This is a genomic window from Formosa undariae, from assembly GCF_042427615.1.
GTDB lineage: Bacteria > Bacteroidota > Bacteroidia > Flavobacteriales > Flavobacteriaceae > Formosa > Formosa undariae.
On sequence record NZ_JBHMEZ010000003.1, the window covers coordinates 1038088 to 1095758 of the forward strand.

At 33.8% G+C, this 57671-nt stretch carries 49 protein-coding genes and 1 riboswitch (1 of these 50 running past the window's edge); of the genes, 27 read left to right on the forward strand and 22 right to left on the reverse strand.

Translation table 11 applies throughout. The annotated features are described in order from the left end of the window. Positions 1 to 117 precede the first annotated feature (117 nt). From ftsY to recR, 11 genes are all read right to left on the reverse strand, one after another. A complete protein-coding gene (ftsY, locus tag ACFFVB_RS07660) occupies positions 118 to 1071 on the reverse strand; it encodes a signal recognition particle-docking protein FtsY (protein WP_382382126.1) in 954 nt (317 codons plus the stop codon). 200 nt (positions 1072 to 1271) lie between these two features. Further along, the gene (locus ACFFVB_RS07665; RefSeq protein ID WP_382382127.1) at positions 1272 to 1424 is read right to left on the reverse strand and encodes a DUF4295 domain-containing protein; all 153 of its coding nucleotides are present in this window, start codon (positions 1422 to 1424) and stop codon (positions 1272 to 1274) included. 7 nt (positions 1425 to 1431) lie between these two features. Further along, positions 1432 to 1614, reverse strand: a complete 183-nt coding sequence (rpmG, locus tag ACFFVB_RS07670; protein WP_038527818.1) for a 50S ribosomal protein L33 — start codon at positions 1612 to 1614, stop codon at positions 1432 to 1434. Positions 1615 to 1637: 23 nt separating this feature from the next. Next, a complete protein-coding gene (gene rpmB, locus ACFFVB_RS07675) occupies positions 1638 to 1874 on the reverse strand; it encodes a 50S ribosomal protein L28 (protein WP_038527816.1) in 237 nt (78 codons plus the stop codon). A 74-nt stretch (positions 1875 to 1948) separates the two neighbouring features. Continuing rightward, positions 1949 to 3205 carry a competence/damage-inducible protein A gene (locus tag ACFFVB_RS07680; protein WP_382382128.1) on the reverse strand — a complete coding sequence of 419 codons (1257 nt, stop codon included), beginning with the start codon at positions 3203 to 3205 and terminating at the stop codon, positions 1949 to 1951. Positions 3206 to 3207: 2 nt separating this feature from the next. Then, a complete protein-coding gene (locus ACFFVB_RS07685) occupies positions 3208 to 3549 on the reverse strand; it encodes an Hpt domain-containing protein (RefSeq protein WP_382382129.1) in 342 nt (113 codons plus the stop codon). 2 nt (positions 3550 to 3551) lie between these two features. Next, the gene (locus ACFFVB_RS07690; protein WP_382382130.1) at positions 3552 to 4163 is read right to left on the reverse strand and encodes a fumarylacetoacetate hydrolase family protein; all 612 of its coding nucleotides are present in this window, start codon (positions 4161 to 4163) and stop codon (positions 3552 to 3554) included. A gap of 18 nt (positions 4164 to 4181) precedes the next feature. Beyond that, positions 4182 to 4958, reverse strand: coding sequence for a 3'-5' exonuclease (locus ACFFVB_RS07695; protein WP_382382131.1), 777 nt, complete (start codon positions 4956 to 4958; stop codon positions 4182 to 4184). 103 nt (positions 4959 to 5061) lie between these two features. Continuing rightward, on the reverse strand, positions 5062 to 6393 hold the full coding sequence (locus ACFFVB_RS07700; protein ID WP_382382132.1) for a dihydrolipoamide acetyltransferase family protein: 1332 nt from the start codon (positions 6391 to 6393) through the stop codon (positions 5062 to 5064). 123 nt (positions 6394 to 6516) lie between these two features. Further along, on the reverse strand, positions 6517 to 7614 hold the full coding sequence (locus ACFFVB_RS07705) for a glycosyltransferase family 2 protein (RefSeq protein WP_382382133.1): 1098 nt from the start codon (positions 7612 to 7614) through the stop codon (positions 6517 to 6519). 6 nt (positions 7615 to 7620) lie between these two features. Then, positions 7621 to 8238, reverse strand: coding sequence for a recombination mediator RecR (gene recR / locus ACFFVB_RS07710; RefSeq protein ID WP_382382134.1), 618 nt, complete (start codon positions 8236 to 8238; stop codon positions 7621 to 7623). 81 nt (positions 8239 to 8319) lie between these two features. Between recR and ACFFVB_RS07715 the strand changes: the two genes are divergently transcribed. Further along, entirely contained in the window at positions 8320 to 9762 is a 1443-nt protein-coding gene (locus tag ACFFVB_RS07715; protein WP_382382135.1) for a sodium:solute symporter, read from the forward strand. Here the strand turns inward: ACFFVB_RS07715 and ACFFVB_RS07720 are convergent. Next, complete coding sequence (locus ACFFVB_RS07720) at positions 9733 to 10095, reverse strand: CoA-binding protein (protein WP_382382136.1); 363 nt, start codon at positions 10093 to 10095, stop codon at positions 9733 to 9735. The genes ACFFVB_RS07715 and ACFFVB_RS07720 overlap by 30 nt on opposite strands. A 548-nt stretch (positions 10096 to 10643) precedes the next feature. Next, positions 10644 to 11654: a 3-oxoacyl-ACP synthase III family protein gene (locus tag ACFFVB_RS07725; protein WP_382382137.1), complete on the reverse strand. Its 1011-nt coding sequence runs from the start codon at positions 11652 to 11654 to the stop codon at positions 10644 to 10646. 175 nt (positions 11655 to 11829) lie between these two features. Here ACFFVB_RS07725 and ACFFVB_RS07730 point away from each other — a divergent pair, with 175 nt between their 5' ends. The 6 genes from ACFFVB_RS07730 (at position 11830) to ACFFVB_RS07755 (ending at position 20973) form a co-directional block, all read left to right on the forward strand. After that, positions 11830 to 14259 carry an alpha/beta hydrolase family protein gene (locus ACFFVB_RS07730; protein ID WP_382382138.1) on the forward strand — a complete coding sequence of 810 codons (2430 nt, stop codon included), beginning with the start codon at positions 11830 to 11832 and terminating at the stop codon, positions 14257 to 14259. Positions 14260 to 14414: 155 nt separating this feature from the next. Continuing rightward, positions 14415 to 16325, forward strand: a complete 1911-nt coding sequence (gene htpG / locus ACFFVB_RS07735; protein ID WP_382382139.1) for a molecular chaperone HtpG — start codon at positions 14415 to 14417, stop codon at positions 16323 to 16325. Positions 16326 to 16489: 164 nt separating this feature from the next. Beyond that, positions 16490 to 16858: a 6-phosphogluconate dehydrogenase gene (locus ACFFVB_RS07740; RefSeq protein ID WP_382382236.1), complete on the forward strand. Its 369-nt coding sequence runs from the start codon at positions 16490 to 16492 to the stop codon at positions 16856 to 16858. Positions 16859 to 16947: 89 nt separating this feature from the next. Next, positions 16948 to 17343 (forward strand): hypothetical protein, encoded by a 396-nt coding sequence (locus tag ACFFVB_RS07745; protein WP_382382140.1) that lies wholly within the window; start codon positions 16948 to 16950, stop codon positions 17341 to 17343. 55 nt (positions 17344 to 17398) lie between these two features. After that, positions 17399 to 19648 (forward strand): FUSC family protein, encoded by a 2250-nt coding sequence (locus ACFFVB_RS07750; protein WP_382382141.1) that lies wholly within the window; start codon positions 17399 to 17401, stop codon positions 19646 to 19648. 86 nt (positions 19649 to 19734) lie between these two features. Then, positions 19735 to 20973: a DEAD/DEAH box helicase gene (locus ACFFVB_RS07755; RefSeq protein WP_382382142.1), complete on the forward strand. Its 1239-nt coding sequence runs from the start codon at positions 19735 to 19737 to the stop codon at positions 20971 to 20973. 9 nt (positions 20974 to 20982) lie between these two features. Here ACFFVB_RS07755 and ACFFVB_RS07760 read toward each other — a convergent pair whose 3' ends face one another. Next, positions 20983 to 21648, reverse strand: coding sequence for a M15 family metallopeptidase (locus ACFFVB_RS07760; RefSeq protein ID WP_382382143.1), 666 nt, complete (start codon positions 21646 to 21648; stop codon positions 20983 to 20985). A 44-nt stretch (positions 21649 to 21692) separates the two neighbouring features. Between ACFFVB_RS07760 and ACFFVB_RS07765 the strand changes: the two genes are divergently transcribed. The 4 genes from ACFFVB_RS07765 (at position 21693) to ACFFVB_RS07780 (ending at position 25185) form a co-directional block, all read left to right on the forward strand. Continuing rightward, positions 21693 to 22052 carry a DoxX family protein gene (locus tag ACFFVB_RS07765; protein WP_382382144.1) on the forward strand — a complete coding sequence of 120 codons (360 nt, stop codon included), beginning with the start codon at positions 21693 to 21695 and terminating at the stop codon, positions 22050 to 22052. A 2-nt stretch (positions 22053 to 22054) separates the two neighbouring features. After that, positions 22055 to 22651, forward strand: a complete 597-nt coding sequence (locus ACFFVB_RS07770; protein WP_382382145.1) for an alpha-ketoglutarate-dependent dioxygenase AlkB family protein — start codon at positions 22055 to 22057, stop codon at positions 22649 to 22651. 521 nt (positions 22652 to 23172) lie between these two features. Beyond that, positions 23173 to 24438, forward strand: coding sequence for a DUF819 family protein (locus ACFFVB_RS07775; RefSeq protein WP_382382146.1), 1266 nt, complete (start codon positions 23173 to 23175; stop codon positions 24436 to 24438). 51 nt (positions 24439 to 24489) lie between these two features. After that, positions 24490 to 25185: a DUF4369 domain-containing protein gene (locus ACFFVB_RS07780; RefSeq protein WP_382382147.1), complete on the forward strand. Its 696-nt coding sequence runs from the start codon at positions 24490 to 24492 to the stop codon at positions 25183 to 25185. Between the two features lie 95 nt (positions 25186 to 25280). Here ACFFVB_RS07780 and ACFFVB_RS07785 read toward each other — a convergent pair whose 3' ends face one another. Then, entirely contained in the window at positions 25281 to 25988 is a 708-nt protein-coding gene (locus ACFFVB_RS07785; protein ID WP_382382148.1) for an LrgB family protein, read from the reverse strand. Positions 25989 to 25991: 3 nt separating this feature from the next. Next, the gene (locus ACFFVB_RS07790) at positions 25992 to 26360 is read right to left on the reverse strand and encodes a CidA/LrgA family protein (protein ID WP_382382149.1); all 369 of its coding nucleotides are present in this window, start codon (positions 26358 to 26360) and stop codon (positions 25992 to 25994) included. 345 nt (positions 26361 to 26705) lie between these two features. Between ACFFVB_RS07790 and ACFFVB_RS07795 the strand changes: the two genes are divergently transcribed. After that, a complete protein-coding gene (locus tag ACFFVB_RS07795; protein ID WP_382382150.1) occupies positions 26706 to 27083 on the forward strand; it encodes a PH domain-containing protein in 378 nt (125 codons plus the stop codon). Positions 27084 to 27179: 96 nt separating this feature from the next. Here ACFFVB_RS07795 and ACFFVB_RS07800 read toward each other — a convergent pair whose 3' ends face one another. The 5 genes from ACFFVB_RS07800 to ACFFVB_RS07820 form a co-directional block, all read right to left on the reverse strand. Continuing rightward, positions 27180 to 28310 carry a hypothetical protein gene (locus tag ACFFVB_RS07800; RefSeq protein ID WP_382382151.1) on the reverse strand — a complete coding sequence of 377 codons (1131 nt, stop codon included), beginning with the start codon at positions 28308 to 28310 and terminating at the stop codon, positions 27180 to 27182. A gap of 19 nt (positions 28311 to 28329) precedes the next feature. After that, entirely contained in the window at positions 28330 to 29466 is a 1137-nt protein-coding gene (locus ACFFVB_RS07805; protein WP_382382152.1) for a YncE family protein, read from the reverse strand. 7 nt (positions 29467 to 29473) lie between these two features. Continuing rightward, on the reverse strand, positions 29474 to 31420 hold the full coding sequence (locus ACFFVB_RS07810) for a TonB-dependent receptor domain-containing protein (protein WP_382382237.1): 1947 nt from the start codon (positions 31418 to 31420) through the stop codon (positions 29474 to 29476). Positions 31421 to 31592: 172 nt separating this feature from the next. Next, positions 31593 to 31783, reverse strand: a riboswitch (cobalamin riboswitch). Between the two features lie 557 nt (positions 31784 to 32340). Then, complete coding sequence (locus ACFFVB_RS07815) at positions 32341 to 32703, reverse strand: hypothetical protein (RefSeq protein ID WP_382382153.1); 363 nt, start codon at positions 32701 to 32703, stop codon at positions 32341 to 32343. Positions 32704 to 33397: 694 nt separating this feature from the next. Then, entirely contained in the window at positions 33398 to 34438 is a 1041-nt protein-coding gene (locus tag ACFFVB_RS07820) for a WD40/YVTN/BNR-like repeat-containing protein (RefSeq protein WP_382382154.1), read from the reverse strand. Positions 34439 to 34500: 62 nt separating this feature from the next. Here ACFFVB_RS07820 and ACFFVB_RS07825 point away from each other — a divergent pair, with 62 nt between their 5' ends. From ACFFVB_RS07825 to ACFFVB_RS07855, 7 genes are all read left to right on the forward strand, one after another. After that, positions 34501 to 35712, forward strand: a complete 1212-nt coding sequence (locus ACFFVB_RS07825) for an RsmB/NOP family class I SAM-dependent RNA methyltransferase (RefSeq protein WP_382382155.1) — start codon at positions 34501 to 34503, stop codon at positions 35710 to 35712. A gap of 110 nt (positions 35713 to 35822) precedes the next feature. Continuing rightward, positions 35823 to 38081 carry an endonuclease gene (locus tag ACFFVB_RS07830; protein ID WP_382382156.1) on the forward strand — a complete coding sequence of 753 codons (2259 nt, stop codon included), beginning with the start codon at positions 35823 to 35825 and terminating at the stop codon, positions 38079 to 38081. 162 nt (positions 38082 to 38243) lie between these two features. Beyond that, positions 38244 to 41930, forward strand: a complete 3687-nt coding sequence (gene purL, locus ACFFVB_RS07835; protein WP_382382157.1) for a phosphoribosylformylglycinamidine synthase — start codon at positions 38244 to 38246, stop codon at positions 41928 to 41930. 32 nt (positions 41931 to 41962) lie between these two features. Beyond that, positions 41963 to 43987, forward strand: coding sequence for a tetratricopeptide repeat-containing sensor histidine kinase (locus ACFFVB_RS07840; RefSeq protein WP_382382158.1), 2025 nt, complete (start codon positions 41963 to 41965; stop codon positions 43985 to 43987). Positions 43988 to 43990: 3 nt separating this feature from the next. Beyond that, positions 43991 to 44623, forward strand: coding sequence for a response regulator (locus tag ACFFVB_RS07845; RefSeq protein WP_382382159.1), 633 nt, complete (start codon positions 43991 to 43993; stop codon positions 44621 to 44623). A 128-nt stretch (positions 44624 to 44751) separates the two neighbouring features. Then, positions 44752 to 45186, forward strand: coding sequence for a hypothetical protein (locus tag ACFFVB_RS07850; protein ID WP_382382160.1), 435 nt, complete (start codon positions 44752 to 44754; stop codon positions 45184 to 45186). A gap of 332 nt (positions 45187 to 45518) precedes the next feature. Then, positions 45519 to 46928, forward strand: a complete 1410-nt coding sequence (locus ACFFVB_RS07855; RefSeq protein ID WP_382382161.1) for a T9SS type A sorting domain-containing protein — start codon at positions 45519 to 45521, stop codon at positions 46926 to 46928. Positions 46929 to 47006: 78 nt separating this feature from the next. Here ACFFVB_RS07855 and ACFFVB_RS07860 read toward each other — a convergent pair whose 3' ends face one another. Then, positions 47007 to 47672 (reverse strand): TrmH family RNA methyltransferase, encoded by a 666-nt coding sequence (locus tag ACFFVB_RS07860; RefSeq protein WP_382382162.1) that lies wholly within the window; start codon positions 47670 to 47672, stop codon positions 47007 to 47009. A 60-nt stretch (positions 47673 to 47732) separates the two neighbouring features. On the opposite strand from ACFFVB_RS07860, the gene ACFFVB_RS07865 reads away from it, so the two are divergent. The 8 genes from ACFFVB_RS07865 to ACFFVB_RS07900 all read left to right on the forward strand — a co-directional run. Further along, positions 47733 to 48410, forward strand: a complete 678-nt coding sequence (locus tag ACFFVB_RS07865; RefSeq protein WP_382382163.1) for an SIR2 family NAD-dependent protein deacylase — start codon at positions 47733 to 47735, stop codon at positions 48408 to 48410. 75 nt (positions 48411 to 48485) lie between these two features. Beyond that, complete coding sequence (locus ACFFVB_RS07870; protein WP_382382164.1) at positions 48486 to 50702, forward strand: RelA/SpoT family protein; 2217 nt, start codon at positions 48486 to 48488, stop codon at positions 50700 to 50702. Between the two features lie 28 nt (positions 50703 to 50730). Next, on the forward strand, positions 50731 to 51186 hold the full coding sequence (locus ACFFVB_RS07875) for a Fur family transcriptional regulator (RefSeq protein WP_382382165.1): 456 nt from the start codon (positions 50731 to 50733) through the stop codon (positions 51184 to 51186). 12 nt (positions 51187 to 51198) lie between these two features. Next, positions 51199 to 52470 (forward strand): adenylosuccinate synthase, encoded by a 1272-nt coding sequence (locus tag ACFFVB_RS07880; protein WP_382382166.1) that lies wholly within the window; start codon positions 51199 to 51201, stop codon positions 52468 to 52470. A gap of 287 nt (positions 52471 to 52757) precedes the next feature. Then, positions 52758 to 54569 carry an OstA-like protein gene (locus tag ACFFVB_RS07885; protein WP_382382167.1) on the forward strand — a complete coding sequence of 604 codons (1812 nt, stop codon included), beginning with the start codon at positions 52758 to 52760 and terminating at the stop codon, positions 54567 to 54569. 3 nt (positions 54570 to 54572) lie between these two features. Continuing rightward, complete coding sequence (locus tag ACFFVB_RS07890; RefSeq protein WP_382382168.1) at positions 54573 to 55754, forward strand: aspartate aminotransferase family protein; 1182 nt, start codon at positions 54573 to 54575, stop codon at positions 55752 to 55754. A 141-nt stretch (positions 55755 to 55895) separates the two neighbouring features. Next, positions 55896 to 57281 carry a tetratricopeptide repeat protein gene (locus ACFFVB_RS07895; protein ID WP_382382169.1) on the forward strand — a complete coding sequence of 462 codons (1386 nt, stop codon included), beginning with the start codon at positions 55896 to 55898 and terminating at the stop codon, positions 57279 to 57281. A 55-nt stretch (positions 57282 to 57336) separates the two neighbouring features. Then, positions 57337 to 57671, forward strand: partial view of a DUF368 domain-containing protein gene (locus ACFFVB_RS07900; RefSeq protein ID WP_382382170.1) — the 5' portion only. Its footprint extends 673 nt past the window's final position; the window shows 335 of its 1008 coding nt (coding positions 1-335); the start codon lies at positions 57337 to 57339; its stop codon lies beyond the right edge, outside the window.

Genomic DNA, 57671 nt, shown 5'->3' on the forward strand with positions numbered 1-57671 from the left:
GTGCAAAGATACGTAATGATTTAGGATTAAAGAATTGAATGTATATTAATAAAAACAAAAAAAAGCCTCGATACATTAAATGTATCGAGGCTTTTAGAATATTTTATAAGATAATTCCTATTTAAAGAAAGAATCTACAAATTCATATTTATTAAATACTTGTAAATCGTTCATGCCTTCTCCCACTCCAATGTATTTTACAGGAATTTTAAACTGATCGCTAATACCAATCACAACTCCACCTTTTGCGGTGCCATCTAGTTTTGTAACGGCTAGTGAAGTTACTTCTGTAGCTGCTGTAAATTGCTTAGCTTGTTCGAATGCATTCTGACCTGTTGATCCATCTAAAACCAACAACACATCGTGCGGTGCATCGACAATTACTTTTTGCATGACACGTTTCACTTTAGTTAATTCGTTCATTAAATTAATCTTGTTGTGTAAACGGCCCGCAGTATCTATTATAATAACATCTGCATTTTGAGACACGCCAGATTCTAAAGCATCGAAAGCAACCGATGCGGGATCACTCCCCATGTCTTGTTTTACAATAGGCACATCTACACGATCTGCCCAAACTTGTAACTGATCGATAGCTGCTGCTCTAAACGTATCTGCTGCTCCTAGAACCACATTAAGCCCCTGCTTTTTAAACTGATATGCAAGCTTCCCAATCGTAGTTGTTTTACCAGCGCCATTAACACCAACAACCATGATTACGTATGGTTTTTTATTTTCAGGAATTTTAAATTCAGTATCTTCTCCAGAGTTTGTTTCGGATAGTAAACCTGCAATTTCTTCACGAAGGATTTTATTAAGTTCGGCTGTCCCTAAATATTTATCCTTTTCTACACGCGCTTCAATACGTGTAATAATCTTTAAAGTTGTATTTACACCAACATCACTAGACACTAAAATTTCTTCTAGATTATCTAAAACATCATCATCGACTTTAGATTTTCCAGCAACTGCTTTACTTAATTTATCAAAAAAATTAGTCTTAGATTTTTCTAAACCCTTGTCTAAAGTTTCCTTTTTTTCTGAAGAAAATATTTTTTTAAAAAAGCTCATTGGTTATCATTTAGAATTTATGCAAATAAGTATGGTTATACTACCCTTTTACAGCTAGTAACTTTTTAAAACTCTTAATGCAAAATATCTACCAACTTTAAAAAGCAGAAATTTTGTCATCATTTCAAATGTAAATATAAAACAAAAGCTGCTTTCTTAATAGAAAGCAGCTTAAATATCTTTTCTGATAAAAAATATAATTATTTTTTACTCAAGAAGTCTGTTACTTGTTCAGGAGCCATGATAGCTTCTACAAAAGTGTAAGCGCCTGTTTTATCAGACTTTACCATTTTTATAGCTTTAGTTAATCTTTTAGATCCTGTTTGTAATGTTGCTACTGATTTCTTTGCCATGACTCAATTATTTTATTTCTTTATGAACAGTCATTTTCTTCAAGATAGGGTTGAATTTTTTAATTTCCATTCTATCCGGAGTATTTTTCTTGTTTTTTGTAGTAATATATCTAGAAGTTCCTGCCACCCCAGATTCTTTGTGCTCTGTGCACTCTAATATTACTTGGACTCTGTTACCTTTCTTTGCCATTGTTCTATTATTTTATAAGAGGCTTATTTTAAAAACCCTTTAGATTTAGCTTCTTTTATAGCAGCTGAAATTCCTATTTTGTTGATGGTTTTCAATGCTGATGTAGATACTTTTAAAGTTACCCACTTATCTTCTTCAGGAATATAAAAACGCTTTTTAACTAAATTCGCATCAAATCTGCGTTTAGTTTTATTCATAGCGTGAGATACATTATTCCCTACCATTGCCTTCTTACCTGTAAGTTCACAAACTCTTGACATTCTTTCTAAACTTTAATATTGTTATTTCAAAACGAGGTGCAAATATACGAATTGTTTGTGTTATAACAACTTAATTAACATCTATTTTTTAAAATTTCTTTTTGAAGCATTTGTAACGCCTTGTCTACCGCCCTATTAACTACTTTAATTCTTAAATTCCCAAGGTTAAATTTCTCTGAATATACTCCTGTTTTTGAAGCAATTGCTATAAATACTGTTCCAAGTTCTTCTTTATCTGTCGCTTTTGTAGGACCGGCATTACCAGTCGTTGCGATTGCATAATCCGATTTAAACATTTTTAAAGCACGTTCTGCCATCGCTTCCGCAACTTCTGCACTCACTACTGAATGTTCAGAAATTAAGGATTCTGAAATATTTAAAATATCTATTTTAGCTTCAGTGGCATAACTTACTAAACCTCCTTTAAAATATTCTGATGCACCAGGATGCGATGTAAATTGTTCTGCGATTCTCCCTCCTGTACAGCTTTCTGCAGTGGACAATGTTTGCCCCAAAACAGTTAGAGTTTTTCCTATTTGCTCTTCCATGGTTCCTTCGAAACCTTCAATCCCCACAAATACATCTTTTATTTGAGGCATTAAGAGTTTCTCTTGTCGATCCATTTCCGAAAGAATAAATTCTTTATCTAATCCTTTTGCCGATAATCGCAAACGCACTTTTCCAATATTTGGTAAGTAAGCGAGTTTAATTTCCTTTGGTAAAGCATCTTCCCAAGCCTCTATGCGCTCTGCTAAAGAACTTTCCCCCAAACCATACGTCATGTACGTTTTATGCATGATAAACGGACACTTATATTTCTTCTGAATTCTAGGAATAACATCGGAATCGATCAAACCTTCCATCTCGAAAGGCACGCCAGGTAACGACACAAATACTTTAGAATTTTGCTCAATCCACATGCCTGGTGCTGTACCGTATTCATTATGTAAAACGGTTGCTTTAGTGGGTACCAAAGCCTGATTTACATTGACTTGCAACATGGGTTTAGACGATATTTTTGCAAAAAAACTGCGCACATGCTCTAAAACACCTTCATCTATCTTTAAAGTGTCATTAAAATATTCTGCTAAAGTATGCTTCGTAATATCATCTTTTGTAGGTCCTAATCCTCCTGTTATAATGATAATATTAGCATTTTCTTCAGCCTCTTTTAATGCTTTTAGAATATGTGTTTTATCATCTTGCACTGAAGTGATTTGATATACAGAAACACCTATTTTATTAAGTGCTTTGGCTATATAAGCTGAATTTGTATCTAAAATTTGGCCAATGAGTATTTCATCTCCAATTGTAATAATTTCTGCTTGCATTATTAAATATCGAAATCTGATTTTATTTCTGAAACCGCTGCCTCTATTGCGACAACGACTTTACTAAAAACAGGTGTTATATCTACATCTGTCTGTTCTAATTTCCCCCAGTCTTGAACTGTTATAACATCGTCTAAAACGCCTAGTTCGAACAAATCTACTGTTGGTTTTAATTTATGTGCTAACTGATACGCGTTATAGTAATCTTTGTCTTGAACAGCTACTTTTAAAACCTCTAAATCCTCAGGGACCTCATCGATGAACGTTAAGGCCAAGGCGTGGATAAAATCTTGGTCATTATCTGCTAATTCCTTTACTCTATCTAATTTATAATATTGCTCCATAATTATTTTACAGTAATTGAAAAAAGTTCTTTATCCTCTATAAATCCTTTTAAGACATCGTTAGGGGCAACGGGCCCAACTCCAGCAGGTGTTCCAGTAAATATAATATCTCCAATCTTTAAAGTGAAATATTTTGAAACACATTCTATCAGCTCGTCTATTTTCCAGAGCATATGACTTGTATTTCCGTTTTGTACCGTTTCTTCGTTCTTATTTAATGAGAAATTTATCTGATTTAAGTCTTCAAAGTCGCTTTTTGGCAACCATTTTCCGACAACAGCAGCGCCGTCAAAAGCTTTTGCTTTTTCCCAAGGTAAGCCTTTTGCTTTTAATTTAGCTTGTAAATCTCTTGCTGTAAAGTCTATTCCTAATCCAATTTCATCATAATACTTATGCGCAAATTTCTTATCGATATACTTCCCTACTTTATTAATTTTAACTAAAACCTCAACTTCATAATGGACGTCATTCGAAAAATCAGGGATAAAAAACGGCTGTTTTTTTAAGAGAATTGCCGTATCTGGTTTTAAAAACACAACAGGATCTGTTGGTTTTTCATTTTGTAACTCTGCTATATGTTCGGTATAATTCCTACCTATACAAATAAGTTTCATTTGGGGAGGGTATTAATATTAATTCAACTTATTATTAAAACTTCTTAATTTTATGGCTGTAAGCACCTTTTTAGTATACAATGGAAAATCGGCATTTAAGATCCATCCAAAGTAACCAGGCTCATCAGTTAACACGTCCACAACTCTTTTGTTCTTATGCTTCCCGAATGCAAAACACTCTTCCCCGTCTTCGTTAAAGACTAAGAAACCTGCGAAATCAGCGAATTGTTTTCTACTGCTAAATTCTGAAAGAAACTTAGTGTCGTTTTCTAACTCGTCGTATTTTTCTACTTGAGCTTTTAACACTTCGTAAGTCGCTAAAGTATCTGCTGCTGCACTATGTGCGTTTTCTAAATCTTTACCACAATAGAATTTATAAGCGGCAACTAGAGTACGCTGTTCCATTTTATGAAAGATTGTTTGCACATCGATAGCTAAATTACTTTTAATATCAAAATCGATCTCTGCACGAAGCATTTCTTCTGCTAAAAGAGGAATATCGAAACGGTTAGAATTAAACCCACCTAAATCTGAATCTTTAATCAAGGTATAAATTTCTTTTGCTAACATTTTAAATGTTGGAGCATCTGCCACATCTGCATCAGAAATACCATGAATTTCGGTAACCTCTGCTGGAATTGGCATTTCTGGATTTACAACCCATGTTTTAGACTCTTCCTTTCCGTCGGGAAATACTTTTAAAATTGCTATTTCTACAATTCTATCCTTAGATATATTGATTCCCGTTGTTTCCAGATCGAAAAAACAAATGGGTTTTTTAAGATTGAGATTCATTTAAATAATTTTTATTAAAATGTAAATTTAGTAAATGTTAGTCGTGAAAAACAAAAAAACCCAACTGAATTCAGTTGGGCTTCATTTTATAAGGTTACTTATTTTAAATAACTTGGTTAATATCCCAAGCCTCTAAATAATCTTTTACGGCTTTAATAAACAATCCACCTTGTGCTCCATTAACAACACGATGATCGTAAGAATGTGATAAAAACATTTTGTAACGTATGCCTATAAAATCACCTTGAGGGGTTTCTATTACCGCAGGCACTTTACGTATCGCGCCTAAAGCTAAAATAGCAACTTGTGGTTGATTAATGATTGGCGTTCCCATAATACTACCAAAAGATCCAATATTTGTAACGGTGTATGTCCCGTCTTGAATATCGTCTGGTTTTAACTTATTACTTCTTGCTCGTTTGGCCAAATCATTTACGTTTTTGGTCATTCCGATAAGGTTTAACTGATCGGCATTTTTTATAACCGGTACAATTAAATTACCATCAGGTAAAGCCGCCGCCATTCCTAAATTGATATTTTTCTTTTTAATAACCTTTCCGTCTTGAAAAGAAATATTAATCATTGGGAAATCGCGTAAAGATTTCGCTACAGCTTCCATAAAAATGGGTGTAAACGTTAAGTTTTCTCCTTCGCGCTTAAAGAATTCATCTTTAACTTTCTTTCTCCAATTCCATATATTTGTTACATCGACTTCAATAAAACTTTGTACATGAACAGATGTTTTAGCAGATTCCACCATATGGTTCGCTACTAATTTACCCATTCTAGACATCTCGATAACCTCATCACTTCCTGAAGAAATTACAGGCGTTTCTGTAGTTACCGTATTATTTACCACTGGCGCAGCAATGTGCTGTGGTTTAGTATTATTTACAGGAGTCGAAACTGAAGGTGTACTTCCTCTGTTTTCGATATACTTAAGAATATCCGCTTTTGTAACACGACCATCTAGTCCTGTTCCAGAAACGCTATCCAATTCTGATTGCTCTATACCTTCTGCTTTTGCAATATTTTTTACTAAGGGCGAATAGAAACGATCTTCGCTAGATACCACTGTACTTGTAACAGCTTCTTTTGCATCTGAAACTCTTTTTTCTAAAGCTTCTACTTCTTCTGGTTCCGAAACAGTATCTTCAACAACACTATCCGCTTCAGAAACAGCATCTCCTTCACCTGAGATTTCAATAATTGCAATAGTTTGACCTACTTGAACGACATCATCAACTTCAAATAATTTTTCTAATAGTACGCCTTCCATTTCACTCGGGACTTCACTATCAACCTTATCTGTTGCTATTTCTAGAACAGCCTCGTCGGCCTCTATAGTTTCTCCAACTTCCTTTAACCATGAAGTTATCGTTGCTTCTGCAACACTTTCTCCCATTTTAGGTAATTTCAGTTCAAATTTTGCCATATTATTAACGTAAAGCTATTTTTTAAATTATTATTGCGAAATTAACACATAAATACGTTTTTCACCTAATTATATGCAATAAAATTTACTTAATTTTTATTCAGAAATTATTACACAAAGGTACTAAAAATGTATAACAATTCCCCTAGACACGGCATTATCACTACCAATCAGAAAATTACATCCCTTTGGAAGAATCCGATACGTTAACGTCTTATTATTTCCATGTGCTTCCAGAATTGAAACAATCTGTCTAAATGTCAAGACGTTATTATCTAAAATCAATTGCTGATTTTGCTCTATAGATTCAATTTGGGATTTTAAAACCAGTGGAAAAGGTAATACCGATTCTATTAATTTATTCTCTTGATCCGAGACTAATACTATAGATTTTACATCTCGTTTTTCTACCGAGGGTTGCAAATTTAAAAGTACTAATCCTTTAACTCCTAAAGAAATTAAAGATTCTACCAGAATACTTTTATTAAAATGTTTCTTATAAAAGATTTGCATCGCACCATTAAATCGCTTAGCATAATCTTGATTTCTACATGTACTCTCTCCTTTATAATGGATAACAGTCGTTGCTCCAAAATAATAATTTTGAAATCCTGCTTGTATGGTTTTATACGATAAATCTATATCTTCCGCATACATAAAGTAATCCTCATCGAAACCATTTACGGTATTATAAACGTCCCGTTTCATAACCATAAAAGCACCTACTAAAATAGAAACTGGGCCAATATCGTTTTCTTCTAAATGATTGGCATAATAAGAACCTGTTTTACCTAAAATTTTTTTTAATGCGACTTTAGGAGTGGGCACATGACGTTTACTTTCTGGTAAAAAGGCTCCTGTTCCATCTATAAGCTTGCAACCAACAATACCTAAATTAGCTTGCTTGTCCGCAAAATATAAAACAGATAAAAAAGTGTCCTCCGTAACAACTGTGTCTGGATTAAGAACACAAACATATTCGCCTTTAGCTTCGGAAACACCTATATTATTTCCTTTTGAGAATCCAAAATTGGTAGTGTTTTCAATTAATTTAACTTTCGGAAATCGGGATTTAACCATTTGACAGCTATCATCAGACGATTGATTATCGACAACAATAATTTCAGCATCAATAGTAGAGATGGCTTCTTGTACACTTTTTAGACAGAGCTCTAAAAAATGGCGCACATTATAGTTTAAAATAACAATGGACAGCTTCAAACGACTTTAAGATTTTAGTGAGCCTTCAAAAGGAATCCGGTTTAAAATACTTCTTCCAAGAGTAACCTCATCTGCATATTCCAATTCGTCTCCTATAGAAATACCTCTAGCTATTGTAGATGTAACAACGTCCAAGTCTTGAATCTGTTTAAAAATATAAAAATTGGTGGTATCGCCTTCCATAGTCGGACTTAGTGCAAATATAAGTTCTTTTACTCGCCCTTCTTTTATCTTATTTACTAAAGGATTAATGTTTAAATCGTGCGGACCAATACCATCCATAGGAGAAATTTTACCTCCTAACACATGATACAATCCTTTAAAAGAGCTCGTGTTTTCTATAGCCATAACATCGCGAATATCTTCTACCACACAAATAATTTCTTCTTGTCGTCGTGGGTTAGCACATATTTCACATAACACATTATCGCTAATATTATTGCATGATTTACAAAACTTAATCTCGGTACGCATGTTTAATAAGGCTTGTGCCAATTGTACGGTTTGAGATTCTGGTTGGCGTAATAAATGTAAAACCAAGCGCAATGCAGTGCGTTTTCCAACACCTGGTAATTGCGACATCTCGTTCACTGCCTTTTCAAGTAATTTTGAAGAAAATTCCATAAGGGTCAAATTTACAATTTTAGTTTTAAGATTTGTTCTTATAACATTGGAATTTGTATTTTGGTCTGCGAAAACGAAATTATGAGCGCTACTCAAATTATTTTACTTATTGCCGCCTATTTTGGTGTGCTAATTTTAATCTCTTACATCACCGGAAAAAAGACCGATAACAATGCTTTTTTTAAAGGAAATAAACAATCGCCTTGGTACGTTGTGGCTTTTGGTATGATTGGTGCCTCACTTTCCGGAGTTACTTTTATTTCGGTTCCAGGCTGGATAGAAGCATCGCAGTTTAGTTATATGCAGGTCGTTTTTGGCTATATTGTAGGGTATCTTGTTATTGGTACCGTTTTATTGCCACTATACTACAAACTCAACCTAACCTCTATTTATACTTATTTAGAAACCAGATTTGGAAATTATTCTTATAAAACAGGTGCTTCATTCTTTTTAATTTCAAGAATTATTGGTGCTAGCTTTAGATTGTTTTTAGTCGCCAACGTCCTACAAATTATTTTATTCGACGATTTAGGTATTCAGTTTTGGCAAACCGTTACGATCACCGTTTTACTGATATGGTTATACACCTTTAAATCGGGTATTAAAACCATTGTTTGGACAGATACATTACAAACGCTCTTTATGTTAATCGCTGTAGGTGTTGCTATTTACTCCGTGAGTCAGGATTTAGATCTTGGAGGAAAATCAACTTTAAACTTTATATTAGATAGCGACTTATCTAAAATGTTCTTTTTCGACGACATTAAAACAGCCAATTATTTTTGGAAACAATTTATATCGGGTGCATTTATAGCCATCGTTATGACTGGCTTAGACCAAGATATGATGCAAAAAAACCTAACCTGTAAAACGCTTAAAGATGCACAGAAGAACATGTTTTGGTTTACCATTGTGTTAACGATAACCAACTTTGTATTTTTAAGTTTAGGCCTTTTACTTACTGTATATGCCCAACAAAACGGAATTGACGCTCATAAAGATGATTTATTCCCAATTCTAGCAAAAAACCATTTAGGAACCGGTGTGTTTATCTTCTTCCTTTTAGGATTAATTGCCGCTGCTTATAGTAGTGCAGATAGCGCTTTAACGTCTTTAACAACTTCCTTTAGTATCGATATTTTAGATATTGAAAAAAAATACGACTCCAAAAAACAGGTAGCAATAAGAAAACGTATCCACGTACTAATTTCGGTCTTATTAATCTTGGTCATCATAACATTTAAATATGCCATACAAGATGAAAGTGTGATTGCCAAATTGTTTGTATTTGCAGGATATACCTACGGACCTTTATTAGGACTATATAGTTTTGGATTATTCACAAACTGGCAAGTAAAAGATAAAATCGTTCCCATTATAGCGATCTTATCACCTATTCTATCCTACATAATAAGTGTAAATAGTTTAAAATGGTTTGGTTTCGAATTCGGATTTTTTATTTTAATTCTAAACGGATTACTAACCTTTTTAGGATTAGTATTGATTCGTAGAAAGCAGGACTAAAGTACAAGCTACTTCATAATCGATGCCGCGCTCTTTTAGTAGAGAATACAATTCAGGATTTTCTGTACCTGGATTAAAAATAACGCGCTTTGGATTTAAGCCAATTATATAATCGTAATACTGTGTCTGTCTTTTTGGATTCAGATATAAGGTTACCGTGTCAAGGTCCTTGTATTCAAGCAATTCTGTGTCTATAGAAACTCCAGAAACGGTTCCTTCCTTTAAACCAAAAGCAACCGTGTCTTGGTTTGCGCCAACCAATCTTTTAATCGCAACGTTAGAATATCTTGAAGGGTTTAACGAAGCTCCAATAACTAATGTTTTCTTATTCATGTTTTTTTTATTTAAAATAATTACAAATATGTGTAACACGTATAATAAATAATAGTCTTTATTATATCAGTCTTAAAACAATCAGTTCGAATGAAAATCTATTATTTATTTACTTGTTGCGTAAAATTAAATCTAATCGACGATTTTATACGATTCAAACCCGAATAAAATGAACTCAAATAAGATTTCAATAAAAAACACGTCTTAAAACAACCGTTTATATCACATTTATTATTTGGATAATTAATAGTATATAAAATGTATTCGAACAAAGATACTTATAGCTTCGAATCTTAGGTTTCTAAATATTGTGTTAATTCTGTTAAATTTATCCAAAAAGCTAAAAATCAAAACAATACACCGCTTACTTTTGCGTTATATTAATGATACAAACATTGATCGAATTGTTATTTTACTTTTGAATTAGTCTTCTTATAAAAAATCATTATTCGTAAACTATGTTAGTTATTGTAATTGATTTTTAGCAAAACATTAAAAAAGCCGAAACGTAAGTTTCGGCTTTTTCTATATATACTCAGAGCAAATTATTACCACTTAATAATTGCACTTCCCCATGTAAAGCCACTACCAAAAGCAGCTAAAACAACAGTGTCTCCTTCTTTAATTTTCCCTTGTTCCCAGGCCTCTGTTAAAGCTATCGGAATTGAGGCCGCTGTAGTGTTACCATACTTCATGATATTATTAAAAACCTGATCGTCTGAAAGTTTAAATTTCTTCTGAATGAATTGAGATATCCTTAAATTCGCTTGATGCGGAATTAACATATCAATGCCATCTGGACTAATTTTATTTGCATTTAATCCTTCCATAATAACTTCACTAAAACGAACTACTGCATTTTTAAATACAAACTGTCCATTCATATGCGGATAGTAACTTTCGTCGTTAGGATCGTTATCTTTTAAAATATCATTCACCCAACGCGATCCCATTGCAGGAGCTATTAAAGCCAGTTCTTCGGCATGCTCCCCTTCAGAATGTAAATGTGTAGATAGAATTCCTTTCGAGTTATCTTCCGTTCTACTTAGGATTGCAGCACCTGCTCCATCTCCAAAAATAACAGAAACACCTCTTCCTCTAGTTGTTAAGTCCAAACCTTTAGAATGAATTTCACTCCCAATAACCAACACGTTTTTATACATGCCCGTTTTTATAAATTGATCTGCAACAGACAACCCGTAAATAAAACCTGAACATTGGTTACGAATATCTATCGCTCCCACTGTTTTAATACCTAATGCTTTTTGAACCTGAACTCCTGGACCAGGAAAATAGTAGTCTGGACTTAATGTTGCAAATACTATTAAATCGATATCGTCCTTATCTATACCGGCGCGTTCAATAGCAACTTTAGAAGCTTTAACTCCCATGACAGATGTTGTATCTTCCGAACCTGGTTTTACCCATCTTCGTTCTTTAATACCTGTGCGTTCTTGAATCCAAGCATCGTTGGTTTCCATTAACTTAGACAAATCGTCGTTTGTCACAACATTGTCTGGAACATAATATCCAAGACCTATAATTTTAGAATTGTACATATATCAACTTTTATAAGTTGCAATTTAATCATTTAAAATGTAAAAAGATTCTAAACCTATTTCCAATTAGTATGCTTGCATAATAATGGCAAACACAGTGACCACAACTCTTCGCTTATTTTTTTTTATTATCTTCCAACGCTTAATCTCACTCTAAACACATATTAAATTGCCCATGAAACATTTTTTTACTTTTTTCCTGCTCTGTTTTGTACTAACAGGTTATTCTCAAGAAAACTTAACGTACCAAAAGCCACACAAAAACATTTTAGAGTTAGCCGAAGCGCCTCTTGCTCCAAGTATTCGAATAGACAATAAAGGCGAACATATTGTATTATTATACAGAAGCAAGTACAAAACGATTGAAGAACTTTCTGAAACCGAATTACGACTAGGAGGTTTACGTATTAACCCAATAACCAATATTGGTAGCCGTACGCGTTATTACACAGATATTAAATTGAGTACTAAAAATAATGGTACACCAATATCTATTGCAGGCTTATCTGCAGATGGTCGTTATGCTAATTTCTCTTGGTCTCCCGACCAGAAGTACATGACCTTCACTAAAACCCTTAGTAATGGAGTCGAATTATGGTTACTAGACATAAAAAATACTTCGGCTAAAAAAATAAGCGAAGCTAATCTAAATGCCAATATGGGAAATCCTGTGACATGGTTTAAAGATAGCGAAGCTGTTTTAGTAAAAGTGCTTCCTGAAAACCGTAAAGCATTAATTAATACAAGCGAAGCCATTCCTACAGGTCCTACAGTATCTGTGAGTGAAGCTGGTGTAGAAGCTCAAAACAGAACGTATCAAGATTTATTGAAGAATAAAAACGACGAGCATAATTTTGAACAATTATCACAATCTGAATTATATAAAATTACATTAGACGGAAAAGCTTCACTATGGAAATCGACAGCAATGTATCGTGGTATTTCATTTTCTCCAGACGGTAATTATGTTATGGTTACAGCGATAAGCAAACCTTTTTCTTACTTGGTACCTTATTATAGATTCCCATCAGAATCTATCGTGTACGCTTCTAACGGCGATTTAGTAAAGTCTATTTTACAAGTGCCTTTAATAGAAGATTTACCAAAAGGTTTTATGGCAGAACGTACAGGAAAAAGAGATTTCGACTGGCGTAGCGACAAGCCTGCAACATTATATTGGGCAGAAGCTTTAGACGGTGGAGATCCTGCAGTGGATGTTCCTTTTCGTGACGAAGTATTTCAACAAGACGCTCCGTTTAACGGAAAGATTACTTCTGTACTTAAAACTATAGACCGATTTAGAGGTATTACTTGGGGTAACGACAATACGGCTATCGCTTACGATAATTGGTGGAATACACGTAACACAAGAACATATGTGTTCGACCCATCTAACCCTAGCAAAGACGCCACAGTATTATTCGACCGCAACTACCAAGACTTATATAGCGATCCAGGAGAGTTTGTTTATACTAAAAACGATTTTAATGAATACGTTTTAGATTTACATAAAAACGCTGCTTACTTAATTGGAGATGGATATAGCGATGCTGGAAAATTTCCGTTTGTAGACGAATTAAATTTAAGCACTAAAAAGACGAAACGTTTATATCAATCTAAGTTAACAGATAAGTTAGAAAGTATTTCTTCTGCTTTAAACACAAAAACGGGAGAATACGTGGTTAGAATAGAATCTAAAAACGAATACCCAAACTATTATATCAGAAACATAAAAAAACGAAATAATTTAACGCCCTTAACGCAATTCGAAAACCCTTTTAAAAGTATTCAAGATGTTAAGAAAGAAGTTATTTCATACAAACGTGCAGACGGTTTAGATTTATCTGGTGTTTTATATTTACCAACAAATTACGAAGCTGGCAAAAAGTATCCTATGCTTATGTGGGCTTATCCGCGTGAATATAAAGACAAAAACAGTGCGGCACAAAGCACTTCAAGCTCTAATGAATTTACATACCCAGGTTATGGTTCTCCTGTGTTTTGGGTAACTAGAGGATATGTGGTTTTAGACGATGCTGCTTTCCCTATTATTGGAGAAGGTAACGAACAACCTAACGATACCTTTAGAGAACAGTTGGTTGCAAACGCGAAAGCGGCTATAGACGCTGTAGATAATCTAGGATATATAGATCGTGACCGTGTTGCCGTTGGTGGCCATAGTTATGGTGCCTTTATGACAGCTAATTTATTAGCACACTCTAATTTATTTGCAGCTGGTATTGCCCGTTCTGGAGCTTATAACAGAACGTTAACTCCGTTTGGTTTCCAAAGTGAAGAACGTAACTATTGGGAAGCACCAGAAATTTACAACGGCATGTCACCTTTTATGCATGCCGATAAAATGAAAACACCATTATTACTTATTCATGGTCAAGCCGATAATAATTCGGGGACATACCCTTTACAAAGTGAACGTTATTTTAACGCCTTAAAAGGATTAGGCGCTCCTGTAAGATTAGTCATATTACCTCGTGAGAGTCATGGATATTCTGCTAAAGAATCTATTTTACATATGCTTTGGGAGGAAGACCAATGGTTAGAAGAACATGTAAAAAACAAAGAAGAACCTGAAACTGAAGATTAAGTTTTAACTCAAATATTTTTAATTGCTCTAAAAATGCCATTCAATACGAATGGCATTTTTTCATTTATCAATGCCACTTTGTCATTTTTTAATACTTGGTATTTTTTTTGACTGTTAGCTCTTCAGAAATTAAACAATTTAAAAACACACATATTATGGCAAAAGGAAGCATTAATGTTTCGGTTGAAAATATCTTTCCATTAATTAAAAAGTTCCTATATAGTGATCACGAAATATTTTTACGTGAATTAATTAGTAATGGAACTGATGCAACTTTAAAACTTAAACACCTTACCAGTATTGGTGAGACTAGTGTAGAGTACGGAAATCCAAAACTTGAAGTAAAAATTGATAAAGAAGGTAAGAAACTTCATATAATCGATCAAGGTTTAGGGATGACTGCAGATGAAGTTGAAAAATACATCAACCAAGTTGCTTTTTCTGGAGCTGAAGAATTTTTAGACAAATACAAAGATTCTGCTAAAGACTCTGGAATTATTGGTCATTTCGGATTAGGTTTCTACTCTGCTTTTATGGTAGCTGAAAAAGTTGAAATCATTACGAAGTCTTTCAAAGACGAACCTGCTGCACATTGGACTTGCGACGGATCTCCTGAATTTACTTTAGAGGCTTCAGACAAGACAGATAGAGGAACAGAAATTATTCTTCATATTGCAGACGATTCAACTGAATTTTTAGAAGAAGCGCGTATTAGTAGTTTACTTTCTAAGTACAACAAGTTTATGCCTATTCCAATTAAATTTGGAACTAAAGAAGTAAACGATCCTGAGCACGAACCTGCAACAATTACAGATAAAGACGGAAAGGAAACGAAAGAACCTCAACGTAAAATTACTGTAGACAATATTATAAACAACCCGAATCCAGCTTGGACAAAACAACCTGCAGATTTAGAAACTGAAGATTATCAGAATTTCTACCGCGAGTTATACCCAATGCAATTCGAAGAGCCTTTATTCCACATTCATTTAAATGTAGATTACCCATTTAATCTTACAGGAATCTTATATTTCCCTAAGATGACTAATGATATGGGATCGCAAAAGGACAAAATCCAATTGTACCAAAATCAAGTATACGTTACAGATAATGTAGAAGGTATTGTACCAGAATTCTTAACGATGTTAAGAGGTGTAATCGATTCTCCAGACATTCCATTAAACGTATCTCGTAGTTATTTACAAGCAGATGGTGCGGTTAAGAAAATCTCTTCTTACATTACTAGAAAAGTAGCAGATAAATTAAAATCGTTATTCAATGAAAATCGTGAAGATTTTGAAGCGAAATGGAACGATATTAAAATTGTAATTGAATACGGAATGCTTTCTGAAGATAAATTCTTCGACAAAGCTGAAGCATTCGCTTTATACCCAACAGTAGATGGCGCATATTACACTTACGAAGAGCTTTCTGAAAAAATTAAAGCAAACCAAACTGACAAAGATGGTAAACTTGTAATTTTATATGCTTCAGATAAAGATGCACAACATAGTTATATTGAAGATGCAAAAGCAAAAGGTTACGAAGTTCTTTTATTAGACTCTCCTATTATTTCGCATTTAATGCAAAAATTAGAAGGATCTAAAGAAAACATTACGTTCTCTAGAGTAGATGCAGATCACGTTAATAATTTAATTAAGAAAGACGAAACTCAGATTTCTAAATTAAGTGACGACGAAAATAAAAAATTAGAAGACATTCTTAAAGAAGCGATTCCTGCAGATAAATTTATGGTACAATTAGAACCGTCTGATAGCGATGCTTCACCATTTATTATCACGCAACCAGAATTTATGCGTCGTATGAAAGAGATGCAACAAACTGGTGGTGGCGGAATGAACATGTTTGGTAATATGCCAGAAATGTACAATCTTATTGTTAACACAAACGCACCTTTAGTTTCAGAAATATTAAATACTGAAGCTGGAGACGACCAAAAACGTTTAATTACGCAAAGTTTAGATTTAGCACGTTTATCTCAAGGTTTATTAAAAGGAGAAGAATTAACTAAATTCATAAAACGTAGTTATAGTATGATTAAGTAATTAATCGACTATTATAATTATAAAATCCGTTACCTTTTAAAACAAGGTGACGGATTTTTTTTGTTATTAAACAAGCATCTTAATAATCACTTTTTTAATAATTAGAGTCTACTTTATAAAATTTATATTAATTTCACGCCCTATTATTACACACAATAGTTATGATAAAAAAAACGATATTTCTTGTTCTTTTAGGTTTAGGAATACTTATTAGTGCCTATATGGCCTTTGTTTATTACGTTCCTTATAGTACAGGAACTCGTGCCGGAGAACTTATAAAAGTGAGTCAGAAAGGTGTTATTTTTAAAACCTGGGAAGGCGAAATTAGTCAAGGTATTAGCGGCGCTCAAATCTTTTCTTTTTCAATAATGGACGACGACCAAGAAGTGATCGAACAATTAAACGAGTTACAGGGTCAATATGTAAAACTAGAATATACACAACGCTATAGAACCTTCTTTATTTGGGGAGATAGTAAACATTTTGTTACCAAAGTTATTCCTGAAAAATCTCCACATATAAATAGAAGATAATAGATTTAGATTATAAAAAACGGAGTTAATATTCTTTAGGCCATCATTTATATTTTCATTAACTTTAAAACAATCAGTAGGTTAAAGTTATGAAGACACTAATTCAGAAATTAAAACTCCATAAACACAACGAGATTCTTGTTTTAAACGAACCTGAAGAATTCTCTGCATTGGTGGGACACTTAGATTGCAATGTTCTAGGATCGCTATTAAAGACTTCTAGTGTATCTTGTGCCTTATTATTTATTACCTCTAAAAAAGAGCTGATAGATCAAATGCTTACGCTTTTTCCGAAACTCACAGACGATTCTATGCTTTGGATTGCGTACCCTAATAAAACCTCTAAGTCTTATATTATTGAATTATATAACGATGAAGCTTGGGACGAAATAATGGATTACAGGCTTCAACCCATCCGCCAAATCGAACTGAATTCGAATTGGAATGCCCTCCGATTTCGTAAAATAGAATACATAAAACATTAATTAATATTTATTCGAATTAAGACTTTTAGATTATCTTTACATGTGAAGCTAGCACATGATAAAAGACAATTTAAAATCTATCGAATTATTCTTTAAAGGATCTCATTTTTATCGTGGTCTTATATTAACGACCTCCATATTAATCCCTTTAGTATTATTTTATTCTCTTGACATATTTTCTTATGCACCTTCTATTGCCATTGGTGTATTTTTAAATGCACCTAGTGATATCCCTGGTAGTTTAAAACGAAAAATAAATGGTACGCTGCTTAGCATCTTGCTTACATCAGCGACGACTTGTATTATACTTTTTGGGAAACCTTTTTTTTATGTTCTAGTCGTACTTATTCCCGTTCTAACGTTTCTAATTTCATTACTATCAGCATACGGATTTAGAGGTTCTTTAATCGCTTTCTCTGGCTTATTAGCTATGGTTATTGGATTAGGTGTACATTACGACACACCTTCACAAATTTTAATTCACGGTCTTTTAATCGCGTGTGGTGGACTTTGGTATTTGCTATACACCTTATTAGTAAATAGGCTAATTCCTAAAAAAGATGAAGACCAAGTTATTTCGGAAACCTTACTTTTAACAGGAAAATATCTTAAGGTTAGAGCGAAACTTATCACCAAAAAGAACAATAGAACGAAGCTTCAAAATGAATTATTTTTGCTTCAAACTCAAATTAGTGAAAAGCATGAAACCTTAAGAGAAATGCTCCTAACAGAACGAAAACGTTCTGGACGTTCTCATTTTGATGAAAAGCGCTTACTTATTTTTATATCCTTAGTCGATATTTTCGAATTAGCCCTTGCAAACAACTTAGATTACACCAAAATTGACACCCATTTTAGCGAACGTAAACAGCATTTAAAACCCTTCAAAAATTTAAATTTCGTGATGGGTAATCACCTGATTATGCTATCGGAATCTGTAATAAAAGGAAACAAAATACCAACTAAAAACAAACTTATAAAAGCATTAAATAAGGCTTCGAAAGGCATAAAATATTATGTAGACGACGTACAACTTCCTAAAGCAAGAGAAGGCGCTATGATGCTTCATAATTTATACGATTATCAAGAAAAACTACTTTATGAGATACGTTCGATAAGACGTGTTATGGCCAATGTAAAAAGTGCTTCTAGTTTAAAGTTACAAGACACAGAGGCGGTTCAGTTTATTACACATCAGGAATATTCATCATCTATTTATTTTGAAAATATCAGTTTTAAATCTCCTATTTTCAGACATACATTACGATTAATGGTTTCTATGTTGGCAGCCTTTTTATTCGGTGAGTATTTCGAAATTAGAAATGCCTACTGGATTATGCTAACCGTAATTGTTATTATGCGTCCTAATTATGGATTAACAAAAGAGCGTACCAAAAACAGAATTATAGGAACTTTAATTGGAGCCGTTTTCGCCATTGCGATAATTATGCTTACAACAAATACTATTGTTTATGCCGTATTAGCCGCATTGTCTTTAACGTTTGCATTTTCATTAATTCAGCAAAATTATAGAGTTGGCGCAACCTTTATTACAACATACATCATATTTGTGTATGCCTTACTCGATCCAAATGCAATGAACGTTATAAAGTTTAGAGTGATCGATACGTTAATAGGTGCTTTAATTTCTTTGTGTACAACCTATTTTTTATGGCCAAATTGGGAGTATAAAAACTTAAACGATGTTATAGAATCTGTCGTTAAGAATAGTACCATTTACTTGTTAGCGACACAGAATTTATCGCATAATAAAAATAGTGACAACATAAATTACAAACTCTCCCGTAAAGAAGCTTTTTTAGCTGTTGGAAACTTAAATGCTGCGTTCCAGCGTATGACCCAAGATCCGAAATCTAAGCAAATAGAATTGGATTTAATTTATAAAATAGTGACTTTAAATCATACGTTTTTAGCTGCTGTTGCATCCTTAGGAAGTTTTATTCAGCATCATAAAACGCGAGAAGCCTCAGAACAGTTTGATGTGTTTATCAATCATATAAAAAACAACTTAGATTATACTTTCGCTCTATTACATAAAGACGAGTTAAAACCTCTACATACAGGAGCAGATATTTCGGAAGCAGAAGACAAGCTATTACTTAACTTTCAAAAGCTATCAAAAAAGCGAAATAAGGAAATTGAAAAAGGAAAAACTATAATCGACAAAAGCATGCTTAACGATTTACAGGAAGCACATTTAATTTACAACCAACTGCTTTGGCTAAAAGGCCTTTCGGAAAGTTTAAAAAAATCTACCGAAAAGTACGTCAACGCTTTTAGTTAAAACCAAAAGGTTCTAGGTAAAAACACAAAGTGGTCAATACTGTTGGCTTTTACACTATCTTTGTCCCAATCTTATTTATTTATATCATGTCGTTTAAAGACTTACAACTTAACAGGCCGCTTTTACGCGCTATTGCAGAATCTGGTTATAATGAACCTACTTTAATTCAGGAAAAAACAATCCCTTTTGTTTTAGCTGGAAAAGATGTTATTGCATCTGCACAAACCGGTACAGGAAAAACAGCTGCTTTTGCATTACCTATTCTTCAATTATTTTTCGATAATCAAAATGCTCCAAAAGGAGGAAAAAAGATTAAAGCACTAATTGTAAGTCCTACGCGAGAATTAGCCATTCAAATTGAAGAAAACTTTCAGAAATATAGCAAATATACCAACTTAACAAGTGCTGTCGTTTTTGGTGGTGCTTCTATAGAACCTCAAATTGCTATTTTAAAGAAAGGTGTCGACATTTTAATTGCGACTCCTGGTCGTCTGCTTGATTTACACAAGCAAGATGTTGTAAATTTAGATTTCGTTGAAACATTAGTTCTTGACGAAGCCGATTTAATGCTAGACATGGGCTTTATAGACGATGTTAAAAAAATTGAACGTCTATGTTCTAAAGAAAAACAAATTTTATTGTTTTCGGCAACTATGCCTTTTAAGGTTGAGCAACTTGCTAAAACGATTTTAAAAGATCCTGAACGTGTAGAAGTCTCTCCAACATCTTCAGCAGCAAAAAGTGTATCGCAATTATTGTTTTATGTTCCAAAACCTAAGAAAATTGAATTGTGTTTACATTTATTAAGAAATACAATAAAAGGAAACATGTTAATTTTTAGACGCACAAAGTTTGGTGTCGAAAAATTAGAGCAAACCTTAGCTAAAAATGGTTATAAAGTTGAAAGCTTTCATGGCGATAAATCTCAAGAAGATAGACAAGCCGCTTTAACTAATTTCAAGAATGGTGATTCAAATATTTTAATTGCAACGGATGTTGCCGCTCGTGGTATTGATATTGATAGCTTAGATGCTGTAATTAATTTCGATATCCCAAATATTTCGGAAACTTATGTTCACAGAATTGGAAGAACTGGACGTGCTGGAAATTTAGGAATGTCGTATTCTTTTTGTTCTGCAGACGAAAAAGGTTACATCAAATCAATTCAACAATTAATGCAAAGAGAAATCGCAGTTGAAGAAGACCATCCTTATTTATTAGATCCAAAGGCAAAACCTGAAGTTCACAAGAAACAAGGCGGTAGCAAACATAAAAAAGGTCGTAAATCTGAAGCTTCTAAGAAGAAAAAGAAACGCTGGTATTAATCCAAATACTTATTCCACAGGAAAATTAAAATACTGATTTTTAAAGGGTTCATTTCTCAATGTAAAATGCCACCATTCTTTGCTATAACTTCTAAATCCGTGTTTTTGCATGACCCGTTGTAGCAATATTCTGTTGTGTTTTTGTTCGGCGCTTAAATTAGTATATGCCACCCAAGATGGCTCTCCAAAAAAGTCGAAAGGCGAGCCCATATCTAAATTTTCATCTGTATCTGTATGCACAATAGTTAAATCGACTGTGCTCCCACTGCTGTGTCTCGATTTTGAAGCAATATAACCGTCTCTAAATAAATAGCGTTTATTTACATCAGGATAAAAATGAGGTTTCATTATAGTATCGTTAATATTCTTTGCCCATTTTATAAAATGATTAACGGCTTCTTGAGGTCGGTAAGCATCATAAATCTTAAGAGATAAGTTCTGAGCTTCTAATTCTTTTTGAACCGCCTTTAAAGCTTCGGCAGTTTCCTGAGTAACAATACCCACTGCATTGTGATATCCATAAATAGGTTCTCCTACGAAGTTATAATCTGTGCAATAGCGCATCTCTAATTGTATGCTTGGCACAACATCTTTTACATACACAAACCCTTTAGGTAACTGCGAAAAAGCGTAAAAACTAATAAGAAAACAGAAAAAGGTAATTTTAAATTTCATAGCATCGGCATTAAAGGCTAATTTAGATAAAATATTTTTCTCCTATGTTGTATCCTTGGCATTTATATTTGATGGCTATTCTTTATATCGTAGCTGGTGTATTACATTTTGTAAACCCCAAGACCTATTTAAGAATCATGCCTGACTACATTCCTAACCCTAAATTAATGGTTGCTTTAAGCGGCTTTTTCGAAATTGCTTTAGGTATTGCTATTTGTATTCCGATTTTAAAATCGATTGCGATTTATGGCTTTATTGCTATGCTTGCTGTTTTCTTACTCGTACATTTTTACATGCTTAAAAACGATAAAACTGGAGCAGGCATTCCTAAATGGATCTTAATATCCCGCATCCCTCTTCAATTTGTATTAATGTATTGGGCATATTCATACGTAACGCTATAAAGATGCTTTTTGAAAATGAACCTATAGTTTTAAAAATGAAGGATGCAGAAGTCATCTACTTCCCTGCATTCTTTAATTCTTCTGAAGCTGATTTCTATTTCAAATCTCTTTTAAATTCAGTTACTTGGCAACAAGACGATATTCGGATTTTCGGAAAAACAATGCCACAACCTCGGCTTACCGCATTATATGCAAATAATGAGAAACCGTATTCATATTCAGGGATTACGATGACTCCTCAAGAGTTTAACACCCCACTTTCAATAATTAAAACTAAAATAGAATCAGAGACGCAACACAAATTTACAACCTGTTTATGTAATTTATATCGCGACGGAAATGACAGTAATGGATGGCATTCGGATAACGAAAAAGAGTTGGGACAAAATCCGATAATTGCTTCGGTATCTTTTGGAGCAGCACGTGTATTTCATTTAAAACACCGTAAAGATGCAAACTTAAAACAGAAACTGATATTACAACATGGCAGTTTACTTTTAATGAAAGGAGAAACTCAAAAGCACTGGCTACACCAAGTTCCAAAAACAAAAAAAGTGATTGGGCAGCGCATTAATTTAACTTTTAGAACGGTATATTAAACAAAAAAACCGAAGTCCCTCAACCCCGGTTTATTGATTTGCATATTTTATAAAGATGTTAGATTTGGGAATCTAGTATCAACTATATAATGCAAAAATTAATTAATCCTTTTCTAAAATATTCTTTAGAATAGTCAAAAGTAAAAAAATAAGCCGAAATAATAGTGTTAAACCCTGATTTTATTCGACTAAATACACTGAATTTTAACGTTAGGAATCACTGAAAAGAAAAGAACACAAAAAGCCGCGTTTAAAGACTCTATTTTTATTGAGAATTGAATGCATATTTATCTAAGAAGCAATTAAAAAAAAGGCAAAGAAAAAGCATCCTTTCGGGATGCTTTTTCACTAACTAACCAACCAATATGAAAATTATTACTCTCAATATTAAAGTAACCACACTCTAATATTTGTTATCATAATAATTACAAACTAAAATGCAATCATCGTGCCAAACTTTAAAACAAACTCTTTCTTTTTAAAGCTCAAAATTGTTAATTTGCGTCTTTTAACAAATCTTTATGGAAAACGCCCCTTTATTCACTAACGATGCCATAGTTTTTGGTATTCTAATGCTATCACTCGGATTAGTCTTTTATACAGAGTCTAAAAAAACTAAATTCTGGACCACATTTTATAAATACATCCCTGGATTATTAATGTGTTATTTAATACCCGCAATATTTAATTCTTTAAATATAATTTCAGCAGATACCTCACAAACATATTTTATTGCAAGTCGCTATTTATTACCTGCAGCTTTGGTATTAATGACCATTAGCATCGATTTAAAAGCCATTTTTAATTTAGGATGGAAAGCTCTAATTATGTTCTTTACTGGGACATTAGGGATTGTTATTGGCGGACCAATTGCTATTTTATTAATTTCAACATTTTCTCCAGAAACCGTAGGCGGTGCTGGCTTCGATGCAGTATGGCGCGGACTCTCCACATTAGCGGGAAGTTGGATTGGTGGAGGTGCAAACCAAGCTGCAATGTTAGAAATATATGAATACAATCAGGAATTGTATGGTGGAATGGTTTTAGTAGATATTGTCGTTGCTAATATTTGGATGGCAATCATATTATTAGGAATAGGAAAACGTAAAAAAATAGATAATTGGTTAAAAGCAGATAATAGTGCTATTGATGAGTTACAGGCAAAAGTTCAAAATTTTAGTGATAAAATTACTCGAGTACCAACACTTAACGATTATATGATGATTCTTGGATTTACATTTGTAGCCGTTGGTATTGCACATTTTGGTTCTGAAGAAATCTCGTCCTTCCTAAACACAAACTTTACTGCAGTAAGTGATCCAAGTAGTCCGTTATCTTCTTTTGGAAGTGGTTTTTTCTGGTTAATAACTATAGCTACAGTTATCGGAATTTTATTATCGTATACGAAAGTAAAAAATTATGAAGGAGCAGGTGCTAGTAAAATAGGAAGCATTTTCATTTATATATTAGTAGCAACTATCGGTATGAAAATGGATTTAAACAAAATACTCGAAAACCCAGGCTTAATTTTAATTGGACTCGTTTGGATGACAATTCATGCGGTCTTACTTATAATAGTAGCCAAGTTAATAAAAGCACCTTATTTTTTCCTTGCTGTAGGAAGTCAAGCTAATGTTGGAGGTGCAGCCTCTGCCCCTGTTGTAGCGGCAGCATTTCACCCGTCGTTAGCCACTGTCGGAGCCCTTTTAGCCGTGTTTGGATATGTTGTTGGTACCTATGGTGCTATTCTATGCACCGAGTTGATGAAAATCGTAGCAACCAACTAGTTTTTAATAAATATTTATAAGATATTTGCCCACCAAAATTTAATTATACAAATGAAAAATCTATCTATTTTACTCCTTTTATTAATCGTAGTATCCTGTGGTAAAGACCAAGGAAATTTAACTGTAAATGCACATGTTAAAGGCTTAAAAAAAGGAACAGTTTATCTTCAAAAAATAGAAGACGATTCTCTTTTAGTTTCCGTAGACTCTTTAATAATTAATGGAAATGAAGTTTTTGAATTACACGGACAAGTAGATTCTCCTGAAATTTATTATCTGGTATTAAATAAACATGATAAGTCTTACGAACGCATTCCGTTTTTTGCAGAAGCAGGTATAATTAATATTAAGAGTACGCTTAAAAACTTTGTTGTAGATGCTAAAATTTCAGGATCTAAAAATCAAGAACTTTTAGAGGAATACAATCAATTAAATGCAAAAATAAATAATGCACGATTAGATTTAGTTGTTGAAAAATTTAAAGCCACTCAAGCTCAAGATTCTATAAAAATTGACAGCATTATTAAAATGGACAATAGCTTTATAAAACGTAAATATCTATATACGGTTAATTATGCGATTAATCATAAGGATGCCGAAGTGGCTCCGTATTTAGCATTATCCGAAATCTACAATGCAAATATTAAATGGTTAGATACTATTAACTCGTCTTTGACTCCAGAGGTTAAAGCTTCTAAATATGGGAAGCAATTAGAAGCTTATATTGCAGACATCAAGAAAAATTAAAACATTTCTTTACAGAAATAAAAAAGGCTCTACAAAATAATTGTAGAGCCTTTTTCTCTGAACCATAGTTTTTATACAACTTATTACTTTAAGATCTAAAAGTCAATCCAGATCCCCATAAACGCTATAATATAAGGTGCTAAAAGTGCCGTAAAGACACCATTTACAATCAGTCCGATACTAGATAAAGCACCAAAATTACCACTTATTTCCATAGATTTTGAAGCTCCCAAAACGTGAGCAGCTGTTCCCATAGAAATCCCTTGGGCTATTGTACTTTTAATACGTGTAATCTTCATAATCTCGTATCCGAATATAGATCCAAGAATTCCGAATAATACCACTACCGATGCTGTAAGCGGAGGTATTCCTCCTAAAGTTTTAGACACCTCCATAGCAATAGGTGTTGTCACTGATTTTGGAGCTAAAGAGAAAACAATTTCTTTTGGTGCTCCCATAAAATGTGAAATTAAAACAACAGACACTACACCTGCGATACATCCTACCAATTGAGATACGACAATAGGAATCGCTTGTTTTTTTATTTTTCCTAATTGCTGGTATAAAGGCACTCCTAAAGCTATAATTGCAGGTTTCAGCAAGAATTCAATCATTCTACTCCCTTGGTGATAGGATTCAAAATCGATTTTAAAAATAGTTAACACTGCTATTATTAAAATAATCGCTACTAGTACAGGATTAAGTAAAATCATTTTGGTCTTTCTTCGTATTCCTTGAGCTAAAAAATAAGCCACAAAGGTTAAAGTAAGAATAAAAATTTCTGAGTTTAAAATAGTATCCATAACCTAAGCTTGCGGATTTTTATTTTTCTTGAATATCTTTTTGTGCTTCATAAATAATTGGTGCGTCCAACCGGTACAGGCAAAAACGATTATTGTAGCTAGAGTAGACGCTACAATTATTGGCCAAAAAGAGGCTTTAATAAGATCCAGATATAACATAATAGCAACACCAGGAGGCACAAAAAAGAAAGCCATATTCTTGGTTAGGAAATTACTTAAGCCGCGTACCCACTCCAATTTTATCCAACCTAATTCTAAAGAGATGGTTAAAACCAACATCCCGATTATACTAGACGGCATTTTAATTCCTGTAAGATATACGAATACCTCTCCAAAGAGCAAACACCCCATAATTATTACAACTTGTCTCATCTAAAAATATTTTGTTATAGCACTATCAAAAGAAACTTCTCACATAGCTAAACAGTCAAAACTGACCTGTATTATCGTATTTCAAAAATAACCATTATAAGCATAAAAAGCGCTAGAAAATCAATTGATTATGCTGTTTTTAAAGCTTCTAAACCGAAACTGAATCCTATTTAAATCTTTAATATTATTCACGTAAAATCATTGAAAAATCAATTAAAAGAGTGATTAAGCTATTTTTAATTATGAAAAAGACACATTTTGTTTCTAATCAAAATATCTTTGTAATTAAAATTCAAGCATGTAATCGTTCTAATACGATTCATTTTAATTTGAAACTAGATACAAATGGGAATATTCAATAAAATATTAGGAAATGCTTCAGAAGTATCTCCTGAACAATTAAATGAGAAGTATAGCAGATTACTTATTAATGGAGAGCATGTAGAATTGGGGTTTAAGCTAATGCGTGATACTTTTATGTTTACCAATAAGCGCTTAATTTTAATCGATGTACAAGGACTTACAGGAAGTAAGCAAGAATACAGATCGATGCCTTATAAAAGTATTTCTAGATTTTCTCTAGAAACCGCTGGCACATTCGATTTGGATGCCGAATTAAAAATTTGGATCTCGAGTGAGAACTTACCTTCCGTAAGCAAAAAGTTTAATAAGAGTATAAATGTATACGAAGTTCAGAAGTATTTGGCTCAGAAAGTGATGTAATTTATTTCAGTAAATACATATTAGTCGAAATAAAAAACGCTTCAGAAATAAATTCTGAAGCGTTTTTTTGATAGTATGATTTGTATTAAAGGAACGTTATTCTGTCAAGCTTAAATCTGCCACCCCTTTAACTTCAGTAGACAATTCACCTAACCATCCCATATTGGCTTGAATACCTGTCTGGATTTTAATAAAATCGATTCCTGATAAAGAAACAAAAGCTCCATCTGCATCAATAGCATCTGCAATATCGATATTATCTCCTCCACCTGTATTATCTGCATAACCATATTCGAATGGCGTACTTGTAATAAATGAAGGATTACTCATATTAATATTTTCACTTGATAAAAGTGTTCCTGTTAACGTGTAAGAGTCTTCAGTAATCCATTCTGGATAATATGCTTGTTGATGGAAATTATTCTTATTTACGAATCCTGTTGTTCCTTCGCTATCTTCCCATGCAATGTCATCAGATTCTGAAGCTGGTTTAAAATAGGTTAAACTATAGTTACGGATTGTTCCTTCTAAATCGTGAGCACTTCCTTTAATCTCATACCACGTATCATCAGCAATTCCATTTGCGTTTTCATCTTGCATCACCCAAATAACTCCAGGTTCAGCAAAAGAAGGTAATGGATTTCCGTAAACTACAAAATCATTTTCGTCTGTTGCATTTAATACAGTATGGTCGAATGCTAAAGTAATAGAACCTCCCCAAGCTCCTAAAGTAACGAAGCCATTTTTTGTGTTTAAAATCCCTTCTGCACTTTCTAAATTCCCTAAATTTTTGTTTAAGAATTGTCCTGGTGCTGGTAAATATTCAATTAATTCTGTAACGTAAGGCGTGCTATCTGCTGTTACTGGACGAATAAAAGCATCTACCGTTATATTATAATTGAAAGTAAACTCGCCACTAATGTTATATGCACGATAAGACAGCTCGTAATTCCCTGTCGTTTCAGGTGTAAAAGCGTAGGTGCTTTCAGACGATACTACACTATCTCCAAGGGTCCATTCGCTTGTATAGATATCATCATTTAAATTACTTGCTTCAAAAGTCTTCGTATCGGTCATTGTCATTGAAACAGCCTGCTCTGTAACAGAAAGTTCTATTTCCGGGACTAATATAGGATCTTCATCATCGCTTGAACACGCAAAAAATAATGCACTGCATCCAAATAATAGCGCTACTTTGTTTTGTTTTAAAAAATTTAATTTTTTCATTTTCATCTTTTTATTATAATTATTCTGGTTGATAAACAAATTGAATTTTGGCAGGAATATCGCCAGTGACAACTTTCCACTTAAATTCGCCGTCCGAATCGAAACAATACAAATCGCCAGGGGTAACGTAATCTTTTGCATCTGTTATATAGATGTCTTCATTTTCTGGATTTACGGCAATTCCGTAAGGGATTTGAATTAATTCCTCGTTGCCTTCAGCAATAAAAGAATCTTCTAAAACAGTTTCAGTTTTGGTGTCTAATTTGCTATACGAAATGGTATTTTCTCCTGTATAGTAATTAAATTCGGTACTGTAGATATAGGCAATGTCGTTATGAATAGTAAAATTACTTACTGCTAAATCGAACGTTTTCTTCACTTTATCTGTTTTAGTATCTACGACAAAAAAGTTTGAAGGTGTTTCAAAATAATCTCCTCGAGAAGACACATATAAATCCCCTTCGCTATCCACTTTTAAACGGTGTAGATTTTTAGCCACTTCGATGCGCTTCGTTTCTGTAAAACTTGGAATATCAATTACCGAAATACTAGTTTCGTACTCCGGTGGGCTATAACCACCAGAATTCGCCACATAAAGTTTATCGTCGTAAGCAACCAATTCTTCAGGCTGACGACCAACATCTACTTTACGAGTTACCGTTAAACTTGTCGTATCAATTTCGTTAACCTGTCCCTGTGGAGCACTTGGGTCACCTATTGTGCCCAAATAAGTACTTAAATAGGCTTTACCTTTATAAAACGTGATATATCTACAATTATCTACATTAATTTGTTTCAACTTAACACCAGTATTTGCATCTAGAACCTCAACTTTATTCGACGCATTAACTACGATATACATTTTAGAACCATAAATCCCTATATCGTTGGCAACATCTCCTAAGCCTCCAACTTCCGATGGGTTTGCATCCTTAAAACGTTCTTGTTTATATTCACCCGTCTCAAAGTCCATATAATCTAAAGAGGCTTTGTTCATAGACATGTTGCCTTCATTGACGACATAGAATCCTTTTAGAATACTATTTGGGTCAGGTGCTTGAGGTGTTTGATAAACTATCTCTGTAAAAATTGGATCGTCTGTTCTGCAAGACAAAACAGTCAATATAATTATAAAAATTAGTATATATTTTTTCATTTAATAATTAAAGTTTATAATTAATTGTAAAGCGGTACGAACGTCCCGGCATTGGGAAATTCTTAATCACATCGTATTGTTGGTCTAATAAGTTATTAACCTCTACTCCTATTTGAATGGGATTTTTCAACTCTTGAAATGTATAGTTAGCCGATAAATCGTGAGTATACCAAGGTTCTAGATAGTTAGATGCTATGTTTGCTTTCTGGCTGTAGCGACTTCCCGTATAAATAAAACTGTAGTTAAACTGAAACGCTTTATATCCTGTCATAACTGTTGCACTCCCGCTATGAAGCGGTATATATGGTATTTGGTCGCCATAACTATTACTATTAGCCGTTACATCTATTGATTCTTGATAAGTGTAATTAAGCATTCCGGTAACATTAAAATCTTTATAAAATGTTACGGAAGATTTTATGCCGACTTCTAACCCAGTAGTTTCTACTTCACCAAGATTTAGCATGGTCCATCTAAATAAATTAGCTCCGGGAACAGCCACAATTTTATCGGTAATCCATATTTTATAAACATCGGCTTGGATTTCGAAGAAGGATTTCTGTTTAGAATGTTGATATGAAAATCCGAAATCAATTTGCTCTGAATTTTCTGGTCTAAGAAAAGTATTCCCAACAAAAGTGTAGTACAAATCGTTAAAAGTAGGCATTCTGAAAATATTCTTATAAAACCCACGTAATCTCAAATCTGAATTTTGAAAAGGTTGTAGATTAATCAACACGGAAGGCGAGAATTTCTGAAAATCGTCTGCCGAATCGTAGGCTTGTACCGTCTCATTTACCGTGGTACTTAATACACTTAATTGAAGATTTAATCGTTTAAAATGAAAGTTACTTGCTAATGCATTTAGCATGGAAAATCGCTTGGGATATGCAAAACGATATAAGTTGGCATCGAGTGTATTTTCTTCAAAATCTGAAGCAAGAGATACTTCCCAAAACGGTTTCAGTTTAACCGTATTTACTATAGATGTGTAATATTTTTTCTGATTGTATCTGTTGTCTAAAATTCCATCCAGAGAAACAATTTCAGGGTCAACGTAACGCGTATAATCATCGGCGTATTTTCCTCTAACAACAAAGAAGTACGAGTCGTTTACTTCATATTTAAATTCACCTTGAATAAAACTATTTTTATCCCATAAACGTTGCGGACGCTCAAAACGATTTGCTACGATGGCACCTGGCAAACCGCGTTCGGAATCGAAATGATAATATTTTAAGTTCCAACTAATTTTCTTTGACGGATTTCCATAAAGCGCCGCTTCTACGCGATACGATTTTATGTCTGCATTTTTACGCACTGCTGTAGTATCATAAGTCCCATTCGTATATTGAAATTTATATTCACCATCGGCAGAGACCATTTCGGCACTCACGCGGGCAGCTATCTTAGGCGTTAAATTATAATCGAAAGAAAATGATGGATTAATTAGTCCGAAGGAGCCCGTTTTAAAGGTTACATCTGCTTGATATGCTTTTTCATTATTAAAATCTGGAGTTTTCGATTTTAAATAAATACTATTTGCAGACGCATAAGCATTTGCGGACTGGTCTAAATCGGTCCGTTGCCCTTGGTACAAGCTTACTTGTTCCATATTATTTAAGGAATATTTCCCTAAATCGACTTGACCATTTTGCGCATTTCCTAATTTAACACCATCGTAAAAGACTCCTGTATGTTGCGAACCCATACTACGAATATTCACCGTTTTTAATCCACCTACTCCACCGTAGTCTTTAAGCTGAACACCGCTAAAATAACGTATCGCATCGGCTACATTTAAACTATTTAAACGGGCTAACGTTCCGCCATCTAAAGTTTGCACTGGTGCTGGAGACACGTGTTTTTTATGTTGCGTAATATTATATTTTAATACAACTTCTTTCAGGGAGGTAGCGGCAACAGTATCCTGTTCTTGTGCCAAAACAGACACCGAACTGAAACACGTGATACATGTTATTAAAATAAAATTATAAAACAATTTTGAAAACCTCACCTCTATTAATTTATTGCAATCGAGGGCAGACTAACCGGTACGGGACACAGTTACTCCTAAAGAGAAGAATAATACGATTCTAATCCTAGCTTTTATCCCCGAAAGCTATTTGAATTACTAAAAAATGGCAGTTCTTCTGACTTACTCCTTCCACCTGGCCTTCCCTTTCTATTGAAAAGTGACCGAAAATTAGGTTTCCGTTATGAGCTTACAGCTGCGGGACAGTTTCGGATTTTCACCGAATTCTCTTTTAATGTTAATGTTTAAATAAACACAACAACCATTTCCCTTAATATTTAAAAATGCAAATTTAGACAAAAAACACAGATAGCAAACCATCTATTTCACATTTCATACTATTAAAATAATTCCTAGACTAATTACATCCTTTAAACACATGAAATCAGAATTTTATATAGTAAAGCAAATATAATGAGTAGGATTGATATCACTTATGATATCTATCATAGAAGATAACTATAAATTTTAAAATAAGATCTCGTGTGTGAGATCGCAACATCAATAAATTAGCATATATATTGATTCGAATAAACCCAACTTAAGTTAAGTGGATTACGGATTAGAATTTAAGGCCCCGAAAATAAACGAATACCTTGGTAATTTAAAAAAACCTGGAGAGAACCCTTCTTTCTTTATTTAGTTTCAAACATAATCTGAATAACACAGATAAAAATGAAGTTCGGGGTAAAAAGAAAAGGGCTGAAATATTTTATATTCCAGCCCTTTATCCTAAAACGTATTTTTTTATATAAGCTATAATCTTTGAAAATTAATTTAAGAAACCATTTAGACATTTCTAAATAGCCTTAGAACACAGTACGGTTGTAATAAGAAGTTTACTCTTCTACTACGATATCGTAATCATAATTAAATTCCCCTGCGATGTTATAAGCTCTGTAAGACAAAACATATTCTCCTGGAGCTTCAGCAACAAATTCATAAGAATTTTCAGAAGAAACTAAAATATCGTTTAAACTCCACTCATTAGCATATATGCTATCTACTTCTGTTACTCTTTGAGCCTCAAATGTAATGCGATCTCCAACTTTCATACCGTCCTTAAACGATAATTCTGTCATATTTAATTCGGGAGCAGCAACGCGAAAATCTGCATAGTCTTTTGCACAAGAAACAAACAAAGATGCGCATACTAGGAAAAATATGGCTGTACGCCATGTTCTGAAGTTTAATTTTTTCATTTTGTTATAGATTTGGGTTGATTCAATAATTTTACTAAAACTTCTCTAGCTACTACATTCCTTTTATTCGGAAATCAAGTATAAATCAGGTTAAAAATAAGCTTAAAGCTACTAGATGGTTTTATGTACTAATTAATTCTCTTTTTTATGTTAATATTATGATTATGTTATTTAATCTGTAAAAAATAATGACATCGATCACAGACTGAAAAAATATTCATCGTATAAATACGATATGTAATTTAGGTTAAGTCACTTATACCTTCGCAAGGTACGAAAGTTATTCAATATTTAGTGAAAATAAGTTTAGAAAAAGTAGACAACACGGACACTTTAGCGAAATTCTCAAAAGTTTCAGGCCATCTTAAACGTATTATTAATTTAAACCTCATAAATACGCAATATTGTTTGTTGACCGACAATACGAACACTTAATCGATGTTTTTTCCTTATGCAGTCTACAATCTCTCTTTATTTAAAAAAATAAAAAAAGGCAATTTTTATTCAAAATGAATGAAAATTGCCTTTAACAAAGTACTGTTTTAGTCAAGAGAATTGGAAAAATTTAAAACCAAAACTTTAACACTTTTTTGATTGAAATTTTTCAATAATTAGACCAATTTCTTTAAAAATTAGAACAATTTACCATAAATAAACTGTTAAAAACGCGAGGTAAAACATAAAAAAGGAAGACTTACTCCTTAAATGTTAATTTCGAGATTCGATTTTTTCCTGCAGCATAGGCTGTCGAATCATTCAGAAATCGAATAGTATAAAATGATACATCGCTAATATGCGTCCAAGTATCTCCACTGTCTTTAGACATGTCTACACCACTATTACTCACAGCGACCAACGTTTTAGCGTCGCTATTAGGCATATATTGCACACAACTCTTATGACTTGGTAATTGACCATCGGCAACCAATTTCCAGGTTTTTCCTCCATCTTCGGTTCTCATCTTATTACGAGTATTCACTTTTGGTTTAGTGTAGTCACCTCCAATAGCAAATCCATTTTGCTCATCATAAAAATCAATCGAGAATATGCCCTGATTATCTATTGTATTTAACATTGGTGTTTCGATACTAACCCAAGACTTCCCTTTATTATCAGAATAATAAATCGCACCGCTTGTTGTAGCAATCCATGCTTTATCTCCTAATACCTTTATATTTGTATTACTCGCAGCAAAAGCAGCTTCTCCATCGACAGCTTTCGGTAATACGTCGCATCCTAATTTATTCCACGTTTCTCCGCCATCTCTTGTTACAATTATAGAGAGACATCCGTTAACCTTATCTCCTACCGCAATACCATCTGTATCGTCCCAAAAAGTCATGGCATCATAAAACACACCTTCGCCTTCTTCTTTATATACTAGTTTCATAGAACCATCGTCTCCTGTTTTATACAAAAGGGCAGGATTTTCTATACTTAACATAAAAAAATCATTTGCGGTATGTGCAACTGCTCTAAAATGTAAGGGTACAGAATCATATAGTTGTTTAGATGTTGCCCATTGTTCCTTTTTCGGAAAATAGAGTCCGTAAGCTCCTTTATCGGCTGCAAAAGCTAAGGTACCATCGCCCATGAGCTCAATAGCTCGAATACTTAAGGAGTCGTTATAAATATCCTGAATTTCAACAGATTTATATATTTTCGAAGGTTTTTGAACATCTTGTTCACAAGAACTGATTAAAACAAAAAGTAAAAGGCTCGTTATTAGTCTCATTTATTAAAATTTTGGCTAAAAATAATTAATTAAACTTACCTTTGTGGCCTTAAATACACAAAATGCGATTACATAGAAATTTATGCTTTGCGGTAGTAGACGGATTAATGCTCATTTTTAACGAAGGAGTTTATGCCGACAAAGTTGTTCAACAATTATTAAAACGCGATAAACGCTGGGGAAGTCGCGACCGTGGTTTTGTAGCGGAAACGACTTACGAGATCGTTCGCTGGAAACGCCTATATGCTGAAATAGCCGAGGTAAAAGAGCCTTACGACAGAGATAATATTTGGAGAATATTTGCCGTTTGGGCAACTCTTAAAGGTATTAAATTACCGGATTGGTCCTATTTTGAAAATACGCCTACACGTAAAATTAAAGGACGTTTTGACGAGCTTTCTAAGATTAGAAAATTCAAAGAATCTATTCCAGATTGGATGGACGAAATCGGTGCTAAAGAACTAGGCGAAGAACTTTGGACTAAAGAGATTGCCGCTTTAAACCTGCAAGCCGATGTTGTTTTAAGAACAAACACCTTAAAAATCACAAAAGATAAGTTACAAGCCGATCTTTTTGATATGGATATTGAAACTGAGTTTATAAAAGGATATCCTGATGCACTTAAATTAAAAGAGCGCGCAAACGTATTTACGACAGAATCTTTTAAAAACGGACACTTCGAAGTGCAAGATGCATCTTCACAATTAGTGGCTAAATTTTTAGAAGTAGAACCTGGAATGCGTGTTGTAGATACATGTGCTGGTGCTGGTGGAAAAACATTACACTTGGCCTCTTTAATGGAAAATAAAGGTCAGATTATTGCTTTAGATATTTATGCTCATAAATTGCATGAATTAAAACGTCGTGCAAAACGTGATGGTGCTCATAATATTGAGCCTCGCCATATCGAATCGACTAAAGTGATTAAGAAATTATACGATAAAGCCGATCGCGTTCTAATCGACGCACCTTGTTCTGGATTAGGTGTTTTAAGAAGGAACCCAGATGCGAAGTGGAAATTACAACCTGAGTTTTTAGATAGAATTCGCGCAACGCAGCAAGAAATTCTTCAAACGTATTCTAGAATGGTTAAATCTGAAGGACAATTAGTATATGCTACATGTTCTGTTTTACCATCAGAAAACAGAAAACAAGTTGACACTTTCTTAACATCAGAATTCGGAAAAGATTTTACCTTAGTGCGCGACGAAAATATTTACGCGCACAAAACAGGATTTGACGGATTTTATATGGCATTGCTTAAGAGAAAGTAATACGATATATAATATTCAATAATACTTACGAGCTAGTAAAGATTTTTCTTTACTAGCTTTTTTTATTTTGTAAATTAGGCGCAAATCAAAAACAACTTAAATAATACCTTATGAAACACTTTTACTTATCAGTATGCTTAACCTTTTCAACTCTATTTGGCTTTGCTCAAATAAATCCACCTGAAACGTTACAAGCGTATTACAACACCGTTAACTTTTCTAAAACAGGCGTAGAACTTAAAGAAGACCTAAGCGCTGTTACCATTGCAAAACATGTTAAAGAACTTACGTACACTCCAGAAGTATGGGAAGCATTAAAGGTTACAGATCTTGATCCTGATAATAGTAACAACGTACTATTAATGTATGGTTATAACGATACGGATAACAATATTTCGACAGACAGAAGTAGAGATAAAAACAAAAACGGAGGAAATCAAGGAGAATGGAATCGTGAGCACATCTATGCAAAATCTTTAGGTACTCCAAATTTAGGTACAGAAGGCCCTGGATCTGATGCACAAATGCTACGTCCAAGTGATATTGGAAGAAATGCAGACCGTAACAATTTAAAATTTGCCGATGGTAGCGGAACTTCAGATTTTTCTGAAAGTGGCTGGTATCCTGGCGACGAGTGGAAAGGAGATTGCGCACGTATCGTAATGTACATGTATATTAGATATGGTGAGCGTTGTTTACCAACCAATGTAGGTTTTGGAGATGCTGCTCAAACACCAGACGACATGATTGATTTATTCTTAGAATGGAATATTGAAGATCCTGTTTCAGAATTCGAAAAACAAAGAAATACCTACCACGGAAACACGTCTAATACGTACGCCCAAGGTAACAGAAACCCATTTATCGATAATCCGTATTTAGCAACTGCTATTTGGGGAGGTGCAGACGCTCAAAATTTATGGGATGGTAACATAGCTGAAGACGATACAGAAGCTCCAACAGTACCTACACTTCTTGCTTCTAGCGATATTACAGCATCAAGTATTACATTAACATGGACAGCTTCTACAGACAACATTGCTGTTGCATCTTACAATGTATACATGGATGGAACGTTCTTAATGAAGGCGTATACAAATACGATCACAATTTCAGATTTAGATGCGGATACAACCTATGCGTTTACAATAACTGCCGAAGATGCTTCTAATAACATTTCTGCAGTATCAGAATCAATTTCAGCAACCACTACAGGAGAAATTGTAATGGATTATTGTACGTCTGAAAGTTTTGAAAACCTATCATCAACTATAGACGTAAACGACAGCTCATATGCAGAACGCACGTGGACTGGAGATAATGGTTTAGAGTGGACTGCAACTGGAGCTAGAATAGACCAAAATATTGATGGTACAAAAGCCGTAGCAATCGACAAAAACAATTCAGGATCTTTAACTGCTCAAACAACGAGCAATGGTATAGGTTCTTTAACCGTAACAACATTACGCGTTTTTGGTGGTGGATCTGGAACTCTAGATTTAGTTGTTAATGGTGAGGTTGTAGGACAAATTCCTTATAATGAATTTGAACAAACAACAACTATAGAAAACATAAATATTGCGGGTAACGTAACTGTCGAATTAAATAATATCACTTCAGATAATCGTGACCGTATCGTTATCGATAATCTTGCTTGGACATGTTACGAAAACACAAATTCTGATTACTGTACAGAAGAAACATTTACAAATCTTACACCTATTCAAGATTTAAACGACAGCCAGTACGGAGATAGAACATGGACTGGAGATAATGGTTTAGTATGGACTGCTACAGATGCTAGAATAGATCAGAATATCGAGTTAAGTAAAGTTATCACAATTAGAGATGGTGTCTTAACTGCTCCTAAAACAACTGGAGGTATCGGAACATTAACGGTAACAACACAACGTGTATTTGGTGGTGGTTCTGGAACTTTTGATGTGGTAGTAAACGGAAATATTGTAGGGCAAATCGCTTATAGCGACGTGGTACAAACTGTAACCGTTGAAAACATTAATGTTAATGGTGAGGTAACGTTAGAATTAAATAATAAATCAACATCATCAGACCGTGTTATTATTGAAAACCTAGCTTGGACATGTTACGACTCTTCGTTAAGTATTGAAGATGATATCTTAAATGCAGTTAAAGTATATCCTAACCCAATGGAAGATTTACTAAACATTGCAATGCCAAACGGAGAAGTATCTCAGGTTGATATTTACAATATTTTGGGAAAATTAGTCCTTTCTAAAACCATCCAGAATAGTACAAGTATTAGTACTCAAAATTTACAATCTGGTGTTTATATTTTAAGAGTGACTCAAAACAATAAAACGATTAACAAAAAATTAGTTAAGAATTAATTTCTAAGAAATTCAATTTAAAAAGCGACCCAATGGGGTCGCTTTTTTTATGGAAAAAACTTTGGTTTATGACTTAAAAAAGACTGTATTATTTTTTGAAAAAATATCGCTAAAAAACACTAATTTTGTCCTTTCTTAAAAAAATAATACAAACCTCATTATATGATTCATTTCTTTGGAAACGTAAACGGCAAATTATTTGCTGTACAAACAGTTAAAGAATTATCGACTGAAACTATTTCAAAATTATCATGGCTTTTTGGCAACCAGCCTAAGTTAGAACAAGCATCAATCGATGCTTTTTTTGTTGGCCCACGTGCCGCTATGATTACACCTTGGAGTACAAATGCTGTTGAAATTACTCAGAATATGGGTATCGCAGACATTATCCGTATTGAAGAATTTGAAGCTGTCGCTGAAGATTTTTCAGATTTCGACCCGATGATTTCTCAAAAATACGAGGCCTTAAGTCAAGAATCGTTCACAATTGATATCAAGCCTGAACCGATTTTAAATATTGAAGATATTGCCGCTTACAACGCGCAAGAAGGTTTGTCTTTAAACGATGAAGAAGTTGCATATCTAGAAGGTGTTGCTAAGAAAATTGGTCGTCCGTTAACAGATTCTGAAGTCTTCGGATTTTCACAAGTAAATTCTGAGCACTGTCGTCATAAAATTTTCAACGGAACATTTGTTATCGATGGTGAAGAAAAAGACGTGTCATTATTCAAAATGATTCGTGAAACTTCAAACAAAAATCCTAACGATATTGTATCGGCTTATAAAGATAATGTCGCGTTTGTAAAAGGTCCAGTTGTCGAACAATTTGCACCTAAAACAGCCGACAAACCTGATTTTTATGTCACAAAAAATTACGAATCTGTTATTTCTTTAAAAGCAGAAACTCATAATTTCCCAACTACTGTAGAGCCTTTTAACGGTGCTGCAACAGGTTCTGGTGGAGAAATTCGCGATAGACTTGCAGGAGGAAAAGGATCTTTACCTTTAGCTGGAACTGCAGTATATATGACGTCGTATTCTCGTTTAGAAGAAAATCGTCCGTGGGAACAAAAAATGGATGCACGTCCGTGGTTATACCAAACCCCAATGGATATTTTAATAAAAGCTAGTAATGGTGCGTCAGACTTTGGAAACAAATTCGGACAACCGTTAATTACAGGTTCTGTATTAACATTCGAACATAACGAAAACGCGTCTTCAAGTACAGCGAAAGCTAGAAAATTAGGTTTCGATAAAGTCATTATGCAAGCTGGTGGTATTGGTTATGGTAAAGCAGACCAAGCCTTAAAAGACACTCCAAAAAAAGGTGATAAAATCGTTATTCTTGGTGGAGAAAATTACCGCATTGGAATGGGTGGTGCTGCTGTTTCATCTGCAGATACTGGAGAATTTGCTTCAGGTATCGAATTAAATGCGGTGCAACGTTCTAATCCAGAAATGCAAAAACGTGCTGCAAACGCCGTTCGTGGTATGGTCGAAAGTGAAGAAAACTTCATCGTTTCTATTCACGATCATGGAGCTGGTGGACATTTAAATTGTTTATCAGAATTGGTAGAAGATACAGGAGGAAAAATCAATTTAGACAGTTTACCTGTTGGAGACCCTACCCTATCGGCTAAAGAAATTATCGGTAACGAATCTCAAGAACGTATGGGATTAGTTATTGCTGAAGAGCATTTAGAAACACTTCATAAAATTGCAGATAGAGAACGTTCTCCTATTTACGATGTTGGAGAAGTTACAGGAAACGACCGCTTTACTTTCGAATCTAAAACGACTGGTGAAAAGCCAATGGATTTAGCTTTAGAAGATATGTTTGGAAGCTCTCCTAAAACCATAATGACCGACAATACAATTGTCAGAAAATATAAAAACCCACGCTACAAATCTAAAAACTTAAAAATCTATTTAGAGCAAGTATTACAGTTAGAAGCTGTGGCTTGTAAAGATTGGTTAACGAACAAAGTTGATAGATGTGTTGGTGGTAAGGTTGCCAAGCAACAATGTGTTGGACCATTACAAATTCCGTTAAACAATGTTGGTGTTATGGCACTAGACTTTAACGGAAAAGAAGGGATTGCAACCTCTATTGGGCACGCTCCTATTTCGGCTTTAATCCTGCCTGATGCAGGAAGTAGAAATGCCATTACAGAATCGCTTACCAATATTGTTTGGGCACCTTTAAAAGATAATTTAAAGAGTGTAGCCTTATCGGCAAACTGGATGTGGCCTTGTAAAAATGAAGGTGAAGATGCTAGATTATACAAAGCAGTTCAAGCCGTTTCAGAATTCGCAATAGACTTAGGTATTAATGTCCCTACAGGAAAAGACTCATTATCTATGAAGCAAAAATATCCTAACGAAGATGTTATTGCTCCTGGAACTGTGATTATTTCTGCAGCAGGAAATTGTTCTGAAATTTCTAAAGTTGTAGAACCGCTTTTAAAAGCTGATGGAGGAAACATCTACTATATTAATATGTCTCAAGACGACTTTAAACTAGGAGGAAGTTCTTTTTTCCAAGCTTTAAATGCTATTGGAAACGACACCCCAGATGTAAAAGATTCTAGTTTTGTAAAGAATGCTTTTAACGCGATTCAGAACTTAATTAAAGCGGATAAAATTGAAGCTGGACATGATGTTGCTTCTGGAGGATTAATCACAACATTATTAGAATTGTGTTTTGCAGATGTTAATCTAGGTGCAGATTTTGACTTAACATCTTTAAATGAAGAAGATTCACTTAAAATATTATTCTCTGAAAATGCAGGACTTGTTTTTCAAGCAGATGCTTCAGTAGAAACTATTTTAGCTGAAAACAATATTGAAGTATTCAAAATTGGAACAGCTAATGCTTCTGGTAAAATAAACATTAAAAACAACGAAGATGCATTCGCTTTTGATGTAGCCGAATTAAGAGATGTGTGGTACAAAACATCTTATTTATTAGACCAAAAACAAACCAAAAATAATGTTGCTGATGCGCGTTATGCAAACTATAAAAATCAGCCACTTCAATATACATTCCCTAAAAATTTCACAGGTAAGCGTCCTACAATAGATGCAAGTCAGCCAAAACCAAAAGCTGCTATTATTCGTGAAAAAGGAAGTAATTCTGAACGTGAAATGGCAAATGCCATGTATTTAGCTGGTTTCGATGTAAAAGATGTACACATGACCGATTTAATTTCTGGTCGTGAAACCCTTGAAGACATTCAGTTTATTGGTGCCGTTGGAGGTTTTTCTAACAGTGATGTTTTAGGTTCTGCTAAAGGTTGGGCAGGTGCATTTATGTATAATGAAAAAGCAAATACAGCATTAAAGAATTTCTTTAAAAGAGAAGACACGCTTTCTGTTGGAATCTGTAATGGATGTCAACTTTGGATGGAATTAGAATTGATTAATCCAGAACACGACGTTCACGGAAAAATGTTACATAACGACTCGCATAAACACGAAAGTTCATTTACTTCAGTAGAAATTCAGAAAAACAATTCGGTAATGTTATCTAGTTTAGAAGGTAGCACACTTGGTGTTTGGATTTCTCACGGAGAAGGAAAATTCAACCTTCCTAAAGAAGAAAGCGAATACAATATTGTAGCTAAATATGGTTACGAAGGTTATCCTGCAAATCCTAATGGCTCGGACTTTAATACAGCCATGATGTGTGACGCTTCAGGAAGACATTTAGTAACGATGCCACATATAGAACGTTCTACATTTCAATGGAACTGGGCAAACTATCCAGAAGGCAGAACAGACGAAGTGTCTCCGTGGTTAGAAGCATTTGAAAATGCTAAAAAATGGATTGACGGGAATAAACAATAAAATTCATTACATTCGTTTTATAAACGGAGTGAATGAAATATATATTACTAGTCTTTATATTACTGACTAACACAATTATACTTGCACAAGACACAACGCATCAGCTTGACGTTGATGCGTTGAAAGTGCAAATAAAATCTGAAACGAATAAAGGTCAGAAACTAAAATTACTTGATAGTTTAACAGACCTTATTTATCAGAAAACAGAATTGGATTTCGACTCTATCTCTAGATTCACTATAGATTATGCCATCCAATTAGACTCCTTTAATATTGCCTCTCGCAATACTCAAAACCTTATAAATTATTATAATAATGTCTTAGGCCAACCTGAGGAAGGCGTAATACTTTTCAAAACCTATTTCAACACTTTTAAAGATCATTTAACCGACAGAAACCTTGCCGGAATCTACATCGATGCTGGAGATAGTTATTATTTCATAAAAGAAGTCGACACCGCGATGTCTTATTATAGCAAAGCGAAAGACTACGCGACAAAAGCAGGTAACGATCACGTAAAAGCCTTTGCCATTTTATACCAAGGGTACACCTACACCGACGAAGGTGATTTTGCTAAGGCATCTCAACACATACAGGAAGCTTCAAAAATTTTTCAAAAAGTTAAGGATACCTTCAATATTATTACCTCAAGAAATGCCTTATCTATATTATATAGTGCCAACGGATTTTTAAAGGAAGCAGAACTAGAACGCAAAGAAGCTATTGAGCTGGGAGAGCTTTCTAAAAATTACGGGGTATTAATTTCAATTTATGCCAATTCTGCCACCGATAATAAGAAACAGGGTTTACAAAAAGAACGTTTAATTAATATACATAAAGCGGTTGCGGCTAGTGAAAAATCAGATCACCTTGATTATTTTAGACCGATACTTCTACATACCTTAGTTATTGCGTATGCCGAAAATGACAGTCTAGACAAAGCTAGATCGTATTATAAAACATTAAAAGCAGATAAAAAAAACATTGAAGGCATCTATGAAAGTAATTACTATAGAGCTTCTAGCCGTTTAGCTTTTGCTGAAAAAGACTATCCTTCTGCTCTAGAATGGGGTGAGAAATACCTCGATCTTGTTAAAGCGACAAACAACATTCACAACATAGAAGATGGCGAATCCTTTTTAGCCGATGTTTACGAAAAACTCAATCAATATAAGGAAGCGTATACACATTTAAAAGCCTTTAAAAAGATTGAAGATTCACTGAAATCTGTTCAAAAAAACAATGCCTTAAGCTATTACCAAACGCTTTATGAAACCAATAAACGCGATCAGAAAATAAAAGATCAGAATAGTGAGATAAAATTATTAGACGAACAACACACGCGTAAAGCACAATTAATGTGGCTCAGCATAATTATTCTTATTGCTTTATTTTCAATCATTTATTTGTATCGTTCTCGTAAATATTCACGAAAAAATGTTCAACTTCAGAAAATATTTGCTCAAGATTTAATTCATAGTGTCGAAGCAGAACGTAAACGTATTTCTAGCGAGCTTCATGATAGTGTTGGACAAAGCCTCTTACTTATTAAGAATAAAATATTTTTAGAAAGTGAAAACAGAACAGATACGGCTTTGGTTGATGATGCTATTGATGAGATAAGAACAATATCTCAGCAATTACATCCTTTTCAATTTGAAAAATTAGGTTTAATAAATTCGATAAAAAATACAGTAGAAAACTTTCAAAAGAATTCTCTTATTTTCTATTCAGAAGATATAGACATCGAAGTTTTAGATATTTCAAAAGACAAGGAAATATTTATTTATAGAATACTACAAGAATGCTTAAATAATGTTGAAAAACATTCTGAAGCAAAGGCCTGCGCCATACGCATAGAAAATTTAAAAGATGCCGTTCTTTTTGAAATAAAAGATAATGGGATTGGTTTTGACGTTACAGAAAATACTAAATTATTAAATAGTTTAGGCATGAAAACGCTAAAAGAACGCGCACAACTTATCGGTGCACAGCTAAGTATTAATTCGATTAAGGGAACAGGAACAACAATTCAAATAAAAATTCAAAAAGACTAAACTATGGCGACCACTATTCTTCTTGCCGACGACCACCCTTTATTATTAAATGGTACTAAAGAGTTTTTAGAAAAAAAATGGTTTAAAGTGATTGCTACAGCAACCGATGGTAATTCGGCTTATAATAGAATTGTAGAATTACAGCCTGATATTGCCATTTTGGATTTTGATATGCCAAAACTGAACGGCTTAGAAATTGCTATGGAAATTAAACGAAATAGCTTAACTACAAAAGTTGTTATTTTAACTTTACATAAACAGGAATCGATCTTAAAAGAAGTTGGAAAATCTATACATGGCTATGTTACTAAAGATAGTGCTTTAGAAGAATTGGAAGCCTGCCTGGAAAGCATAAAAAACAACACTAATTATGTTGGTAAAAAATTACTAACTAGTATTCATATTAATAGTAGTACAGATTCTAGTGTTGAAAAATTGACACCTACCGAACTAAAAATTTTAAAGTATTTAAATAAGAATTTCAGTAGTCCGCAAATCGCAGAAGAATTATTTATTTCAAAACGTACAGTTGAAAAACACAGAAGCAATATTATTAAAAAATTAGAAATTGATACCACTAGCCAAAACGCACTCTTTCTTTGGTTAAAAAACAATCCAAATATTTTCAATACGTAAGCTTACGAATAGTTTACTAATGCAACAATATTTACTTTTAGGAAACTTAAATACAACGCATTATACACAACACACACACATATTACACGCCTATTAATTATTGGATTCTTAACGTTTATTCGGTTGAATTGCACGATAACGAAACGCATCTAATACAGCCAGATGGTTACAGCTATATTATTTATAAAACAGAAGAGACAAGCACTGTATTATACTACAAGCCGTCTACAGCACCTTTAATCCTTAAATCCGAACGCGAGAGTATCTACTATATCTCCAAGTGTAGGCCCACTTTTGTCGGTTATTTAATGAAACAAAAAATTAAAATGACACCGTTAAAACCAACCGATTTTTTAAAAAGCCTGTCTTCCACTAAATTTAAATCTATAATCCCTACAGTACTAGACAATATTGTAATGCATTTACATGCGAACAAAAACGCATCCTTACCGGAGCTTAAAAAGCATTACCAATGTACTCATCTAAAAATAAATTACCTTTTTAAAAAAAATATCGGGGTTACGTTTAGTGAATATAAAAACATTTTAAAGCAAATTACGTAACTCTACGCATTGTAAAACCTAATGATTATCTATAATTTAGTTCTAACTATAAAACATTTAAATATATCTATATCTCCTATAGTAAATGCGTTTCAAATAAAATAAAAGTGCTATTAGTCCAAAATGACAGATTAAGATCGAAATGGTCTTAATCTGTTTTTTTGCCGTTATTTCCATAACTAGATCTTTAAGAAAATCACTCTAGAAGTACTAGCGACCCGGAAACTACTGCTCCAAAAAACACGAGCCTTTTCTAAAAACAAGAAGCAGCAGTAACCTCTCACCTTCTACTAAAACTTTTTTTATTCGTTAAAATGCTTTATTTTCAAGCTGTGAAAAAATTATTTATCGGATTATTTATATTGTGGTCAATTGGTAATCTTAACGCTCAGAACCACAGCAATCAAAACGAACGCATCACACAATTTTTCTATCGCGATAGCATCATTTCCATGCAGCACTGGTTAAATTCTAACAAAACCATAGATAGTATAAAAACCTATTATAAAACAGGAGAACTCGATGAGTCTTTTTACTTATTCAAAAATAAATTCCAAGGCACTTGTTATAAACACAATAAAAAAGGTGAATTGGTTACTACTTGGATTTTCGATAAAGGAAAACTAAAAACAAGAACAGACCACATTCTTGAATTCACGAAAAAGAATGAAGAAAAAATTATAAAATTCCACACCGATTTAATTGCCATTAATCTTGCGCTAAAAAACACACCTAACAAAACGTCTTTAATTGCAAAACGGGCACGTATACGCACACATTTAAGCAATCATACCTTAGCAATAAACGACTATTTACATCTAATTAAGGTACTTCACAAACTATCGAAAAAGAAAAACACCCCACCTCCTGCAAACTTATTAGCAAATGTATACAGCACCTTAGCAACAAATTATGAGGCTTTAGAAATGGATAATTACGTGATTAATTACAAGTTTAAAGCCATGGCTGCCGATCCGGAAAACACGCGCTTAATATATAATTTCAGTTCCTTTTTATACATGATAAAATCTTACGAACTCGCGCTCTATTATGCGAATCAGGTTATCGCAATAAAACCAGAACATTCATTTGCTAATCGTTTACTAGCCGCCATTTATACGGAGTATGAAGATTACGACAAAGCATTAAATCATATAAATATTGCATTTAAAAATGAGGACAGTTTATTAAAAAACGGATACGGAACTGAAGAGCAAGATATAAGAACACAAAGAGGTTATATTCTTCATAAACTGGGAACATCTAACGCTGGGATTACAGATTTAAAAGAAGCGTTACGATTAAATGAAGATAATTCCTTCGCGTACCGAAATCTTGGAGTCGTGTATTACGATTTAGAATTATATAATTTAGCGTGCACTAACTTACAGCAGGCAAAAACATTGGGTTATGAAAAAACTCACGATCGGTACGATTTACAGGATTATCTCGAGTATTCCTGCAATTACACACAAAACGAAATACTTGCGAGAACGACTCATAAATCTCCAAACCGAGAAAATAAACCATCTATTTACCCCAATCCGACTAACGATATTGTGAATATTAAAAATCTAGCATTCCAAGATTATGATTTTAGGGTGTTTGATTTCACGGGGAAATTAGTAAAAGAGGGCAATAGTAAAGTACCTATAAATATATCACACCTCCCCACTGGCGCTTATATTCTAAAAGTAACTTCTAACAACTTAAATGAAACGTTTAGAATACTAAAAGAGTAAATCGGTATCTAAGGATACATGTAATTATTTAAAGCATCTTGAATTTAAAGTTTCGCATGGCCTAAAACGAATAGGTGCTTACTCTGATTTCTGATTTGAATAAAAATGTTCAACAATCTCATCGTAACTCTTAATCGTACTTTTTATCCAATCCATGCGCTTTTCTAACTGCTCTTCCTCGGTAAGCCTCCATTCTATATTGGTGCGCTTTAGCTTAGTTGTTACATGTTGTAAAATAATAGCTGCAGAAACAGAGATATTTAAACTCTCTGTAAACCCAACCATAGGAATTTTTAAAAACGAGTCTGCTTCATCTAACACCGCTTGCGACAACCCTTCTGTTTCTCTTCCGAAGAAAAAACAAGACGGCTTAGATACATCAAAATCATGTAATTCACAATCGTTTTCATGCGGCGTTGTGGCGACAATCTGATAGCCTTTTCGTTTTAAATCTGCGATACAATCTTTCACGTGATTATAGCGATTTAAATCTACCCACTTCTGCGCTCCCATTGCAATTTCCCGATCTATACGTTTAGAATTCTTCTCTTCAACAATATTCACTTCCTGAATGCCAAATACGTCGCAACTTCTAATTACCGCACTGGTGTTGTGTAGCTGATACACATCTTCTGTAGCCACCGTAAAATACTTTGTACGTTCGGGTAACACAGTATCGAACCGTGCCTTACGCTCAGGAGTAATTATATTTTCTAAATGTTCAAGGAGTTTTAAATCGATCATTAAATTAGTTTGCTAGTTAGAATCTTCGAATTTATAAAAATGATTTCTTATTTTTAACTAATGAAACATATAGTTGTACTTAGTGGTGCAGGAATTAGTGCCGAAAGTGGGTTAAAAACCTTTAGAGATAGCGATGGATTATGGGAAGGCCATGATGTTATGGAAGTAGCAACTCCAGAAGGTTTTGCTAAAAATCCAGAATTAGTATTAGACTTTTACAACCAGCGCAGAAAGCAATTGAAGGATGTAAAACCTAATCCCGCGCATTTCGATTTAGCGGCTTTAGAAAATGAATATAAAGTCACGATTATTACTCAAAATGTAGACGATTTACACGAACGCGCAGGCAGCACAAACGTAATTCATTTACACGGCGAATTATTGAAAGCTAAAAGCGTAAGTAATGAAGACATTTTACCTTGGACTACAGATATTAAACTGGGAGATCTATGTAAAAACGGATATCAAATTCGTCCGCATATCGTATGGTTTGGAGAAGCGGTTCCTATGATAGATTTAGCTATGTCGGTTTGTAAAACGGCCGATATTTTAATTATTATCGGGACTTCAATGCAAGTGTATCCAGCAGCAAGTTTGATGCATTATGTTGAAGCACAAACGCCTGTATATTATATCGATCCTAATCCGGCAAGCATGAGTGACAAACATGTTAAAACGATTCGCGAAAATGCGACTTCTGGCATGAAAACTGTTTTAAAAGACTTATCTTTAAATTAAACATTATACAATTTACTGTTTCAAAAAACAGCAAAACAATTGTAAGTTAATATTCTTTAAACTACTTTTAGTTTTATGACAGATGCCGAGATAGAACAAGAAAATGCAACGATTGCAAAAGCTTATAAAGACCTTTTAAAGGTTAGTTACCGAACCCTTTCTGATGATGATAAAAAACTGATTCGAAAAGCGTTCGAAATTGCTGTTGATGCCCATAAGGATCAGCGCCGGAAATCTGGCGAAGCCTATATTTTTCATCCTATTGCTGTTGCGCGATTGGTTGCCCAAGAAATAGGATTAGATGCCACTTGTATCGCAGCCGCTCTACTTCACGATGTTGTAGAGGATTGCCCAAGATATACGGTTGATGATATAAGAGAACTTTTTGGAGAAACTGTTGCATTAATTGTAGAAGGTTTAACCAAAATCTCTTCCATGTCTAAAGATCTGGAAGACGTCTCGCTACAAGCAGAGAATTTCAGAAAAATGCTACTGACTTTAAATGATGACGTACGTGTAATCATTATAAAAATCGCAGACCGTTTGCACAATATGCAGACTATGGATTCTATGCGTGCCGACAAGCAAATTAAAATTGCTAGCGAAACGCTCTATATATATGCGCCTTTAGCACACCGTATTGGACTTTATAATATTAAAACAGAATTAGAAGACTTAAGTTTAAAATACACCGAACCGGAAGTCTATTTTGATATTCTAACTAAAATTAAGGATAGTAAAGAACAGCAAGACCAATACATTAGAGAATTTAATGAACTCATTGAAAAATCTCTCGATAAAGAAGGTTTACACTACACCATAAAAGGACGCCCGAAATCCATTTTTTCTATCCGTAAAAAGATGATGAAACAAGGCGTATCTTTTGATGAAGTTTACGATAAATTCGCCGTTAGAATTATTTATAAAAGTGATACTGCAAATGAAAAATTCATAGCTTGGAAAATTTATTCCATCGTTACAGATCATTTTCGTCCAAATCCAATTCGTTTAAGAGACTGGATTTCTTCACCTAAATCTACAGGATACGAAGCACTGCACATTACCGTAATGGGACCAAAAGGCCGTTGGGTAGAGGTTCAAATCCGTAGTGAGAGGATGAATGAAATTGCTGAAAAAGGATACGCAGCACACTATAAATATAAACAAGGAACAGAAAAAGAAGATAGTTTAGATTCTTGGGTTGCAAAACTTCAAGATGCTTTAGAAAATAATGAGACGAATGCCGTCGATTTTGTAGAGCAGTTTAAACTTAGCTTATATGCTAAAGAGATTTTCGTTTTTACCCCTAAAGGAGATTTAAAGTCCCTACCAAAGGACGCTACACCTTTAGATTTTGCATTTAATATACATTCTGAAGTGGGAATGCGAACCCGTGGAGCCAAAGTAAACGGTAAATTAGTACCGCTTAGTTACAAATTGCATAGTGGCGATCAGGTTGATATATTAACATCCGACAGTGCCAAGCCTAATTCAAACTGGTTAGACTATGCGACTACAGCCAAAGCAAGAAGTAAAATAAAATCTGCTTTAAAAGAAGACAAAAAACACATTGGTGAAGACGGGAAAGAAATTTTAAGACGAAAGCTAAAACAACTTAAAATAGATTTAAATGAAAAATCGATCAATGAATTGGTCCATTATTTCAAGCTTAAAACAAGTTTAGATTTATTTTACCGTATAGGTATTGGAGCTATCGATAACACACAGTTAAAAGCATACGCCTCTTCGAGAAGCAATGCCCTAGTTAGTTTCTTTAAAAACAAAATCACACGTCGCTCCAATGTCTCGAAAGAAGACCTTGAAAAGGACGAAGTTATTGCAAAATACGATTTACTTGTTTTTGGAAAAGAAGAAGAGCAACTGGACTATAAACTTGCGAATTGCTGCAATCCCATACCTGGAGATCAAGTATTTGGTTTTATAACGGTAAATGAAGGTATTAAAGTACACAAGAAAAACTGTCCAAATGCCGTATCTTTGCAATCGAATTATGCATACCGCATTATTCAGGCGAAATGGATTGACTCTTCACAGCAAGAATTTTCTGCTCAACTGAAAATATCTGGTTTAGATAATATGGGATTAGTAAATGCGATAACTAAAGTTATCTCAAACAATATGCATGTTAATATTAAAAGCATAAGTTTTCAAACCGACGACGGACTGTTTTTTGGCAAAATTAACGTAATTGTTAAGAATAATTCGATGCTTAATAAATTGGTTACGAATCTTAAAAAAATTAATGGTATAGATAAGGTGTCTAGAATCTAAAATTATACGTAAATTTGTCGTTGAAATTATGAGTTTAAAATCAGATACAAAAAATCAGGACATTGTAAAGAATGTCTTCACGAAATTTCTAGAAGATAACGGTCACCGTAAAACGCCCGAACGTTATGCTATACTTCAAGAAATTTACGATAGTGAAGTTCATTTCGATATAGAATCTCTATATCTTAATATGAAAAACAAGAAATATCGTGTTAGTCGTGCTACGCTTTACAATACTATAGAGCTTCTTTTAGGTTGCAGCTTAGTTAGAAAACATCAGTTTGGTCAAAATCAAGCACATTACGAAAAATCGTATTTCGATAAACAACACGATCACGTTATCCTTACAGATACCGGTGAAGTTATCGAATTTTGCGATCCACGTATTCAATCCATAAAAAAAACTATTGAAGAGGTTTTTGACATTGAAATTAAAAATCATTCGCTATATTTTTATGGCAACAGAAAAACAACAACCAAATAATATACTTTTATAATGGCAGTAGACTTACTACTAGGGTTACAATGGGGTGACGAAGGCAAGGGAAAAATTGTCGATGTACTTACTTCTAAATACAATATCATTGCACGTTTTCAAGGTGGTCCAAATGCAGGACACACTTTAGTTTTTAACGGCAAAAAACATGTTTTACATACCATTCCTTCTGGAATTTTCCACGACGAGGCTATGAACTTAGTAGGTAATGGTGTTGTTATTGACCCAGTAATTTTCAAAAAAGAATTAGATAAGCTTGAGGAACAAGATGTAGATTACAGAAAATCACTTCTTATTTCTCGTAAAGCACATATTATATTACCAACACACCGTTTATTAGATGCCGCTAGTGAAGCTTCTAAAGGTAAAGCCAAAATTGGTTCTACTTTAAAAGGTATTGGTCCAACTTACATGGACAAAACTGGGCGTAACGGTATGCGTGTTGGAGATCTAGAATTAAGCGATTGGAAAGAACGTTATAGAGCTCTTGCAGATAAGCACGAGGCTATGATTGGATTTTACAACGTTGAAATTCAATACGATTTAGCAGAACTTGAAACTGAATTTTTTGAAGCTGTAAAAGTTTTAAAATCTTTAAAATTCATCGATTCTGAAGAGTATGTGTACCAAGCACAAAAATTAGGAAGAACAATTCTTGCCGAAGGTGCTCAAGGTTCTTTATTAGATATCGATTTCGGAACGTATCCTTTCGTAACATCTAGTAACACAACTGCTGCTGGAGCATGTACAGGTTTAGGTGTAGCACCAAATCAGATTGGTGAGGTTTTCGGAATTTTCAAAGCATACACTACACGTGTAGGTTCTGGACCATTCCCTACCGAATTATTCGACGAAGATGGTGCGACTATGGCTAAAGTAGGACACGAATTCGGAGCAACAACAGGACGTGCACGTCGTTGTGGTTGGTTAGATCTTGTGGCTTTAAAATATGCATGTCAAGTTAACGGAGTTACACAATTAATGATGATGAAAGCAGATGTATTATCTGGTTTCGAAAAATTACAAATCTGTACTGCGTATAAATATAAAGGTGAAGTTATCGAACATTTCCCTTACAATATCGAACCAGAAAACGTTGAACCAATCTATACAGAATTTAATGGTTGGAGTGAAGATTTAACTAAGATGTCTAACGACTCTGAACTTCCACAAGCATTAAACGAATATATCGTATTTTTAGAAAAAGCCTTAGAAACGCCTATTACTGTTGTTTCTGTAGGTCCAGATAGAAAAGAAACTATTTTCAGATAAATAGTAAAAACACATATCATACCTTTTTAAAGACCTGCTTAAATCTATTAAGCAGGTCTTTTTATTTGCAATTCTCCCCGTCAAAAAGAAACGACAGCTCATAATACATATCATTAGACTCAAAATACACTTACCAAAGAACACCTAACAAAAAACCTTCAGTAAACATATTTAAAGAAACAGTATAGAATAAGTTAATCAACGCTCCATACTAATTTGGAGCGTTTTTTGTTATACAAACAATTATACAATATAATTATCCTTATTTTTGTCTTAAATATTTTAATTTGAAAACAGCCCAACTACGCTATATATCCGTATTAATTCTTTTCATATCGTGCACGCAACTATATGCGCAACAACAAAAACGAATTGAAATTGAATATTCAGGATTTCTATCTTACGACGAAGTTAAATATCCCGATGCGAAAGTATTAACCCGTGACGATTCTGGTCAGATTCACATTATACACGAAGGGATAAATATGTGGTGTGACCAAGCGATACATTACGGAAAAGAAGATTTTATAGAAGCTTATGGTCATGTAAAAATGAAGCAAGGCGACACCATAAATATGGATGCCAAATATGTGGAGTATAGTGGTAAAACAAAATTAGCATTTGCTAGTGGCGATGTTGTATTAACAGAACCAAGTTCTGTATTAAAAACAGATACGTTATACTTTGACCGAGAAAAACAACAAGCCTTTTATAAATCTGGTGGTACAGTAGTAAGAGATTCTTCGGGGACTATTACAAGTCGAATTGGTCGATATTATATGGATATAAAAAAATATCAATTTGTAAAAGACGTTAAGCTAGTAAATCCAGAATACGTACTTGAAACAGAACAGTTAGATTACTACACCGAAAATGCACTGGCTTATATGTACGGTCCCAGCACGATTACGGGCAAAACTTCTAAAATATATTGTGAACGTGGTTTTTATGATACCACAAACGATATTGGGTATTTTATAAAAAATTCTCGAATAGATTACGACAATCGAACGATTAAAGGTGACAGTTTATATTTTAACAGAAATGATAGTTTTGCTTCAGCAACCAATAATATTACGGTAATCGACACTTTAAATAACAGTGTTATTAAAGGGCATTACGCAGAAGTATTTAGAGCAAAAGATTCTGTTTTTATCACCAAGCGTGCCTTAGCAATTTCTGTTCAAGAAAAAGATTCACTTTACATTCACGGAGACACCCTAATGGTTACGGGAGCACCAGATCATAGAATAACTAGGGCCTTTAGGAATGTTAAGATGTATAAATCTGACATGAGTGGGAAAGCCGATTCTATACATGTAGACCAATCTTCTGGTTTAACACAACTTATCAACCTTTCTAGGTTATCATCGAAAGACAATTTTGCGGTCAAACGCCGCCCAATTATTTGGAATATCGGTAGTCAAATGACGGGAGATACCATCCATATAAAATCGAATGCAAAAGAAGAAAAACTAGATTCACTTATCGTTTTCGACAATGCATTTATTATTAGTAAAGATACCGTTGGTCCTGGTTTCAATCAGATTTCTGGACAGAAATTATATGGTTTGTTCAATGAGGAAAATCAACTACGACAAGTCGATATTATCAGAAATGCAGAATCCATTTACTATGCGAGAAACGAAAAACAAGAGTTAATTGGGATTGAAAAGTCTAAATCGGCAAGTATTTCAATGTTTTTTGAAGGTAATGAAATTAACGAGTTACGAAAAAACACGGAAGTAGACGGAGCCTTATATCCGGAATCTAAATACCCTGCTAACGCAAAAAAACTAAGAGGTTTCGATTGGCGTGAAGAAGAGCGTCCGTTAAGTGTCGAGGATCTATTTAAGGACGATCCACCATTAGATCTTCCTGTTATAAAAGGACTAGAACCTTATATCCCACAAGACGAGTTTTTCGATGAAGCATTAATCGATCGTGCGGAAAGTGCAGAAGAAAGTAATAAATCTAAAAACGTTCAAAATCCGTCTAAAGCATCACGACATTTGCCTACTCAGGATTCCATTCCGAATCTAAATACAACTTTAAAAACTTTGGAGAATCAACCTGTTAGTCCTAAAAAAACACCTTAATATATGAAAGACGCATTTTTCAAATATCAAGCTCAGACATCACCTTTTCCTTTAGCCATGGAAATTTCACATGCAAAGGGATCTTATATTTATGATACTAATAATAAAGCGTATTTAGATTTTGTTGCAGGTGTATCGGCCTGTAGTTTAGGTCATAGTCACCCTAAAGTTATAAATGCCATAAAAGATCAGTTAGATAAATATATGCATGTTATGGTTTATGGGGAATATATTCAGAAGCCTGCTGTAGAATTGGCTCAGTTTTTTGCAAGTCACACTCCAGAACCTTTAGAACAAACTTATCTGGTAAACTCAGGAACAGAAGCGATTGAAGGTGCTTTAAAATTAGCAAAACGTGCCACAGGCCGAAGTGAAATTATTGGAGCAAAACGAGCGTACCATGGAAATACTATGGGATCAATGAGTCTTATGGATTTTGAAGAACGCAAACAAGCTTATAGACCTTTAGTTCCTGGAGCTAAATTTATTACCTTTAATAATGAAGAGGAACTAGAAGAGATTACGATCAAAACAGCCGCAGTAATTTTAGAAACTATACAAGGTGGCGCGGGATTTATAGAACCACAAAACGGGTATTTAACCAAAGTAAAAGCAAAATGTGAAGCTGTTGGCGCACTACTAATTTTAGATGAAATTCAGCCAGGAATAGGAAGAACGGGAAAACTTTTTGGATTCGAAAATTATAATTGTACCCCAGATATTTTAGTTACTGGAAAAGGTTTAGGAGGAGGGATGCCAATTGGAGCATTTACAGCCTCAACGAAACTCATGGCACACTTAAAAGAAGATCCTAAAATGGGGCATATCACAACCTTTGGTGGGCACCCCGTAATTGCCGCCGCCGCTTTAGCGACATTAAAAGAAGTTACAGAAAGTAATTTGATGGCTGAAGCTTTAGAAAAAGAACAACTCATTAGACACTTATTACAACACCCATTAATCACAGAAATCCGAGGAAAAGGTTTAATGCTTGCCGCTTTAACTCCAAGTGCCGAAATTACCAATCAAGTCATTTTAGAGGCGCAGAATAAAGGATTAATAGCGTTTTGGTTACTTTTCGAACCCAAAGCAATTCGAATTACACCACCATTAACTATTTCTAATGCAGAAATAAAGGAAGGTTGCGAGATTATTATCAACATCCTAAACAACATAAACACATAAAGATCAGTACTTTGAATCAACATAACGTTTTTACTATTTATTACTGTTGATTACTTTGTTGAAAAGATTCATATCGTTTTTCAATAATGCGTAAATTTGGTCATTACATTTAATGGTATAAGAAACCATATATAGCTGCCTATGGAGTTCAGTCCTAACAACAACGAATTATCTTTAACTAAGTTTGAATCTATGCTCAAAACAAATCATGTTTTGTTTTTTGATTCAGAAGAGTTCGAGAATATCATTCATTATTATTTAGATTTAGGTAAAATAACTTTAGCAAAAAAAGCTATTAAATTAGGCCTAGACCAACATCCATCCTCTACCAATTTAAAATTGTTTAAAATTGAAGTTTTTGTTTTCGAAAACAAATTGGAGCAAGCAGATACGATGCTAAATGATTTGTATACGTTAGAGCCTCAAAATGAAGAAATTTATATTCAGAAAGCAAACATCTTATCTAAAAGAGATCTGCATGAACAAGCGATTGATGTCTTAAAAAAAGCAATTAATTTATCTGAAGAAACTGCCGATTTGTATTCATTAATGGGTATGGAATATTTATTCCTGGATAAATTTGAAGAGGCAAAAGATAGTTTTATAAAATGTTTAGAAGAAGATCTTGATGATTATTCTGCATTATACAATATGATTTATTGTTTCGAATTCATGGAGCAATATGAAGAAGCTATTGAATACCTTAATATGTATTTAGATAAAAATCCATATAGTGAAGTCGGTTGGCATCAACTTGGTAAACAATATTTTTCTTTAAAGAAATACAAAAAAGCAATTGCAGCTTACGATTTCGCAATCATTTCCGACGATACTTTTGTTGGCGCTTATATTGAGAAGGGGAAAGTTCTTGAAAAATTAAAACGTTTCGAAGATGCCATTGAAAGTTATACAACCTCTTTATCTTTAGAAGACCCTACGTCTTTTGCATTGTTACGTATTGGACATTGTTATGAGAAATTAGGTAAAAAAGATTTAGCCGTTAAATATTTTTACAAAACCGTTCACGAAGATCCTTTATTGGATAAAGGTTGGATCGCGATTACGAGGTTCTACAATAAACAAAAGAATTTTCAAAAAGCATTGTATTATATAAACAAAGCGATTCATATTGATGGTGAAAATGTAAAATATTGGAAACTATATGCACAAATAAATCACCGTTTAAACTTTTTAGAAGAAGCTGAAGAAGGGTATAAAAAAGCAATTGAATTAGGTAATTACGAATTAAACACCTGGTTATCACGTTGCGATATTTTAATAAAAATAGGAGAACCTGAAGCGGCCATCTACAACCTTTTACAAGCGGCAGAATTCTATCCTGAAAATGCAGAAATAGAATACAGATTAGCGGGTTTATATTTTAAAGGGAATGAAGTTGAAAAAGCATCTTTTCATTTAAAAAACGGCTTACATTATAATCCGGAATATGTATTTATTATTGAAGAGCTTTTTCCTGAAACGTACAAATCTAAGCTTGTAAAAAAAGCACTTAAAGCAAAAGATTAGTTCAGGCTATCTAGGTAAAATTCATACCTTTGGGTTTCTATTTTAAAACCTGAAAATGCAACGACAATTAAAAGACTATCTTATAATTTCACTTAAAGGAATGGCAATGGGTGCTGCAGATGCAGTTCCTGGGGTTTCCGGAGGAACAATAGCCTTTATTTCTGGAATTTACGAAGAGCTAATAGCGACCATTAGTGGTATAAACCTATCTCTATTTAAAACCTTGAAAACAGAAGGTTTATCTTCGTTTTGGAAACAATTAAACGGAAACTTCCTAATCGCATTACTTTCAGGTATCATTGTGAGTTTTGTCTCTTTTATGCGTGTTGCGAAATACTTATTAGAACATCACCCTGTTTTAATTTGGTCTTTCTTTTTCGGCTTAATCAT

Bases quoted from the DNA above. Each gene is read 5' to 3' on its own strand.
- ACFFVB_RS07695 (WP_382382131.1), bottom strand. From the start codon at position 4,958: ATGAATCTCAATCTTAAAAAACCCATTTGTTTTTTCGATCTGGAAACA.
- rpmG (WP_038527818.1), bottom strand. From the start codon at position 1,614: ATGGCAAAGAAAGGTAACAGAGTCCAAGTAATATTAGAGTGCACAGAG.
- ACFFVB_RS07665 (WP_382382127.1), bottom strand. From the start codon at position 1,424: ATGGCAAAGAAATCAGTAGCAACATTACAAACAGGATCTAAAAGATTA.
- ACFFVB_RS07815 (WP_382382153.1), bottom strand. From the start codon at position 32,703: ATGAAAAAATTAAACTTCAGAACATGGCGTACAGCCATATTTTTCCTA.
- rpmB (WP_038527816.1), bottom strand. From the start codon at position 1,874: ATGTCAAGAGTTTGTGAACTTACAGGTAAGAAGGCAATGGTAGGGAAT.
- ACFFVB_RS07890 (WP_382382168.1), top strand. From the start codon at position 54,573: ATGAAAGACGCATTTTTCAAATATCAAGCTCAGACATCACCTTTTCCT.
- ACFFVB_RS07760 (WP_382382143.1), bottom strand. From the start codon at position 21,648: ATGAAATTTAAAATTACCTTTTTCTGTTTTCTTATTAGTTTTTACGCT.
- ftsY (WP_382382126.1), bottom strand. From the start codon at position 1,071: ATGAGCTTTTTTAAAAAAATATTTTCTTCAGAAAAAAAGGAAACTTTA.
- ACFFVB_RS07845 (WP_382382159.1), top strand. From the start codon at position 43,991: ATGGCGACCACTATTCTTCTTGCCGACGACCACCCTTTATTATTAAAT.
- ACFFVB_RS07750 (WP_382382141.1), top strand. From the start codon at position 17,399: ATGATAAAAGACAATTTAAAATCTATCGAATTATTCTTTAAAGGATCT.
- htpG (WP_382382139.1), top strand. From the start codon at position 14,415: ATGGCAAAAGGAAGCATTAATGTTTCGGTTGAAAATATCTTTCCATTA.
- ACFFVB_RS07875 (WP_382382165.1), top strand. From the start codon at position 50,731: ATGAGTTTAAAATCAGATACAAAAAATCAGGACATTGTAAAGAATGTC.
- ACFFVB_RS07880 (WP_382382166.1), top strand. From the start codon at position 51,199: ATGGCAGTAGACTTACTACTAGGGTTACAATGGGGTGACGAAGGCAAG.
- purL (WP_382382157.1), top strand. From the start codon at position 38,244: ATGATTCATTTCTTTGGAAACGTAAACGGCAAATTATTTGCTGTACAA.
- ACFFVB_RS07800 (WP_382382151.1), bottom strand. From the start codon at position 28,310: ATGAAAAAATTAAATTTTTTAAAACAAAACAAAGTAGCGCTATTATTT.
- ACFFVB_RS07780 (WP_382382147.1), top strand. From the start codon at position 24,490: ATGAAAAATCTATCTATTTTACTCCTTTTATTAATCGTAGTATCCTGT.
- ACFFVB_RS07730 (WP_382382138.1), top strand. From the start codon at position 11,830: ATGAAACATTTTTTTACTTTTTTCCTGCTCTGTTTTGTACTAACAGGT.
- ACFFVB_RS07755 (WP_382382142.1), top strand. From the start codon at position 19,735: ATGTCGTTTAAAGACTTACAACTTAACAGGCCGCTTTTACGCGCTATT.
- ACFFVB_RS07820 (WP_382382154.1), bottom strand. From the start codon at position 34,438: ATGAGACTAATAACGAGCCTTTTACTTTTTGTTTTAATCAGTTCTTGT.
- ACFFVB_RS07790 (WP_382382149.1), bottom strand. From the start codon at position 26,360: ATGAGACAAGTTGTAATAATTATGGGGTGTTTGCTCTTTGGAGAGGTA.
- ACFFVB_RS07725 (WP_382382137.1), bottom strand. From the start codon at position 11,654: ATGTACAATTCTAAAATTATAGGTCTTGGATATTATGTTCCAGACAAT.
- ACFFVB_RS07895 (WP_382382169.1), top strand. From the start codon at position 55,896: ATGGAGTTCAGTCCTAACAACAACGAATTATCTTTAACTAAGTTTGAA.
- ACFFVB_RS07775 (WP_382382146.1), top strand. From the start codon at position 23,173: ATGGAAAACGCCCCTTTATTCACTAACGATGCCATAGTTTTTGGTATT.
- ACFFVB_RS07865 (WP_382382163.1), top strand. From the start codon at position 47,733: ATGAAACATATAGTTGTACTTAGTGGTGCAGGAATTAGTGCCGAAAGT.
- ACFFVB_RS07860 (WP_382382162.1), bottom strand. From the start codon at position 47,672: ATGATCGATTTAAAACTCCTTGAACATTTAGAAAATATAATTACTCCT.
- ACFFVB_RS07805 (WP_382382152.1), bottom strand. From the start codon at position 29,466: ATGAAAAAATATATACTAATTTTTATAATTATATTGACTGTTTTGTCT.
- ACFFVB_RS07785 (WP_382382148.1), bottom strand. From the start codon at position 25,988: ATGGATACTATTTTAAACTCAGAAATTTTTATTCTTACTTTAACCTTT.
- recR (WP_382382134.1), bottom strand. From the start codon at position 8,238: ATGGAATTTTCTTCAAAATTACTTGAAAAGGCAGTGAACGAGATGTCG.
- ACFFVB_RS07795 (WP_382382150.1), top strand. From the start codon at position 26,706: ATGGGAATATTCAATAAAATATTAGGAAATGCTTCAGAAGTATCTCCT.
- ACFFVB_RS07720 (WP_382382136.1), bottom strand. From the start codon at position 10,095: ATGAATAAGAAAACATTAGTTATTGGAGCTTCGTTAAACCCTTCAAGA.
- ACFFVB_RS07825 (WP_382382155.1), top strand. From the start codon at position 34,501: ATGCGATTACATAGAAATTTATGCTTTGCGGTAGTAGACGGATTAATG.
- ACFFVB_RS07765 (WP_382382144.1), top strand. From the start codon at position 21,693: ATGTTGTATCCTTGGCATTTATATTTGATGGCTATTCTTTATATCGTA.
- ACFFVB_RS07770 (WP_382382145.1), top strand. From the start codon at position 22,055: ATGCTTTTTGAAAATGAACCTATAGTTTTAAAAATGAAGGATGCAGAA.
- ACFFVB_RS07745 (WP_382382140.1), top strand. From the start codon at position 16,948: ATGAAGACACTAATTCAGAAATTAAAACTCCATAAACACAACGAGATT.
- ACFFVB_RS07700 (WP_382382132.1), bottom strand. From the start codon at position 6,393: ATGGCAAAATTTGAACTGAAATTACCTAAAATGGGAGAAAGTGTTGCA.
- ACFFVB_RS07870 (WP_382382164.1), top strand. From the start codon at position 48,486: ATGACAGATGCCGAGATAGAACAAGAAAATGCAACGATTGCAAAAGCT.
- ACFFVB_RS07840 (WP_382382158.1), top strand. From the start codon at position 41,963: ATGAAATATATATTACTAGTCTTTATATTACTGACTAACACAATTATA.
- ACFFVB_RS07690 (WP_382382130.1), bottom strand. From the start codon at position 4,163: ATGAAACTTATTTGTATAGGTAGGAATTATACCGAACATATAGCAGAG.
- ACFFVB_RS07685 (WP_382382129.1), bottom strand. From the start codon at position 3,549: ATGGAGCAATATTATAAATTAGATAGAGTAAAGGAATTAGCAGATAAT.
- ACFFVB_RS07680 (WP_382382128.1), bottom strand. From the start codon at position 3,205: ATGCAAGCAGAAATTATTACAATTGGAGATGAAATACTCATTGGCCAA.
- ACFFVB_RS07830 (WP_382382156.1), top strand. From the start codon at position 35,823: ATGAAACACTTTTACTTATCAGTATGCTTAACCTTTTCAACTCTATTT.
- ACFFVB_RS07715 (WP_382382135.1), top strand. From the start codon at position 8,320: ATGAGCGCTACTCAAATTATTTTACTTATTGCCGCCTATTTTGGTGTG.